The sequence below is a fragment of the Streptomyces sp. NPDC041191 genome, from assembly GCF_055591945.1.
On sequence record NZ_JBVIZC010000001.1, the window covers coordinates 612528 to 666443 of the forward strand.

Here is a 53916-nt window from a genome sequence, read left to right on the forward strand (position 1 = left end):
CGGCGCGGTGGGGCTGATGAAGTGCTGGGAGCGGGCGGTTCGTCGCCGCCGAGGTTGAACAGGTCGAGCTGGCTCATGTCCTTCTCCGGGCGTGGTGGGCGTGGGTGGGGGCGCTGTGCCGGTCTGCGGAGGCCGACCGGCACAGCGGTGGGATTCAGCAGGCCATGTCCTGGATGTGGCGCCGGAGGGCGTCCGCTTCGGTGGCGCGTCCGGCCGCCTTGAGGGCCGCGTGCCCGAGGAAGAGGGTCAGGTCCTCGGCGTCGATCTCGGCGAGGTAGTCGGTGAGGGTGAGGTTCTGCTGCTCGCGCGGGCGGTGCGGGTAGCCGGTGGCGATCTTGAGGATGACCTCGGTGACGAGTTCGTCGGTCAGCTCGTCACTGAATCCGAGGGAACGGCCGACCTGGTGAACGGCTTCGGGGTTACCGAGGAGGGCCGTGGTCGGAACGGCCTGGTGTGCTCGCCGCGCGGCTCGGGCTTCGCGCTGACGGTATGCCTCCCAGACCAGGCGCGCGTCGGCCATCCGCCCGTCGGCCGCGAGCGCGGTGGAGTGAACGCTGACCGCGAAGCGGGGGGTGGGGAGCGCGATGGCGAGGTGTTCTTCCGGTGTGCGCCCCAGTCGCTCGACCTCCGGGAGGCGGGATTCCCTGAGGAACTGCTCCAGGACGCTGAGGACCACGAGCCGGGCGGCGTCGGGGTCGACTCCGAATCGTCGGATGGTCGGGTAGGCGAGGACGTGGATTGAGGCGTCGTACATGTCTTTCTCCTGCTGCTACTTGGTGGTCTGGTCGGCGCTGGGCGAGGGGTAGTGGGCGAGGAGGTCGTCGATGAGTTCGGCGATGTAGTCCACGAGGGTGCGGATCTGCTTGCGGTCGCCGTTCAGGTACAGGGCGAAGTCGAGGACCTGAGGGGCGGCGGCGTAGTCGAGGAGCTGGCGGTACTGCTCGACGGTGAGGGTTGCCAGGGCGGGCGGGCGCAGCGCCCAGCCCGCGACAACCGCGTTGTCGGCGAGGGTGGCGGCGGCGCGCAGGGCAGCGTCCTCGGGGGCCCGGGTGAGCAGGATCAGGGCCATGGTGCCGAGGTGGTGCTCGGGGGCGTTGATGATCGGGAGATCGGTGGGCTTGCGCATGCGGGGCTCCGTTCACGGTGGAGGGAGCGCCGACCCAATGCTTTTATTTTATATGCATTTGAGGTATGGGTCGGCGCTCGGGGATGACGGGAAGAAGGGTCAGTGGAGGTCGATGACGAGGGCGGTGGCATTGCCCGAGCCGCCGATCCGGCTCGCCTCGCGCACGCATTGTGCCGCCGCTTCTTTCGGCCTGTCGGCGGTGCTGAGGATGGCGCTCACCCGGTCCCATCTCTCCAGTGGTGCGTAGGCGCCTTTGCTGGCCAGGAGGATTCGGCGGGCGCGCCGGCGCTCGACAAGGTGCCGGGAGATCCGCCCTGCGGTGATGCTGGAGACGAGAGCCCTGTCGGCGGGGAGGCCGTGGCGGTGGAACTGCTCGGCGTACGTGTGATCTTCGGTGAGCTTGACGACCGTGCCGCTGGAGCCGAGGCGGTAGGCGCGCGCGTCGCCGCACCAGGCGATGTGTACGAACGGGTGGCGGGGGTCGAGGACCACGACGACGGCGGTCGCCGTGAGGCCGAGCTGTTCGCCGCGGCGGCCCGTCACGCGGTGGTCGATCCCGGCGGCGGTCCTCGTGGAGCGAAGGACTCGGACAGGGTCGCCGTGGAGGGTGGCGTGGTGCGCGATCGCCGGAGCGAGCCGCCGGGTGAACCGCTGAGCCTCCGGCGTAACGTCGACGCTGCCGAGGACGACGAAGGCCGAACGGCCGGTCTTCCGGTTGTGCCTGATCGCGTAGGCGTCGCACTGGTACGCCCGCCCGCCGTACGCTTGGGCGGCGCTGGCCTCGAACGGCGCCCGGGACGGGCCGTCCTGAAGCGCGCTGGAGATCCCTCGCACGATTTCGGCGCTCAGCTTGGGCAGCGGAGTGTAGTCGCCGCTGCGGTCGGCAGGGCCGGTGAAGACGACCGGGCCGCGCAGGATGGGCGCACTGCTTCCGCCGGTGATGCCCGCCCACGCGCTGCGGGCGGCCTCGTTAAGGGTTTCCCGACCGGGCGCGGCGTGCAGGGTCGCCTTCCGGCCGAGGGGGTGGGGGTGGGCACCTTCGACGTAGAGGTCGATCTCCTGTCGCTGGATGCCCTGGTGCAGGCCGAAGCCGATCGGCACAGTCCGGCCGTCGGGCCAGAGGAGAAGGGCGGTGGCAGTCACGTGAGGGTTCCGATCGTTCGGGGGGCGGGGCCGCAGGGGCTGGTGGGCAGGAGGATGGCGAAGTCGCGCGGGTCGGGCTGCGGGTGGACGTAGAAGTAGCCGGCCGGGTGCGTGCGCAGGTCGGCCAACCGGATGAGGTACGAGACGTCGGCGGCGACCTTGTTCCAGGCGGCTCCTGGCCGCTCCCGGTAGTTGAACTCGGTGAGCATGCGGCCGTCGTCGGCGTGGAGGCGCCACAGGTCGTATTCCCACGGGGCGCCGGAGTTGGTGGCGATGATCGTCCTGATGCGCGGTTCGATGGCGGCCGCATTCCGGGCGAGGCGGCGCAGTACGGCGCGGGCGAGCCCGCGGGTGGCCTCGCAGACCTGACGGTCTTCCTCTTCACAGGGATCGGACGGTGGTACGTACACCTTCTGCCTCCTTGGCGTGAGTCCGCCCGGCGGCCGGGTTGTCTGTCACCGGCCGCCGGGCGGAGATTCGGGCGGGGCTCCCCCCTCTTTCTGCTTTCATTCTATATGCATTAGAGAGGGTTGCAAGATTTTCGGAAGATTTTCTTGATCGCCGTTCGCTCTATTTCTGCAGCTCCGCAGGCAAATCGGCCTGGCTGAGGGCTCGGATATGCAGCACGATGCGCGAGCCCGCGACGACGCGCCCGAGGCGCATGTCCGGTCCGAGAACGCGCGTGTGGTCGTCGTCGTCCAGAACACCCTGGTCAACGAGCCCGTCCGTGGCCGCCTTGAAGCTGGGGTACCAGTTGGCCGGGTCACGCCGCCCCCGATTCGAGGGATGCAGGACGCCGATGATGTGCGCCCTCTCCAGGTGGGGGACGTGGCGCGAGGCGACCTCGGCAGCCCGGCGCAGCACCCTGGTGATCTCGGCCCGGCGGTGGTGGTGGGGTCTCTGGTTGGAGTTGAGCAGGAGCAGCCGGGGAGGCAGTGCGACCCGGAACCTGGCCCCCGGCAGCCCTTCGAACCAGTCCTCCGGGTCGGTCTCCGATTGTTGGACCGGGCCAGCCGGCGGCCCGGCGGCCTCGAGGACTGTGCCCTCCGGGGCGTAGCCGCTCCGGCGCCGGCTGCCCGCCGCGGTGTAGGGCGAGGCGTGCAGGCTGGAGACGAGGATGGATCGCCGGCGGGCGCCGGTGTCGGCGTCTGCGACCAGAGCGCGGTTGTCGTACGGGTCGTACTCGACGATCCGCAGACGTGCTCTGTCCTCCGGGTGGCAGGCCACGAAGATCCGGCCCTTGACGATGTGGGTCACGACGCCTTCCTCCCCCTCGGCCGGATGCGGATGATTCGCAGGACCCCGGCCTGGGCCAAGCGAAGCGCCAGCGATGCCGCCCGCCCCTTCGGGTGGAACTCGAAGCCCGCGCAGATCGCCGGGGTGTCGGTGCCGAGGGTGGCGTGGCAGACGATGTGCCCTCCGTCTGCAACGGCCTGCTCGACCATGCTCTTGACGCGGCCGGGCTCCAGGTTCATAAGGTTGCCGGGCCGGAAGATGCAGGTAGTGCACCGCTCCAGGCAGATTCGTACGCTCCACGTCGCGGGGTCGGCGACGTCGTGACGGAGTCCGTCGGCCGTGTAGGTGGGGCTGGTCATCACGCGTTCCTCGCCATGACGGTGCGCACGGCTTCCGACGTCGCGGCGAAGAGGGCGCGCAGGCACACGTGTTCCCATTCGCGGTTGCCGGAGTTCTTGATGCCGGCGTACAGGGCGAGGGATGCGTCGTTGTCGCCGTTGAGGCGGGCGGCGATGAAACGCGCGGCAAAGAGTTCCTGGGGCGGAACGGTCTCCTCGGGGTTGGACCCGTCGGTCGTCATGAGTCCCCAGAAGGAAGGGGGCGGGCTGCCGTACAGCTTGAGCACCGCCGCCTTGGCGATCTCCGCCACGCCACAGGCGATGCCGTACACCATGGACGGCTCATGTGTCGTGATCAGCTCGGTGAATACCCGATCCCCTTCTTCAAGGCGCCCTTCGACGGCATGCGAGATCGCATCCCATATCTGGCCCGCTACCCTTTCGTGCACTTTTTCATTCCTCCACTATCGGCTCTTGCTTGACGGGGACAGGATGGAACTCACTCAGGCAGCATCGGCGGGGCCTGGTGCTGCTGACGCAGCTCGGCCAGAGGGAGGGGGCGGATCACGCCTTTTCGTTGTTGCCGCAGAATGGCGACAGGCCCCAGGAGGCTGCGCAGTTCTTCTTCCTGCTTCTCTGCATAGGCGTAGCGTTCGGGCATTGTGTCCAGGAGATGTTTCCACTGGCGCTGTCCCGCTCGTACGCAAATTCCGCCGCAATTGTTGTGATTGAAGCCGAGCCCGTACAGACGCGGGGGCTCCACGCCCAGCGATCTCGCTTCCTCCAGCAGTTCAGGTTTCGTCAGCTTCCGCTCGCTTTTCGAGCAGAGCGGAAATCTTGCTTTCCAAGGTTTCCAGTTGCGGGCGATTGCCGGTATGCGGGCCCGGTCTCGCGGGTTGTTCTCTATGCCTATATAGACGAAGGAATCGGCGGGATCACAGTTGTTTTCCATCCAGGTCCGGCACGGAATTTGCTTGAGTACTCGCGTGCAGGGGGCGAGTCGGTCGTTTCCGAGGAACCGCTTGTCGCGAAACACCCGCCATGGTGTTCTGCCGTCGGCAACCTTGGTCAGCGGTACTCCCAGCAGACGGCTGGTGTCGCCGGCGAACCTCCACAGGTCCGCGTCCTCGGCGCCGGTGTCCGCTATGAGGAGGGTGAGGTCGTCGGTTCCGTGCTTCTCGGCGATGCGGACGGCGGCTGCGAAGCTGCCGATGCCGCCGCTGAACTGCACGACATGAGAGGTCACTTGAGGCTCCGGATCGACGCCGCCCCGGGGACTCCCGGGGCGGCGAGGCTCTTGGGTCAGTTGGTGGGCACGCCGGGTACCGGGACTTGGAGACCGGCGGTGTGCGGCACCGGGGCCACGTAGGCGACGGCCTCGACGGGGGTGTTCGCGTAGGCACCGAAGGTGCGGCGGATGACGTTGCCGCGGTCGGTCGGCTTGAGGCTGGTGTGGGAATCGGGGTTGTCGCTGCCGATCAGGTGTGCCCACCGCTCGTAGACGCCTTCGCGGGGGTGGTGCAGGTGAAGGCGTACGCCCATGCCGACTTCGCGGCCGTCGTGGAAGACGGGCGCGAACTCGATGCTGGGCACAGGCAGGTCGGGGTTGAGCTGCGCGATGAGCGCGACGGCGGCCACAGGACCGAGAAGGTCGCGCATCCGGTGATCGCGGAGCATGAACGTTTCTCCTTCGGGACGTCAGGCTGAGTGGGGAAGTTCGAGCTGCTGGGTGTCGACCTGGTTGAAGGGCTCGCACTTCGGGCACTGCTGCTCGACGGCACGACGGTGCGCACGCGCGCCCGCCGCGGTGCCGCACGCCTTGCGGTTGACCGGCGGCGGCAGGTCCTCGGGGCCGACGTTCGGCAGGGTCCGGACGATGACTCCGTTGACCCAGATGCGCCCGCCGCAGATGCCGGAGAACTCGCTCTTGGAGGGGCGGACCTGCCGGATGCAGGCCGCCCGGAAGGGGCAGTGGCCGCACACGTAGAGGGAGGGTCCACACAGCTCGATGAGTTCTTTGGTGTTCTTCCACCGGTTGTCGGCCACCGCGAAGTCGGGGTCCCCCCAGCAGGGGGCGTGTTCGGTGACGTGGATGCCGGGGAGGTTGCGGGTGCCGGTCACAGGACGGCCTCCAGCTGTCGTCCGATCCACGCTGCGACGTTCACGCTGACGGCGTTGCCCGCCTGCATGGTCTGTTCGGCCTGGGTGCCGTAGACGATGTAGTCGCTCGGGAACCTCTGTCCTTCGAGCTGTTCTCGGGGCTTGAGCATCCGGAAGTGGCAGTCCTCGATGTTCGGGGCGCTCCGCAGCAGGGCGGCGGAGTCACGGGTGGAGAGGGTGTGGACGGGTTCGGCGGACGTTTTGACCGCTGCCTTGCGGTAGGGGATGACGAGGGTGTTCCGTGCCTGCTCGGGCACGTGACCGTTGTGGGTGACCAAGCCGTGGTGGTTGCCCTGGGCGGTGACGCTGGCGAGCGGATCGCGGGCGGGGCTGGCGGTGGAGTGGTTGCGGAACTCCACGACGAAGGGCTCCACGGTCACGAGGGCTTCGCTCTCGCGGGTGGTCCTGGTGCGCAGCGGGACGTCGACGGGGGCGGCATCGGTGTTCCACGAACCGCCGGTGGGGACGAGAAGTGCGTCTCCCTGTTTGGCGGTACGCGTGGGCAGGGGCCGGTCCTCGACGGCGTACGCCCGGTCGCTTCCGTCCTTGCCGTGGGTGAGGGTGATGGAGCTGGGACGGTGGGGGAACTTGAGGAGGCCGGCGTTGATCCGCTGCATCGTGGTATCCGCGAGAGGCTTCTTGCGGTCGCCGATCCGGGTGCCGAGGTCACCCCAGTTGATGATGTCGCTGGCGGGGCGGACGTACGGCTCGACCATGGCGTGGCGGCATCGGGTGTGGGGGCACCGGTAGATATAGTCCCGGCGGTACTTGCCGATGCGCGTGCCCGCGACGTGCCAGGACTGCACCGCGTGCACGTCCTCGCCGCACTCGACGCAGAGCGCCAGCGGGCGGGGGGCCAAGTCGGGCTTCCGCATGGTCTTGAGGGTGAAGACCACGTACATGCGGTCGCGCCACTGCGGGGCACGCAGGTTGGTCTCGTCGCCGACGTGGGCACTGCTGACGCACACGATCTGGTACTGGTAGCCGAGGAGTTCCATCGCTTCGATCCACTTCGGGAACAAAATCCAGTCGAGACCGAACTCCACGACGTTCTCCACGATGATGGCCTTGAACCGCTTTGCCTCGGCCGCGCGGACCACGCACCATGCGGTGACTCGGGTCCGTTCGAAGGCATCCTTCGCCAGGGACTCCCATTCCTCTCCCCCGTCGAGCAGGTCGAGCAAGTCCATCTGGTTGGTTTCGCGGACCCGTCCGCCCGCGGGGCTGATCTCGGTGCAGATGACTCCGGCCGAGAGGACTTCGGCCTTGGGCAGGTGACGCATCGGGAAGCCGGACAGATCGATGCAGGCGTGGTCGGCGTTGCGGTGGTTTGCGGCGTGTGTGTCGAGGGCGACTTTCCAGTGGTTGATTCCGAGGAGCAGTTCGTGTCCGGCCTCTACGAAGCCGGTGCTGATTCCTCCAGCTCCGCAGAAGAGGTCTATGAAGGTGGCCATGGTGGTGTGGTTCTCCAAGAGGTACGGGGGCCCGGCCCTGCCGCTGCGGGGCCGGGCGAGGGGGGATCAGTAGGTACGCAGACCGCCATGCGTCTTGGCGCGGCGCAGGAAGGCGGTCCAGGTCCGCCACGTCGGATCACCCACGGGCATCTCCGCCATGTCCACGCTCGGGTGGGTCTCGTACGTGCTCAGGGCAGCGGTGATCTCCGAGACGGTGACGAGGAAGCCTTCGTTGTAGGCGAGCTTGAACTTCGGGATTCCGGTCGGCTCCGGGTCGGCGGCGTCCTTGACGGCCAGGTAGGCGGCCTTGTACTGGTCGATGCGCTTTGCCACCCGCGAGTCGTTCTGGGCCTCCCCCTGGAAGTCCTCGCGCGTGAGCTGGAAGTCCGCCAGCCGCGGGTAGGTGGGGAAGGCGACTTCGACGGTCATTCCGAAGTTGTCCATCGCGTCCAGGACTTTCGGCATCTGGAAGTAGCCGAACCGGATGCAGTTCTCCGGGCCGCTGAGGAGCTTGCCGTCACGGCCCTGGATGTAGATGTCGTATCCCATGGTTTTTCTCCAAGATCTCGGGGTGCCGCCCGGCCCGTTGGGACCGGGCGGCCGGGGTTCAGCGGTGGGCGGCGTGTCAGTGGTGCAGCTCGCCGCAGGTCATGCAGCGCGGGGGGCGGCGGCGGGCCTCGTACCGGATCTCGTCGATGACGAGTACGGCGAGACCGGCCGCGATGCCGATGCCGAGTGCGAGCAGTCCGTAGAGGGCGGTCACCGGGCCTCCTTCGCGGCGCGAGCCGGGCAGGGCCCGAGCTGGGCGAGGCCGACCAGCGCCCCCACGGCGTCGCCGGCCTGGCGAGCCGCGTCGAGCGCGGAAGTGACTTCCGCCCGCTGCCTGTCGTTCTGCGGGTGGGCGAAGAAGCAGCGGCACGCCTCCGGCTGATGGGGCTCCCCCGTCGGCGCGGGGTGCTCTCCGGAGCGGTCCATCAGGACATCGCCTGCCCCTCGTCGGCGACGAAGAGGGTGACGATGCTGCCCTTCATGTCGTTCCAGACGCTGACCGGCCAGTCGGCTCCCCCGGTCTGGTAGATGAGTCGCCAGCCCGCCTCGTGCTCCATCCGGTGGGTCATCTGGCCGTACTCCTTGACCGCCGCCTCCCGGCTCGGGAAGAGGTCGGGGCCCCGCATGACCTGCGCCCTGTGCGTCTCGGTCACGGCCACGGTCCGGATGGAGAAGAGGTTGATGACGGGCGGCGCGAGGCGGCGCTCGGTGACGAACGCGGTGATCGCGATGAGCAGAGGGACGACGTTGTTGCCGTGCTCGGCCTGGGGGCCGTCGGGGGTCGAGTCGTAGACGAGCTCGTCGACGGTCGGGTTGTCCGCGTGGACGCGGCGGACGTGGAAGCCGGTGAGCTCCGCCGGTTCGAGGGGGAGGTCCCCGGTGGAGGCGATCCACAGGTGGGAGCCGTCGGTCAGGTCGGCGGTGATGCCGAAGGCGCCTCCGCTGATCTCGACGTCGGTGGGCAGCGGGATGCGACGCAGGCCGCTGATCAGCGGCTCGTAGGCGGTCCACAGCCCCTGCCACAGCAGGGTCCTGACGTTGCGGTGCGTGGGCGGGGGCGCCATCAGGGGGTTGTCGGACACGGTCTCTCCAAGAGGTCGGACCCCAACAGTACAGAGTTGGGATCTATTTCGGTACAGATTGATGGGCAGGGGTTACGACGTGGCGGGGCGGCGGGCATCCTCGCGCGCCTTACGCTCCATGGCGGTCAGGGTGGCAAGTTCGTCGGCTCGGGCCCTGGCGGTGTCCGCGATCGCCTGCGCGGCGCCGGCGAGCTGCCGGGCCTGCATGAGGGCGCGATGAGTGACGCGCGGGTCGAGGGCGATTCGCGCACCCCCCATGTCGAGGAGGAGGTCGTCGACCACCCTGTCCCGGGCACGTCCGGCACAGTCGCAGCCGCCGGAGCACCGGACCTCCTCGGCCGCATCACCGAGGTCGGCGATGAGAACGAGGGCGTCACCGACGCCTTCGGGGTCCTCGCGATACAGGTCCGCCAGCGTGCGCAGGTAGCCGTGGGCGGAGGCGGTGTCGTCGAGCACCAGGATGCCGTGGGCCTCCGAGTGGAGGGTGGGGAGCTGCTTCATGTTGCCCTTTCGGCCTCGGAGGGGCTTCCCCCCTCCTTCTGCTTCTATTTTATATGCATTAGCCGGGATGTCCATATTTCTGCCGGATTTTTCGGCTACTGCTTCTGGCGCCTGAGCTCCTTGGCCCTGCGCGCAGCGGCACGCGCTTCCTCGCGCGCACGCGCCTCGTTCTCCGCCTGCTCCGCAGTCCGGTCGAGGCGGCTGGCGGCCTCGTCCTTCCATTCCTCCCAGAAGCGTCCGTGCGCCCGCCGCTCCTCCTCTTTGGCCTTCTCCCGCTCCCGTGCGCGCCCGGCGCGCGGATTGGTGCCGCAGCCACGGCAAGAGGCAGCGGGGCGCCCCCTGTGCCTCTCGCACCCCTTCCGGGGCTCTTCACGGCCCTGCACCGACGTGTCATCAGCAGGCGGAGCAGGCTCCCCTACGGCGTCAGCCGTGGGGGTAGGGGGGAAAGGAAGGACAGAGGAAGAACCAGGAAAGGACGGGGTTCCCTCCGTGGAACCCAGTGGGTTCCCCCCGTGAAACTCATCGGGTTCCGCCGGGGGAACCCTGCCTTCCTGAGCAGCAGGGTTCCCCTCGTGGAACCCTGCCTCCCCACCAGGGTTCCCCTCGTGGAACCCTGGCTCCACCTGGGCAGACGCTTTCCTCTGGCGACGGGCGGCCTCCCGTTTCTCGACGTCCTCGTGGGTCATGGCCGGCTTGTCGGGCGCGGCACGCACTATCCCCGGGCGTGCCAGGCGCGGATTCTTCGGGGCCGCCTTGCGCGCTTCGGCGGCGGCTTTGAGCTCTGCCGTGGTCGGCGTGGGCGGCACGCCCAGCGGGAAGACCCGGTAGACCGCAGCGCGCCCTACCTTCCCCGCTTCGACGCGTTCGACCAGGCCCTTGGCGATCAGCTCGGTCACGATGGTGATGGCGCGCTTGTCAGTCACCCCGACCCACGCGGCAAGGCGTGTCAGACCGGGGCGCGCAAGGCGCGTCTCGTCGTCGGCGGAGTCCGCGATCTTCATCAGGGCGAGCTTCTGGCCCTGATTGACGACTTCGGGGGGCAGGTAGGAGGCGGCGATCATCAGCTGGATGGACACGGGACGGCTTTCCTCGGACGGTGCAGGCAGGACGGGTTGCCCCGCCCGGTCGGTGCCGGGCGGGGCTCAGAAGGTGCTGCTGGTACGTCAGGCGGGAGCGACGTTGATGACCCGGGGCGTCTTCCGCCCCGACTTCCGCCTCGGCACCGGTAGCCCGGCCGCAGTGAGGTTCTTGATCATGCGGTCGGCGTCCGGAACCATCGGCACCGGCAGGCCCGCGATCTCGTGCAGGTCGACCATGGCCTCCAGGTCGTCTTCCTCCGCGTCGTTGCCGCCGCGCCACGACAGCCGGTTGAGCCCGTAGATCCCTTCCGGCGAACGGTCCAGTTTCTTGCGCGCGAGGGCCTTGATCCGGTTGCCCTCCGACGCGAGCTCACCGCCCTTCACGTAGTCGTTGAGGGCCTGCTCACGGTCGGCGTCGGAGTGGATGAGCACCGTCTGCGCCGGCGCACCCGGTTCGACTTCCGGCCAGCACAGGGAGCGGAAGGGGCAGTAGTCGCAGATCAGGTCCAGCCCTGGTCCGTTGAAGTCGCGCGGCATCTGCTCCGGGTCGGTGGTCTCGCGTACGCGCTCCACCCACCAGGCGGCCTCGGCTGCCCGCTGGGGATCGAAGTCGATCTCCTGGACGTGCTCGGCGCCGTTGTCCCTGTTGATGAAGCGGAAGCGGATGCGACCGATCTCCAGCGGCCCCAGCCGGGCGAGGTACCTCTGCCCGGGAACGTCCTCGAAGCCCACTTCGGCGAGCGCGCCGGCGTACAGGAAGACCTGTCGCAGCTCGGCGGCCGTGGCTCCGTAGCGGCGGACCTGGTCCCACAGGTAGGTGGACTTCGTCTTGACGTCCTCCACGGTGAGGACATCAGCGGGGACCGCAGGCCGGTGACGGGCGGGCAGGCGCGCAGCGGTCGCCGCATCGAGCTGGACCACGTCGATGTGCCCCCGGATGCGGCTGTCCTGGATGCTGCGCTCGACGAGCCACCTGTACTCGGTGCGGGCCGACTCCAGGAGACCGTGGTGGATGTAGGTACCGAGGATCGCGGCGCGCTTGTCGGAGTCATCGGTCGGGGTGACGCCGTGCAGGATGTAGGCGGCCCGGCGGCCGCACACCGTGTCGGACGCTCCGAGCTGCGTCTGCAGCGAACGAGGTCGACGCGCGTCGACGTCGTGCGCCGCGTCCCATATCGAGGGCGCGGCCGTGCCGGGGAGGGTTGCTACGGACATGAGAGGTCTCCGGAAGACGAGGGGAAGGGGGTCACTGTTCGGCGTCCGTGTCCTGCTCGGCCGCCTTGCGGCGGGCGGCGGCACGGAGCTTGTCGGCGTCGGACAGTGGGCCCTCGCCGATTCCCGACCGCGGGCTCTCCAACTCGGCGGCCCGCCGCTCGGCAGCGGCCCGGACGGTGGCGATCTCGTCGCGGCTGAGCCGGTTCGCCGGGTCCGGGACTGACCGCCACAGGGCCCCGAGGGCTTCCTTGTCCTCCAGCTCCTCGATGCGGGACAGCCAGGGCTGCACTCGGTCGCCGGCGAGCGCGGGCATGATGCGAGGCTGCGACTCGACGGAGCAGCCGAGCTTGTTGAAGACCAGGTCCTCGATGCTGAAGTTCGTCAAGGTGACGGGCTTCCCGCGCTGCACCTGGACTCGCAGGGAGCGGACCTTGATGACCTGCGGGTCATGGTCACGCTTCATGCGTATCCAGCAGGTGGCGTCGAAGCCGAGGTCCTTCTGCGCGGCGACCTTCCACTCGGTCTTGTTCCGGATCGGCTGCCCGTTGTCGTCGGTCGCGCTGACCTCCTTGCCTCGCGCGAGCACGATGGCGATGCCAGGCAGGGTGCGCAGCAGGTAGACGACCCGGTTCCACCGTTCGAGGGCGTCGTTCCAGAGGTTGCGCCCGATGTCGTACGCGGCATCCGGGTCCTCCTGGAGCAGCGCGCGGTTCTTCGTGGTCCTCCTGCCGCGCTCGTACGTCCAGTTGGTCAGCATCCGCCACAGGGCCGAGCCGGAGTCGATGACGAGCACGACGGGGGGCTCCCCGGCCGCCGCCGCACGGCGGGCTTCGGCGTGTACCGCCTCGACCTGCTCGAGGATGTCCCGGTAGGTTCCGTCGTGTTCGATGATCAGGTAGTTCGCGCCGTCGATGGCCGCGTACTCGTCGGCCGACCCCTCATCGAGGTCGATCCAGTACATCTGGCCGATGCGGTCGCTGCTGGAGAACTGGGCCGCCGAGTAGGTCTTGCCGGCGCCTTCTTCCCCCTTGATGAGAAGGAGTGGCCACGGGACGATCCCGGTGGGCTTACGGGTCTTGATCTTGATTGCGGGCAGCTTGGCGGCACCCGCGGACGCGTTCACGATCTGGCTCCAAGAGGTCGTGTGTTTCAGTCCGTGCGTAGGGCGCGGACTTCGAAGAGCGAGGCCCACTCCGGGTGGTCGTCCAGCAGGAGCCGGACATACCTGGAGCGGTAGCTGTTGTTCAGCGCGAACTCGTCGCCGCAGGTGGCTGCGCCGTACTGGTAGCGCAGGAGCTCGAAGAGCATCCCGATACCGATGCGGGTGAAGCCGGTCTCCGCAAGGTCGGCGGTCATGCGCGCGAGCGCCCTGAGGACCCAGGGGTTGAGTGCGTGGAACGCCTCGAACCGCTGCTGGAGAGTCAGGTCGCCGGCGCCGGAGGGGCGGCGAACGGGCTGGATCGTGCCGAACAGCGGCGGCTGTTCGATCGACAAAGCTCCCCCTCGGATGTAGATAACCAACTCTGGAGTGTTGGAATCTATCTTTGAGTAAGCGAAAAGTCGATCGGCGGCCGTCCACCCCACCTTGGGCGGGCCCCTGGAGTCAAGCACGAGAACCCCTTCATCGAACGAGAGTGCACCCTCGCGAGTGCACTTACATTCTATATGCAAAAGGGGTCCCGATCAAATCAAATCGCTCTAGTCAAAGGCTAGTTGGAAACCTTCCCCGCCGCTCTTCCGCGAGGCATGATCTTGGCTCCCGGCCCGTCATAGGTGCCCGCGCGCAGGGCCTCCAGCACCTTCTCGTCCATGGACCAGTCCACCTTGCGCGCGCCGGCCATGAGTGCGGGCGCTTCCTCTACGACTGGCTCAAGGAGCCAGATCGAAGAGCCGGACAGCGTGTAGTCGGCTGGACGGAACCGACCGGAGAGCAGGGCGGTCCGCAGGAGCGGACGCGATACGCCGAACAAGGCGCTCAACTCCTCCGCTCCCACGAGCGGTGGAAGCGCACCTACCTCGCCTACCCAGTAGCCAGGGTCCTGCGACGCGATCAAACGCGCGAGTGCGGCCTCGTTCAGATGCTTCGGGCGCGGCGTCGTCTCGCCGAAGCCCTTCACGAAGGAGAGCAGCCAGTACGGCGACCCGCTGATGATCTTGGCGTATCGGTAGTCGAGCGTGCCGTCCCGGCTGATCCACTGGCTGACCTGGAGCCGCTTCACGTCGTACAGCTCGGCGAACTCCGCCCCGCCGGCCAGGTACGGCCTCCTGGCCGCCGACCTCTGTCCCTCTGTCACTCCGCCGCCTCCCACTCGCCCTACATGTGCACATAGATTGTAACTAGTGTGACGGCCGAGGCGGGCTCGTCCGCAGACCCGGTAGAGTGGGTGTCTCCAAGAGGTCGAAGGCCCCCGTCGCAAGACGGGGGCCTTCACCTTTGCCGCAGGTATCGATGGGCGGCGACCGCGGTTCAGCTTCGCGGCAGCGGAGTCCGCGCGTCCTCGTAGAACGGGGGGCGAGCGTAACCGAGCAGCCAGCCGAAGCGGGGCGACAGGCGCTCCTCGGCGAAACGGAAGACGACGTAGTAGGCGGCGGCGGCGAGCGGGGTCAGGACCTCGGTCAGGGCGGTGGCGCTCAGGTTGAGACCGTGGCGCAGGGCGAGGGCGACGAGCCAGCCGATTACGGCCGGAACGCAGGTGCGTACGAAGGACACGTACAGGTTCACAGGATGATCTCCATGGTCGGGTTGAGGGGTCAGGTGAAGAGCCGGCGCCAGGTCTCCGGACCGGGCAGCCCGTCCGCGTCCGCACCGCTCCACTTCTGGGCGAGCTGGAAGTCCTCCACGTTCAACCGGTCCGCCTCGCCCCAGTCGCGGCTGGGTCCGACCCTGTAGTGCTTGCCGTAGCCGCGCCGGACGAGCTGCTGGCCCAGCAGGAGGATCGAGTTGTTCGACTTGCCGGGGCCGAAGGCATCCCGTCCGGGGTAGGCCGGGGGGCCCGGCTTCGGGGCAGGACTCCCCTTGGTGGGCCACTTCGGCATCGGGCCCGGGTCCGTGTGGCTGTTCTCCGGCGTCTGGCTGTGCGCGTAATGCCCGCCGCGGGTCTCCCAGATCTTCTCGTTGCGGTTCGCGGACCACGTCGGGGTCCCCATCGGCCAGTCGTCCGGGACGCCCCAGCTCCGAACCCAGGCCAGGATCTTGTCCAGACCCTTGGCCGGGGTGTCCCGGACGGTCGAGTACGACCTCCCGTTGACCCGGCAGTGAGGGAAGAACAGGATCTCGATCTGGAGGCAGACTTTCCCGGTACGGTTCGTCCGGGTGCCACCGGGCACGTCCACGACGGACTTCGACCGGCTGTTGGCCGGGTAGAACTGGGCGACCCGGCCTGTGAACGGGTCCCAGAGAAGGTGGGGGGCCGAGCTGCGTCCGGGGCCGGTGAAGTAGGCCACGAGCCGGTCGAAGGGAACGAGGTCGGCCGGCTTGGCGGCGCTGGCGTTCTTGTCCCAGGTGATGTGCCAGAGCACTCGGGGGGCGTACTGGGTGTCGGTCGGTGCCGTGTCGCCGAGCGGGTGTCGCTCGGCGCCGGGCAGCCAGAGGTCGGGCATGTGGCGCGTCCTGCTTCTCCCCCGCGCCATGTGCGTTTGTGGTGTTGGCGTTTGCCCTACGGACTACCGCGTGCGGCGAGTATCAGCTGCAGTACGGTCAGCAGCACGGGGGCGATGAACGCCGAGACGATCAGGCGCCGGTTCGTGGTCGCCTGTTCCCGGTCCTGGTTGCGTTCCCTCTTCACCTCCTCCAGCTCTCGTTCGAGGGAGTCGATGCGCTGGGTGAGGTTGCGCTGGTCGGCACGGTAGACGTCGACGGTGACCACCTCGTTCAGCCGGTTCGCCAGAGCGGCGATGTCGCCGCGCAGATCGTCGCGGAGCTGTGCGAGGTCGTCGCGCTGGTCCTCGCGCAGCTGGACGACAGCGCGGTGCAGTTCCCACAGGGTGGGCTCCGCACCCGGCAGGGTGCTCACCGCGAACTCCTTGCGATCGGTGGCCCCGCGCCACGTCCCGATCATACGGCGGAACCCGGGCACCCTCGGTTCCCGGCCGTCGGAGTCAGTCCAGAGGGAATCGGATGCTGCTCAGATTCAGGTGCGTCGTCCCGGTGGCGAGAGCCGCGGCAGCCGCAGAGGTGATGTTGGCCAGGGTGACAGCGCCGGTCGTCGGATTGAGGTTCAGGAAGAGCGCGGCCCCGGTCGAGGTGAGGATCGAGAACTGCTGCGTGTAGGTGACCGTTGGTCGGGCGGCGGCCGGAAGCACGATGAGGATTTCACCCGCCACGGCAGCGTCCTTGGAGATCCGCTTGACCAAACCCCGCAGCCCCACGGTCCTGTCGGGGTAGACCTTGTAAGCGGCACGGTCCCAGGTTCCTCCGTACTGCACCCATCCGGCTCCGAGCGTCGGCGCCGTCCACACCTGGTTGTACCGGCTGATCCACCCGCCCGGATCGACTACGAGTCCGCCGTGGAGGTACACGGGTACCTCTTCGTCAGCCCCGTTCGTCGCGCTGATGATGTTGGACCTGATGACGAGTTGATTCCGGAGCGCGCCGCCGAAGTGGACATTCTGGGCGTTGACGATCGCCTTGGTTGCGCTGAGTTCGAGGTAGGCGGTGTTGGGCTCCGACCACATGGTGATCGCCGCAGTGGGCCATGTCGGCTGGGAAGCCATGGCCTTCATGGAGTCGGCCGGAGCCAGTTCGCGCAGCACGGCCGACTGGAGTTTCAACGTGGACGTGTTGCGAACGGTGTCGTACAGCGAATACATCGACGCCGGCTCCACCTCCGCCGCCGAACCGGAAGGAAGCTGGACCCGTCCGGAGGCGGGCGTGCTGTCGGTGGCCGGGACGGAGGTGATCTCCACGCGGCTGCCCGAGTCGGCGGTACGCAGGGTGGCACCGTTGATCTCGGCGCCGACGACCCGGATGCCCGTGACCGTCTTTCCGTTCAGCGCGTCGGCCTTGATCATGTCAGCCGTGATAACACCGGCTGTCAGGAGCGCGACCCGAACCGAGTTGACGTCCATGTGGTCGCCGGTAAGCGTCCCGAACTTCACTTCCCGGCCGGTGATGCTCTGCGCCACGACCTTCTCGCCGGTAATGGAGTTCGCGGCCAGTTCGGAAGTTCCGATGGAACCCGCCAGGACCATACCGGCCATGACGACCGTACGGACCTCCGCATTGTCGAACGACAAGCTTCCCTGACTGGCCTGGACGGCTTCGACCCACACCGTGGCGCGGGTCGCATGTGCGGGGGCCTGGACCTGCCCGCTGATACGGGTCCACGCCGTGCCGGGCTCCGCCGCGCCCTCGACGGCGCCGTATCCGATCGTGGCACCGCTCGCGTCGGACCAGCGCAAGGAGATCCGCGGGGCGAGTCCGGACCAGTCGGCACTGACGCGGTGGTCCACCGCCAAGAAGAAGCGGTCGCCGGGGGAAACGGGCAGGACCGCGAGATGCTGACCGTGCGTTGTCGGATGCTCCGCTGCAGCGTCCACCGTCAGGCACCGGGCCGAGTCGTTCCCGGGACTCGTCAGGCGCCAGTCGGGGCTGGCAGCGATCAGCCCCTCGGTGTACGCCCCCTCGAAAGAGCCGTCCGGCAGGAGGTTGCCGGTACCGATGGCCAGGCGATCGGCGTCGACGGCGCCGACGGCGATCTTGTTCCGGCTGACTGCGGCGTCCGCGAGCGCCAGCTCGTTCACGATGCCGGCGACCACGGCTTCCGCAACGACCGGCGCGCGTCCGACAGGTCCCGCCGTGGGCGAGGGCTGCGACGCGGTGCCGGAAGTGTTGCGTGCGACGAGACGGACGTACTGGGGAGTTTCGGCCGGAACGGTGAAGGTACCGCCCTGCGGGGACTCGATGGTCGCACGCAAGGTGGAGGTGTCCGGCGTGAAGTCCACCTCGGCGGTGTGGATCTCCAGCCTCGCCCAGTCCAGGGGGGTGGGGCTTCCGTCGAGGAAGCGGCCGTCCCAGCCGACGGTGACGCCGCCGATCGAGGGCACCAGCGTGGGTGCGACCGGTTGCGGAGGAGGCGGTCCGTTGACCACGTTCAGGCCGGTGGTGCCGTCCGGCTGCTGGCCGATGATCGCGCGCAGGGAGCCGTCCCCGTCGAAGACGCTGATCGCGCCGTCCTCGATGGAGGAGTAGGCGAGCTGTGCCGTACGGCTCGTGGTGTCGAGCCGCCGCTCGACAGTGGCCAGGCGGGCGGCGAGGAGGGCTATCGGGTTGCTCATGTCTACGCTCCGTAGCTGTAACGGTCGGCCCGCGCCAACTGCACCGTGACCTGTTCCGGTCCGGCGTCGGACGGCGGCTTGAGAGTCCAGCCGGTGATCCGGGCCCAGCCGTCGTACTGCGTCCATTCGTCGTTCAGCCGGACCCGTACGTCGTCACCGATCTGGAAGGACCCGATGCGCGCCGCGGGGTGGTCCCGCACGACAATCTCGGTGACCTCGCCGATGACCGACCGGTTCACACGCTCGGTGCGGGCCCGCGCCGCCAGCCGGTCGTTGGCCTTCTCCTCCGGCACTTCGAGCACATGCTCCAGGCGCAGCCTGCCGTTGCGCGCGGCGTCCACGACACGACGCCGCGAGCGCCCCTCGCCGGAGCCGAGGCCGATGACGACCTGGGCGTAGCTGTCGGCGTCGTACTGCACCGGCACCGTGGAGGCGACGTTGATGCCGGAGGTGAAGCTGATGTCCTGCCGCCTGGTCCCCAGCCGGGGCCAACCGATGCGGATGCGCTGGGACGGAGTGCTGCCGGACCAGCCGACGGACTCGGTCCACTCCGGGCCGCCGGCCACCGCCACCATGTCGTCGACGATCTTGGCGAGCGAAGGTGCCTCCCACCACGGGCTGGAGTACGGCTCGGCCGGGGTGCCGACCGTGACGGTGGACGTCGTCCCGTCCACCGTCACACGCAGGTTCCCATCGGGCTGGGCCTGGCAGTACGTCCAGGTGTCGCGGATGACCCGGCAGGGGTCCGCATGCACCCAGGGACCCCGCCCGGACAGGTTGCCGTGCGTGTCGGTTCGCCTCGTGAGGTACGAACCGAAGCCGCTCGCCTCCAGGCGGAGCTTCTGCCCTTCCGGGTCGGCACGCCAGATGATGCCTCCCCACAACAGCGTCCGGTCTCGTTCGACGTAGATCAGCGTGTTCCCGGGATCGACCTGGGCCGGGGTGAGGTTGGCCAACCGCGGTTCGATGACGCCGGTGAGACTGCCCGGCCCACACAGCTCGGGCCCGAACTCGACCTCCGTCAACGGAAGATCCCAGGCGAGAGTGCTGCCAGTGAGGGCATGGGTGGTCAGGTAGCGATATGCCATCGTCAGATGACACCCTCGTTGAACTCGACGTCGCAGATCATCGAAGTACCCGCGTCCACGCTGAGATTGCCGGTATCCCACTTCGACATGTAGGTCTGCACACGCAGCACCTGCGTGGTACCGCGCATCGCCGCCGAGACGCCGAGATTGTCGGCGAGGATGACAGTTATCCTCCGCACGCCCTTGCCCTGGTCATCCTCGACGTTGGTGTCCTGCCCTTGGATCGGACCGATGACCTGCTGCATCGCCGCGGTCACGTTGGCACTGTCCAGGCGGAGGCCGGCGAAAGTCGTGACGACCTTGAGGCTCACGGCCCAGTCGGGTACCGGGATGGACCAAGTGGCTGCCGGGGGCCAGTTGTGGTACTTGCCGTCCGAGTACGTGATGGTCGACCGGCTGCTCGGGAAAGCCGTGTAGAGATAACGCTCTCTCCGAGGGTTCGCGATGCGCCTCAGATCCTTGATCATCGCGTCGGTGATCGTCGCGGTATTCGGCGGAATGTCGAGGCGGGCCAGAGGAATCGCTGTCATTCCGGCCGGGACGGCCGTCGTAGTCGCCGACACGTTCGGGATCACGTGGAAGTAGCCGATGTCGTCTTCGACCGGGTCCCGGTTGCCCTCGTACTCGGGGTCCTCGACCCGGTGCACCAGCAGGTCCGACCTGCCGGAAGCACCCGTCGGCGCGATGGGGACGATGGTGTCCCCCACGTTGTACTGCGCGTAGGCGCCCTGGGCCCATGACGCTCCGCGTATGACGGCTGAACCGTCCCCGACTCGTACGGCGGGTCCCGGCGTCGCCAACTGCCGGACCTTGAGGTCGTTGGCCTCGGTCACCCCCTGCGAACCCCGGGAGAGGTCTCGCACCAGCATCCGGAAGGCGCGGGCGGGGTGAACGCCGCCGTGGGTAAGCATGGGCGGCTGGATGAGCGGCACAGCAGATTCTCCTTACAGGGCGTCCCACGCAGACCGCCACGAGACGGTCAGGCGGGTGGTGTTGGTGTAATCGGTCGCCGTCCAGCGGATCTCGCTGCGGCCCGGCGGAATCTGGAAGAGGTCCAGGCGGGAAGCGCCCGACAGCGCCGGCGCTGCGTTGCCCGATCCGTTGCGCAGCACCCAACGGGTACCGGGGCGGGTCTCGATGTCGATGCGCTCGCCGACGCCGAGGGTGATGCCGAGTTCCAGGACGCGGCCGGTCTCGACGTGCACGATGCGCGGGTTGGTGACAGGGCCGGTGATCCTGATGGACGGCCAGGCGCCCGCGTTGCCCTCGTTCATCACCCATCCGGGCCTGGTGTCCGGGGTGGCGATGCCGGTGGTGATGGGTGCGACGAGGGGGGCTTTGAACCCTCCGGTGCTATGGCTGATGTCCAGGGGCAGGGTGATGCTGGACACCACGTCGCCGTGCAGACGCGGGTCGAGAGCGGTGAACTCCAGGTCAAGGGGTATCCATCCGTAGACGGCCTGGGCGGTGGAGACCGCTTCAACCCTTCGGATACGACCGAACAGGAGCTTGGTGCCGCGGCCGGGCCAGTGCAGTCTGAGCTGGGCGAGCGCGCCCGCCGTGCGGCGGATCTTCCACTCGGCGGCGACCGCTTCGATCTCGGCCAGCTTGTTCAAGGCGGCAGCCGGGTCACCCGGGGTTCGAATGCCGGCCTCGATCCGCACCGTGCGCGGCGCGTACAGGTCCACCCCGGGAAAGGCTCCGTCGTCGGAGGGGTTCAGCACGTCCTGGGTTCGGAGTTCGGCAGCGCCGAGTCCTTCTACGTCGGACACGGGCACCGTGGTGTTGCGGCCGATGAGGACGCCCGCGAAGTCGATCTGCCAGTCGGACAGGAGCACCATCAGATCCGCCCCCCGCGCTGCGCGTTCCGCAACCGCCGCATGATCTCCCCGGACAGCTCCTGCGGGGAGGTGTCACGGCCGTGGACGGTGATCGGCATGGACCCCACCAGCGCCTTCGGCTGCTGCTGCACAACGGTGACCTTGATCGCGGTCGACGGTCGGGCGTCGACAAGTCTTGTCGTAGACGGTGGCGCGGCGGCGCTGGACAGACGCATCCCGAACCGGGAGGCAACGTCGTGGAGGACGGCGAGCGCACTGCTGCGCTTCGCCGCGCCGAGGGGGATAAACGCTTCGCCCTGTGTCTCGGGCTCACCGAACTTCACCAGTCCGCCGGAGGTGGCGTAGAGGCCGGGTGTCAGGATGCCGCCGTTGGCGTACGACAAGCCCCTGCTGGCCCGGGCCAGGTCGGCGAAGAACTTCGTTCCCTTCGACCCCAGGGCGCTCTTGAGCCGGACGAGAGCGAGGTTGGCGATCTCGATGATGTGGTCTTCACCGAGACCGGTGGCATCGGCCACCGCGTGCAGGCCGGTCGTCTTGTTCTTGACCGCGCTGATGATCGCGATCAGGTCCGGCAGGTCGTCCTCGGGCAGGGTCCGGTTGGCACTGCGGGAGGCGTCGTTCGCCTCCTTCGCCTTCTTCGGGTTCTTCACCGCCTCGGCGGCGAGGTCGGCCGCGTCCTGGTCCCCCTGCCGCGCCAGGCGGTTGGCGAGGTCGCCGTAGCCGTTGGCCGCGAGCTTCGAGAGATTCTGCTCGAAGGCGACCTGATCCTTCACGGCCTTTCGCAGCTGACCGGTGAACTCCCCCAGGCTCGCCTTGGACGCGGCCTCCAGTTCCCGGATGTTCTTCGCCATCGTCTTGAGGTAGCCGGAACTCCCGGTCGCCATTTTTCGAGTGAGAGCGATCCCCTCCTCTCCCATCTCGGCCAGGGCATCGGCGACATCCCGGCCGGCACGGCGGGCGACGGTGTCGAGGTCCTTTCGCCACTGCTTGGCGGTGGCGACGGATGTGTTCAGCTTCTTGGCGAAGAGCTTGAGGTCGAAGTTGCCCTTCTTGTCGCGCGAGTCGTTGGCGATCCCGGACAGCGTGTAGAGCGTCGCGGGGCTGGCGGGCCGGTAGGTGACCCCAGTGAGACCACCATCGGCGTGGTAGCTGACCTCACCACCGAAACGCCGGGCGACCTCCTCCAGAATTACCTTGGATCGGGCTCTCTTCGCCCCAGCCAGAGGGATGTACGCCTCCCCCTGGGTCTCCGGCTCCGCCCATACCCGCCACGCACCGCCTGGGGCGATCTGTGCCGTGTGCTCTTCGCGACGGGAACGCACCCCGCCGTCGGCGTAGAAGTGGAGCAGGCCGCCGTTCGCCTGTCTCACGGGAGCCTGGACCATGTCGGGGACTCCGTTGCCGTCCTTGTCCCACGGGCTCGACTGGATCTTCGCGAAGAACGGGATGGTGACCGCGGCCGGCTTGTTCACGCTGATCGTGATCGTCTTCTGGCCCGGGATGCGACCGACGGACGCCCCGATCCCGTCGAGCTGCCTCTGCACGGCCGCCATGTCCCCCGAGAGCAACGCAGAGGTCAGGGCGCTCGCCGCCTCGGCCCCCTTGCTCTGGGATACGGCCACGATGAGGTTCAGCATCCCGGCCCATTCGGAGGTGGACTGCTTCCCGGCAGTCTGGAAGGCCGCTATGACCCCGGACAGATCCGGCGCGGCTATGGGCATGTCCGCGCCGTACAGGAAACCGAGCTGGGATCGAATGTTCTCGACGTCGCCCTGGAGGAAGGACTGCGCCAGCGAGGTGGAAGCCTCCTTTCCGTACTTGGCGGTCACCTCGGCCAGCAGGCTCATGCCCTGCTCAAGCTGCCGGGCAGCGGCCTTGGGCATCTTCTGCGCAGCCTTGCTCATGTCAGCAACGGTCATGTCCCGCATGACTCGCGCGAACTTCCCCGGATCGTTGGTGGCCGACGCATCGATCCACGCTTCGGCCACCTTCCGGCCGTACTTCGCGGAGATCGCGGGAAGCTGCTCCAACCCGGCACGAAACGCCGGCGTCGAGCGGGCAGCGGACTCCTGGATGATCGCCTCCATCTCGTCGGCGACCTTGCCCTTGCCCTGTTTGAGCTGCGCGACCAGCTCACCAAGGAGCGGCGCCGCGTCGGGGCCGAGTCCGGCGAAGTGGTCGGCCAGGTCCAGCCGCCCGGCGCCAGCCAGCTCACCCAGGTTCTTCTGGAACTCGCGCTGCGCCTTGAGCTGCTTGTTCAGCTCCTGCACGTAGTCCGCGAGGGACGCCTTCGACGCGTCGGCAGACCGACCTGCCTTCCGATTCGCCTCAGCGACCTTGTCCTGCGCGGCCTTCCACGCCTTCGCCGGATCAACGATCGAGCCGAGAGCCTTGCCCATCGCCTCCATCTCTTCGGTGAACTTCGGCGAGCCGTTCTTGTCGGTCGGAAGAGACTGGGTGAGGTCCCAGGCGCCAAGGATCTCCTGCCGGTTGGCCTTGATCTTGTTGTTGACGATGGCCATGGACGCGGCGAGCTCGTTCTCCTTCTTGACCGCGTCCGACCAGACCTTGTGCTGCCGGTCCAGGACCTCCTTCGCCCGGTCGAAGCCGATGTCGTAGGTGAACCCGCCCACAGCCGTCCTCTGGAAGGACAGCATCTTTCCGAAGTCCAGCTCGGACTTGAGACGGTTCAGCTTCTCTCCGCCGGAGGTAATCGCGTCAATCGCCTTCGCCACGTCGACGCCGGCGTTCTTGAGCTTCTGGATGTCGTCGCTGTTGGTGAGCTGTTCGGTGAGCGCGCGAAGGCCCGCCCCTTGCTCTCCCTCCTCGCGCTCCCGGCGCAGCGCGTCCACCAGCTCCTCGGTCGCCGCCTTCGCCTTCTGCTTGCTGGCGGAGTAGGCGGCGTACACGCCGATTCCAACCGCCATCAGGGTGGTCAGAGCGGCGACCGCGATCCCAGTGCCGGTGAGGACGGCGGGGAGGGCGGAGCCGCCGGCGCGCGCCGCGGCCAGCTCCGTACGGAAGACGGTGAGCTGGCCCCCGAACTTCAAGAAGGCGGCCTTCGCCAGCAGTGCAGCCGCCGAGAGGGCGAGGACGACGCCCATCGCCGACTTCGCCGGGCCGGGAAGGTCATTGAGAGCACCGGCCACGACGTTCAGGTACTCGCCCACGATCTCGAGCGCGGGCAGGAGCACGCGCGCCATGTCGATGCCGAGGGCCGACGCCTGGTTCTGGAACTGGCTCCACTGCCCTGCCGTGGTGTCGAGCTGGATCTCGTACGCCTTCTGCGTTGCTCCGGCCCGCTCGACCTCCTGGCTGATGCCCTTGTAGGTGTCCTGGTAGTTCTTCCCCTCGGCCGCCGACAGGGCGAGGGCAGCGCGGACCGCGCGGATATCCTTCAGAAGAGGAACGAGCTGATCCGCGCTGCCGCCGGTAGCGGTGCGGATCTTCTCCATGACGACGTACAGGCCGTCCTGCTCAAGGGCGGCGGCGGCCGACTCGTAGCCGAACCCCTTGATCATCTCGGTGATCTCGCGCGTCGGTTTCATCATGCGCGTCAGCAGCATGTTGAGTGCCGTGACAGCTTCGGCCGCCGGGATGCCGGTGAGGGTGACGGCGGCGAGCGCCGAGCTGATGTCGTGGAACTCGACGCCTGCGGCGGCGGCCATCGGCACCACGTCGCCGAGCTGCTGGGCGAGTTCGTCGAAGGAGACGACGCCGTAGTTGACGGTCTGGAACATCACGTCCATCACGTCGTTGGCCTCGGAGGCGTCCATGCCGTACGCCTTGAGGACGCCGAGCAGGGCCCGGGCAGAGGTCTCTGTCGTCGTCAGGCCGGCGGCAGCGCCGCGTGCGGCCACGCGCAAGATCGTCATCGCGTCGGCGCCGTCGAAGCCGGTGGAGACGACCTGGTACAGGCCCTCGGCGAGCTGAGAGGCCGACTGCGGGAGCTGCGTGCTCAGCTCCACGATCTGGTCCGTGAACCGATCGACGTTGGTCTTGTTGATCTCCTTGGAGATCGTCATGACGTTCGCCATCTGCTTCTCCAGCTCGATGGCACCGCGTACGCCGAGAAGGAAAGCTCCGCCGAGCGCGAGACCCATCACGGCGAACCCCGTCGACATCGATCGGCGGGTCTGTTCCGACCTCGTCGCGAGCTGGTTGAGGTCGCCGTCGAGACGGCGTATCTGGCCGCCGAACGCGTTCACCTGTCCTGCCGCCGTACGCAGTCCTCCGACCAGGCCGGTGACACCGGCCTGGACGTGGACGTAGAGGGTGTAGGCCCCAGCCACGGGTTACTTCTTTCTGGGCCGTAGCCCGACCTTCACCCCACGCCCCTCCGGACCTTCCGGGACCTGTTCCTGCTCCATGGCGATCAGCTCGCAGCCGATGCACCGGTGTGTCTCGGTGACGTACGCGAAACGGTCGCCACCTGCCTGCTCGTCCCACTCATCCGGCCTGGTCCCGCACGAGTCGCACACCATCCGCGAGTAGGTGAGGTAGGCGATGGCCTTCGCGCGGTCGAGCGCCGACCACCGCCCGTCTCCCGCGCCGGTGAACTGGCTGTGCGGGATGCCGTAAGAGGCGCAGACCTCCATCTCCGCGCGGAAGGCCGGGTCAGTGGTCAGCCTTTTCCCAGGTCGGCCCGTACCGTCTGGTTGGCCAAGAGCGCGGAGGTGAAGAGGGCCTTCGCCTCCGAGTCCGCCCAGGTGTCCAGGAGTTCCTGCGCCTCTTCCTCGGTCATCCCCGGAACCTCGGCGCCCGTCTCGTCCCGCTCGATGTGGCACGCGGCGACGAGCGCGGCGGGGTAGGTCTCGACGTTGTACTCCATGCCCTGGTCGGCTTGCGCCTCGGTCGGCGGATGGTCACGCAGGAGTTGTTCCCAGGCCGGGCGCGGAAGGGCGCGGAAGGTGAGGACGATCGTCACGTCCTCCAGGGCACGTTCGGCCTCTTCGAGGCGAAGCTGCGCGGCGAGCACGTCGGGCTGGGCAACGATCCACTCCTCGCGGTCGGCCTCCGCGATGCCCTGCTCGACCGACCGGGTACGGGCTTCGGTACGGGCTTTCGCCAGCGCCAGGGCGGCGTCGGTGACGTTCTTCTTCGCCTCGTCGTCGTCGCACAGCCGCAGCGTGCGCTCCGGGAGCTTGCGGGCCTTGAGACGGGCCATCTTGGCCGACCAGTGGGGATCGCGGGCGACGGCGGCGGCCGGCGGGACGGGGAGTTCCGTGGTGGACATGCGGCGCCCCCTCAAAGGGTCTTCGCCGGCACGGCGGCGTCGAGGGTGGGCTCGTCGGTGATGCCGAAGTTCACCTTGAACTTCGCCGGCTCCGACGCGGTGCTGTACGAGGCGCTGCGGCTGCCGACGCGGACGGGGAAGGTGTCGAGGGACTTGGACCCCGGCACGTCACCCTTGCGCAGGATGACGATGAAGCCGGTGACTCCCTTGGAGAGAAGGGTCTCGATGGTGTCGCTGACCTTGTCCTCGTAGAAGGTCAGCGAGCTGTTGTCCGCCTTGTCCTCACCGGGGATGGTGGTGGCGAAGGTGCTCCCCATGTCCGGGGTGTCGATCGGGGTGTTCTCCAGCGCCCACCCCTCGATGTCGGAGATGCTGTCCGACAGGTTGGTGGCGTTGGTCGGCCCGAGTTCGACGCGGGTGGGGATGTTGTCGTCGGAGGCGATCTTCTGCAGGAAGTAGAAGAGGGTGGTGCCTCGGCGCATGAAACGCTGCTGCGTGGTGGACACGCGACTCTCACTCTCCGGGGACGACGGCCCCGGAATACGGCAGGCCCGTCCCCAACAGATCAAGCTGGGAGTCGGCCCGTACCGAGTGGTCGGGCGTCCGCGATGGGCCTCCGCGGTGAGGTGTGACGGTCAGCCGAGGGTGGTGACCTCGATCGCGAACCGCTGGATGTAACTGTATACGCCGCTGGCGACAGTCACGCCTTCCTCTTTGTCCAGCTCACGGGACATGACGGCGTAACCGGTGGCGGTGATCGGGTAGGTGTAGCCGAGTGGCGTACGTGCCAACATGCCCGCGCGCACCTTGTCGGCCATCCATTCGGCCTGCTCGGCCGTCGTCGCGACTGAGGTGACCTGGTAGAGGATTCGGGCGTCCGCACTCGTGTCACCGAACGGGGGGCCGTCGCTGGTCGACCCGATCGGATAGAGCACGCTGTAGGGGGTGGCGGCCCCCGTCGGCAGGCTGCTCACGGTGGGAGCCGCCCCGTACCCGCAGGAGCGGCCCGTGGCGCTGGCCAGCATCGCCTGGACCGCGAGACTGAGTACGCGTCCGGATACGGGCATCAGTTCCCCACCGCCGCTCCGACTGCGGCGAGGAAGGCCGGGCGGACCTCTTCGACGGCCGGTCCCATGTGGGGATAAGGGGGCTGGTTGTAGATCCGGCCGAGGCTGTCGGCGCCGACGTACCCGTACTCAAGGCGTCGGCTCTGGGGCTTGTTCGTGCCGACGACCGCCTCGGCGATCAGGCCGTTGGTGCTGAACTCGTGCGTCCAGGAGCGCCGGTAGTCGCCGGTCGGTGCGTTCGGGCCCGGTCTGCCGCTGGCGTGGGCCTTGATTCTCGTCTCCAACAGCATCGCGTAGTGCTGAACGACGCTGCTCACGGCGGGAAGCGCGGCTGCCGCACGGGCATTCAACTGCGCGGCGATCTGCGGCGCATTCGAGTACGCGCTCGCTCCCGAATGCGCGTTGCGGGAGAAAGTCATCAGTCTGCCTCCGGCGTCTGGTCGAACTCGCCGTTCGCCCACTGCTGGAGCTGGGCGAGGACGGCCGCGGTGAAGCCGTGGGGGCCTCCGAGGTCCGGGCGGGCCAACGCCGCCTTCTCCAGCAGGCCCGCGTCGATCGCCGACAGGAAGTGGGCGGCGGCCGGTCCCGGCTCGTACGGGACGCCGACGAAGACTCGGGCGTCGCCCTCGAAGCTCGGATCGATCATCCCGGAAGCGAACTGGACGACGAGATCAGCCGGTTCGCCGGCGCGGTGATGAACCGTGTATCCGGAGACGAGGTCCGTGCAGTCGGTTCCGTCGATCTCCAGCGAGGCTCGTCCGCCGTCCGCCATAATCTTGATCTTCCGTATGCCTGCGGGTGAGGTGTCCGTGACCTTCATGTATCGAGCGTAGGACGGATCGCGAACACCCCGACTCGCCTCAGGACGGGGGCGTGATCTCGTCCAGCCGGGTCACCCGCACAAGCTCGACCGTAGAGGCTTCCGACGGGTCGAGAACCTGCCACACCCGTCCGCCGGTTGCGGCACCCCCTGAATGCGCGAGGACCACCTCGACCTGGTCGTACCGGGCCGGTACGGGTGCGCTAAGCGGGGTGAGCAGCCGGTACCAGGACACGGTGTCGTCAAGCCACTGCCTGCCGACGATGCCCTCCGCCGTCACCTGCCCGTGCCCGGACAGCAGTGCGCCCGGCCCTTCGTAGACCACGTCCACCGGAACATCGCCGAGGAGGCCCGTCTCTGGGTCGAGGGCCGGGGTGCCGGTAGGCCGGGTCACCCGGACCGTGTCGAGCAGGAGCTTGGCCTCCAGCTCCCTCCGCACTTCCTCCGGATCGATCGCCGTGCTCACGTCGCCCCCCCGGTCGTCTGGGTGTTCTGGTCTACCCACGTCGTACGGACGATGCTCAGCGTGGAGGTCTCTCCGAGGTCGACCACCCGCCAGGTCCGTCCGATTGCGGCTTCATCCTCGGCTTCCACCACGGCGACGGTGTCCTCGCGGGAGGCCACCGGCGCCGACAGGGGCGTCAGCAACCGATATCGGGAAGGCGTGTCATCCACGTACGCCTGCCCCGCGAGGTGCAGAACGACGGACGGTCCACCCGCAGGGAAGATGGCTCCCCGCCCTTCGTACACGGTGGCCGGCGGGCCTGGCTCGTACTGCCCTGTTTCGGGGTTGAACACCGGCTCGCCGGGCCGGTAGATCCTGATCTTGCTGGTGAGAATCTTCTTCTCGACAATCGCGCTGACGGCCCCCAGAGTCAGCCCTTCGGTAGGCGCGCTCATGGATACGACGATAGAACGAAACGACGGTGTCCCCAGCCGCACCAAGGGCAGTTACCTGTTCGGGCAATATGCGTTCCTCCTCAGCTCGGGCAGAGGTCGCGCCACCGCGACACGGAGGTCACGAGCCGTCCTGAAGCTGAAGCATCTCGTGGAATGTCGAGCACGGTGTTGCTGTAATCAGTTCGTCGTACGTGCCCGTCTCGATAATGCGACCGCCTTCGAGAACAACGATGCGGTCGGCGAGGCGTGCATTGGCGAGGCGGTGGGTGATGAAGAGGGTCGTTCGGCCGGCGGCAAGAGCCTTGAGGCGTGTGAAGATGCGGTGTTCGGCACGGGCGTCCAGGGCTGCGGTGGGTTCATCCATGACGAGGACGGGAGCATCGCGGTGGAAGGCGCGGGCGATGGCGAGGCGCTGCCACTGACCACCGGAAAGGTCGTGTCCGCCCCACCAGGAGCGAGCGAGTGAGGTGTCGAGGCCGTCAGGAAGCTGAGCAATGACGGCATCCGCGCCAGAGGCTTCGGCGGCAGCGTGGATGGCGGAGTCACCTTCGGGTCGTGGTTGACCAAGGTGGATGTTCGCGCGGGCGTCGAGGGGCCAGCGGGTGTAGTCCTGGGGGACGAGTCCGAGGTGGGGATAGACGCTGGCGGGGTCGGCGTCGGCAAGGTCGATGCCGTCCCAGGTGACGCTGCCGGTGGTGGGCAGGTACAGGCCAGTGATCAGTTTGGCCAGGGTGGTCTTTCCGGAACCGTTCTCGCCGACGAGGGCGACGACTTCGCCACGCTTGAGGTCCAGGCTGACGCCGGTCAGGGCGGGCCGGTTGCTGCCGGGGTACGTGAAGGCGGCGTCGGCGACGCTGATCACCTCGGGGCCGGTCTCGGAGATGCGGGCAGCGCCTCGACGGGCGGACCAGGGTCCGGCGAGGACGAGGAAGCGGTGCCAGTCGTCGACGGCGAGCGAGGTGCGGAAGAGACCGGCGCCGGCGCGGACGGTGGTGCTGAGCGCACTGGCGGCGGTGCGTAGGGCGAGGGCCGCGGCGCCGGCGGCGGCGAGTTCGAAACGGCCGGTGGAGACGAGCAGGATGAGCACGGCCCAGGCCGCGGCCGTGCCGAGTGCGGCCAACGCGTCACCGATGCCCCGGACGGCCAGGGCCCGATGGGCGGCGGTGAGCTGTTCGGCCTCCAGTCGGCCGGAGATGATGCGGTACTGACTGGTGAGGAAGTCGGCCATGGTACCGGCACGGACTTCGTCTGCGGTGGTGTGCTCCGTGGTGTAGGAGCGGAAGACGTTGCGCAGCCGGGAGTCACCGAGGTTGCGGTGGTGCGCTTCGTGCTCGATCCGCGCGGCCCGTACGGCGCCCCAGGCGCACGGGGCGGCGGCGAGTAGCAGCAGGCCAAGGACGGCCGGGTGCAGGACGGCGACGACGGTCGCGGCGGCGACGATCTGCGCGGCAGCAGAAGTGAGGAGCTGGGCGTCGAGGATCAGGTCGCGGGTCTTGTCGGCGCCGTCGGCGGCGGCCTGCCGGGCGTTCTCGAAGCCCGCGTCCTCGTACGCGACAAGCTCGGCGGACGTGGCGGCCGAGATGACCTTGAGGTCGGCCTCCCGGACGACCTTCGGAGCCAGGCGGGCGGCTGCTGACCGGGCGACGGCGTCGAAGATGTAGCGGCCGCACAGGGCGATGCAGAGGACGGCCAGGGCTCCAGCGCGGTTCTGGAGTCCGACGAGGACGTCGGCGCCGGTGAACAGTCCGGCCAGGACGCGGGTCGTCGCAGCGAGTACGGTCGCGGTCAGCAGAGCGGCTGTGATCTGGCAGGCGGCCAGGGCCAGGACCGCGTGGTGATCGGTGGCCCAGCCGAGCCGGATAGCCTCGCCGAGCGTCTTCGGAAGGCGTCGGGCGATGGCCCAGGTCGACATGGCGGCGTTGGCGTCCTGGTACCGGTCGGAGGCCAGACGCATGACGGGAGGCTGACCGACGACGGGGGCCGGTGCGATAGGTGCGGTAGGACTCACACACCAAGGAAGGCGCGTACCGATGGCGTGGGACAACGTAATTGTCGGCACCTGTACGCATCAGGGCCGGTCAGACAATCAGTTCGTCAACCTGGCGTTCCAAGGTTCACCTGATCGTGGGGCCGTGGCCCGGAAGGACGGAGGCATGTCCTTCCGGGCCACGGCTGCTTGAAGCGCGCCCTAGGGAACGGACAGGACGCGGGTGTAGGGCCGGTCCGCGCCGTCGCCCACATCGTGACCGACGGGTCCCTCGGGCGTCTCGACCCAGGCATGGGCAGCGTCCGGCATCCGGCGGGCACCCAAGGCCCAGGAGGCGCGGCGTCCTGTGAGCGCGGTCGCGAGAACGGTGGCGAGGCTGATCTCCATGCACGCGATCCGACCCGGCCACCACGTCGGGATGATGTAGCGGACCGCCGCGTCGAGTCGTTCGACGTGGCTACGTCGAGCCGCCGGCAGGCGCCACACAGCATGGACGGCGGCGATCCGGGATCGCAACGGCAGGCATCCGATCGCGAGGGAGAACGCGAGCCCGGCGGCGGCCACCACCCGCTCGGGCACGGTGGGCGTGTTCAACGGGGTGGGCACCATCTGTGTCATCGCCACCACCACTTTCGGGGACGTGCCGTGCGAGCGGGATCGATGAGCAGGCCGTCGCGTTTCCACGCGTCGACGAGGTTGGCGATGCCCAACTGCACGGCGCGGAGGTCGCGGCTGGTGGGAATCGCGAGTTCGTCTGCGAGGCCATCGGCGGTGCCACGAGTGGCGATCGCCATCCAGATCCGCGAGACGTCCGGACCGAACGTCTTCCAAGTCGCGCTCCGGATGTCCAGGAGCAGGACGCCGTGTTCGTCGGTGGCATAGAAGATGTGCGGAGCCGGGGTCAGCACGACGCCGCCGCGGGGGTGGGCTGGCCCGTGAGCCACCAGGAAGCCACCAGCATCTGGTGCAGGTCCGCCGAGCCGGTCGCGACCCTGCCTTGAGCCAGGTGGTCGAGGGTGGCGGCTACGGCCGCGTAGTCGAACAGGTTCGTTGTGGTCAGAGGGCTGACGGCGAGCAGGTCGGTGAGTCGGGCACGGTGCTGTTGGAAGGCCGCGATGCGCTGGGTGGTGAAGGAGCCCTTGGAGCGGCGGCCGAGGAGCCAGCCGGGAAGCTCCGGCAGAGCAGCGGCGAGCAGGGGCTTGAAGGTGTAGAGGCCGCGTCGGGCGAGCGGTGGAACAGCGAACGCGGCACGGACCACGGTGTTGTCGAGGTACGGGTAGACGGGCCGTACGGCGAACGCTTCGGCGTACGGAGTCCAGCTTCGCGCCGTGGCCCCGGTGAACCGGAGCGCGGACCACTGATCGAACTCATCGGCATAGTTCGACTGGTAGTCGTCAGAGGCAGCCTGCCGGAGCAGGGCAGCCACCTGGGTACGGCCGCCGGCGGTCAACCAGGAAGAAGCTGCCCCCAGCCGGCACCATGACCAACCCGTGACCTCCTGGCCAGACCGCGGACCGCCCTTCTCCAACTGCTCCGCGATCTTCTCCAGCATCCCGACACGGCCGAACCTCGCGGTCTGCTTGATGCTCTTCCAGTACGGCCCCGGCGCCATGTTCCGCAGACGGGCGTAGGCCACGACCTGGCGGTGCGCGGCATGGCGCTGACCGTCCTGGAGAAGACGGACCCAGACGGATGACGACGCGTCCAGGACGATGTCCCCTCCGTGCCCGGTCAGGTGCAGCGGCCGGCCTGCCACGGGGGTGAGGTAGGTGCGGTCCATCGCGTACAGAGCTGCGCTGAGGGACGGTTCCAGGCCGGTGGGCTGCCCGGCGGGAAAGGAGAACGGCAAGTCGTCCTCGCCTCCGCGCGCGATCGTGTGCTCTGCGCCGGTGTACTCGGCCACCCGGGTGGCGAAGAAGGCATCCTCCGCGCTGGTGTACCCGTCGGTGTAGGTAACCGCGTGCACCTGACCGACCTGGGAGGCGAGGATGACGGCGGAAGAGGAGTCCAGGCCACCCGACAGATCCGCTCCCACCGCCCCGTCGGCGGCCAGCACGCGGTGCTGAACGGCCTGGGTGAGCGCGGCGCCGAACTGTTCGGCCCCAGCAGCCAGATCAACAACCTCGGTGATCGCGGTGACGTCGATCAACTGCGGCTCCCGCCCGGCAGGGAGCAGCAGGCCGAAGCCGCCCGGCACCTGGCGGATTCCTTCGTACGAGCTGCGGCCGGGCCAGTGATCACCCCCTACAGCGATCCGGGCGGCTGCCAGCACCAGATCCGGCACGAGCGGCTTGCCGAGACGGCGAGGGTCCGTGGCCCACGTCCCGGCCGTGGTGTAGTACACCGGCCGCAGCTCCGCCAGATCCCCGCAGACGAACCGTTCACGCCCGTTATCCGCCACCACCCAGTACGATCCGGGCCAGCCGGTCAGCTCGGCCCACTGCCCTGCCCGAACAGCCGCGAGTGCGCTGCGCAGCTCCTTCTCCCCCACCGGGCAGTCACCCATGACCGCTATTGCCGCAGTCCCCTCGACCACGCTCCGTAGGCCCGCTCCGGTGCCCGCACGGACACCGGCAAGGCCGTCGACTTCGCTCCTGCTTCCCTCAACCGCCAGCTCGGTGGCAAGCCACTGCTCTTCCATGCCCTTCTGCCTCCTGCTCGATCCGGAAATGGGCCCGGGGGCCGTCGCAGTGCGACAGCCCCCGGGTTCGCGTGACGTCGGACCTCAGCCCTCGAAGTAGTTGGCCTTGTCCGCGTAACGGCCCTCCAGGGTGCCGAGGGTGAGGTCGTCGACCGGGTGGGTGTTGATCTCGACTTCGAAGTCCACGGTCTCGATTTCGGTCTGCTGGGCCATGGCCAGCCTCCTCGGTGTCGGTGTGCTTCCTGGGTGGTGCACATCTATGACACCGCTCTCGAACTTCCTTTTTTAGAGCGGCAATTGGTGAGTTCCTAGGGGAAAAGTGGGAAGTAGCAACGCCCCTGGCACCCGGAAACGGGCCCGGGGGCTACCGCAGTGCGGCAGCCCCCGGGTTCGCGTGGCGTCGGACCGGTCAGCCCTCGAAGTAGTTGTCCTTGTCGGAGTCGTTGAACGACTGCCGACCGAGGGTGAGCCCGTCGACCGGGTGGGTGTTGATCTCGGCCTGGAAGTCCACGGTCTCGGCCTGGACGGTCTCGATTTCGGTCTGCTGGGCCATGGCCAGCCTCCTTGGTGTCGATGTGCTTCCTGGGTGGTGCACATCTATGACACCGCTCTCGAACTCCCTTTCTTAGAGCCATAGTTGGTGAGTTCCTAGGGGAAAAGTAGGGAGCATCCGCAGCTCTGCTGGTACCCGGATATGACTTCGGAGGCCGCCGCAGTGCGACAGCCCCCCGGGTTTACATGGCGCCGAACGATCAGCCTTCGAAGTAGTTGTCCTTGGAAGAGATAGGAAGTTTTCAGCACACATCCAGGAGGCTCAGAACGGCCTGTTGGTGGACGGTGTAGACAGCCGGGAGTTCAACGAGGGAGGCGCGTTCATCAACCCCGTGCAACCCCTCGTACGGGACACCGAACCCGGCCGTGGCGGGGATGCCTTCACCGGCGAGGAGGTTGCCGATGTTGGAGGGGCCAGCCGTCTTCGCCCGTACCTCCAGGCCCGCCGCACGCGCTGCGGACAGCAGTGCGGCAGCCGGCTGCTCGTCTTCTTCGAGCCGGAACGAAGGCCAGGCGGCGACCTCGGTGATTACGGTCGGGGCCGGAACGGGCAGTTCGGCGTCGAGCTCGGCGACCACTTTGCGCACCAGCGTCTCGGCGGCGTACGCGTCGAAGGACGGGGTGGTGCGAACATCGACGTTGATGTCAACGCGGTCGGGAGTGACGGAGAAGCCTTCCCCGCCGTGGAAGGCCGTGACGGTCAGCTTCGGCCCCAGCGGGAAGCCGGAGTCGTTCGGGCCGGGAAGTTCGGCAGCATCCAGCAGTCGTACCAGATGAGCAGCACGGGTGATCGCCCCGATGACGGGTCGGCTGGAGCCGGAGTGGCCGGACGGTGCGTGTACGGCGATCGAAGCCCGCCACAGGCCCCGGCCGCCGACAACGACCTCGTCCATGCCGGGGTAGCCGATGATCACTCCGGCCGGGCGTGTGGCCGCCGGGTCGGTGAGGTAGGCGCGGGCGCCGCCGAAGTTGCCGGTGTGCTCGTCGACGTCCAGGAGCACCGCCAGGCCGCCCGCGAACTCGTGTGCACGCGGCGCGAGGTCGGCGGCGATGTGACAGAACATGGCGGCGGCGAGCTTCGAGTCCGCCGCGCCACGTCCCAGCAGCCATCCGTCCCGCACGTCGCCGGAATCCGGAGGGAAGGACCATCGGGTGATGTCACCGTAGGGGGCAGTGTCCACACACGCATCCAGCGTCCACCAGGACCCTCGCCGCCTCCCGGCGATCTCGATCAAGAGCCCGACCAGCGCGCCAGCGTCGTCGTACAGACGACGACGAGGCAGTTTTCGAGCTGCGAGCCACTCCTCCAGAACACCCAGAACGGGGCCGTAGCCGTCGATCCCGCCTCGGCTCGGCCGGCGAACCAGTTCTTGCGCGAGCGCCACCACCGACCACATCCGGTCGTCCTCCCGAGGGCTACCGCTCATGCCTTCCACCCCGATCTTCTATCTGTGGCGCACGGGCAACTCCCGCACGTCTTCCATCGTTCCCAGCAGACGCGCGGCCGCGCATGCCTCCCGGCCGTGATGCACAAGGCCAACTGCGGCATCGCCCTCGAGGAAGATCCCGCAGTCGAAGCCGTCCGCGCTGTGCAGTGACGGCAGCGGCACCACCGCCGCGCGCTCCGCGGCTACGAAGAACCGTTCCAGGGTCCTACCGTGGTCTACGATCCCGATGTTCAGCGTCCGTACGCCACGGCGGCGTACGGACGGGTCGCGCAGCTCCAGCAGCCGCACCAGGTGATCGGCCAGTTCCGGGTGCCTCGGCGGCCCGTAGAGCACCCGGGTGTGTACCAGATCCGGATTCTGTGCCACAGCCGTCTCGATCGCCGCAAGGTACCCCTTCTCCCGGCTTCGGCTACCTGTTACCACCAGGTGCTCCTGCGCGCCGGTCACCACCGAGGTCATCGCCTCTACCAGATCGGCCCACCGGGTTATGAGCGTGCCCTGAGCCTGGTGCAGCGCCGCCTGGACACCAGCGTGGCCGTCTTGATGCGCGAACAGGAACTCGGCAGGCTTGTCGTACAACATGCACAGCCCGCGCCGGTTGCGCAGTCCTGTCCGACGCCGCCCGGTCTCCCACGCGCTCAACGAGCTCGTGTCCGTCGCCCCGCCGGTGATCGCGTTCAGACCCTCAACTGCCTCCTCCAGCGTCAAGTTCTTCTCCAGCCGCGCTCGCTTGAGCCCTGACCCTCCCGCCGTACCCATCGACGCTGCCTCCTCCCGACTCGGCTGTGCTTCCTGATGTTCCAGATCGCTGTGTTGCCGTACGGGCCACGCCCTCTAAGGTTCTTCGTCCAGAGCTCTCAGGAGGCTCTGGACGACGCGGGCCAGGTTCTGGGCCCGGCGGACGGCCACGTCGGCGGTGAGTACGAACGGCGGTACGGGACTCTCCAGAGGAATCCCGAGTCGGCGCCCCGCCTCGCGGAGGAGGTAGTGCACGGTGTCGGTCGGAGCCCTCGTCCGTGCCACGGCTCGCACCGCGTCGCGCATCGCTTCGCCGTGCGCGTTGAGTCGGCCCACCGCCGCGACGGCCTCGTCCACCGACGGCAGCTCGCCATCGGTCCTCCAGGCCAGCACCTCCGCCGAGAGGAGCTTCGCATCCCGGCGGAGCGTGTCCGTCACCTCGGTCATGGCCACCGCTCACCCCACGCTCATGAGTTCGACGGTCGCCTCGTCGGCCTGAAACTCGGCTGCAAGGCGGCGCCTCAGGTCTTCCAGCGCGGTGTCGGCCGGCGGCAGGCCGACCTCGGCGCGGCGCGCGTCAAGTGTGTTCGGGTCGCACACGGGTTCCCGCTCCGGTCCGGAGGGCCCGTTGCGGTACTGGGTGCCGTAAACCTGGGTGGCGCCGCGCTGGAGGTCGCAGCGATCGTGGAGGTGGGCCCACTGCCGAACCGATGCCTCGTTCAGCCGGACGGCCCGGTACATCAGCCGTTCGGCGTGCCGCTGGTAGGGGGGCTGGTTGTCCGCCCGGAGCGCGATCCGCCACGCGGCGCGCGCCCCCGCCTCGCCGACGAGCGCCCACCCGGGCCAGCCGTGGACGTCGGTGATCTGCCGCAAGACCTCCGCGTTCGCGTAGTCGGCTCGGCGGCCTCTTCCGATCTCCGCACCGGAAAGCTGCCCGCGCACCAGACGGGACCAGTGCGCGTCGGCCCTCGCGGCGCGGACGATCAGCTCCTCGGCGATGTCCGGACGGCGCGCGGCGTGCATGATCATGATGCTCCGGGTGTGGGTCAAGGGCGGGATGGTCATTCGTCGCCCGTGAGATCGAGGAGTTCGAGGACGACGGCGGCCAGGCAGGCGGTACGCCACAGGCAGTCCGAGGACGCGCTGGCCGATACCAGGACGGCGGCGCGACGCAGCCGGGTGTGCACCTCGCGGTCGTCCGGGCCCTGTTCGATCAGGTGCACGGTGGCGGCGGCCAGACAGCGCCGGGTGCGCTCCAGGACCGCGGGGTCGGGAGAGATGCGTGCCCTCCACCAGTCCTGGACCTGTTTGCACGTCTTCCGGATGCCGAGGACGCTGAGGTCGGCGTCGGGCGCCGCCACGTCACGCAACCGGTCGACCAGGACATCGGGGTCGGTCGGAAGCCGCATGGGGGAAGACGGTGCGGAACGCGCGGTCGGACGGCCCCCGATTCCCGGGGAGATCGCCCCTTCGTCCTGCATGATGCGCAGCGCCGCCGTGATGTCGGGTGGGGAGGACACGAGGGTGCGTGCCAGCGGAACACGCTTGGGCAGGGGTGTGTTCGGCGGGTAGACGCCGGCCTGGATGAACGTACGCAGGAGGGAGGCGATCTGCGCGGGCCGGTCGTCTTGAGCGGTGACCCACCACTTCCCGGGCGAGGAGAGGGTGACCAGTCCTTCGCCGCGCAGGTCCTGGAATGCCAGTTCGACACGGCTGAAGCTGGAGCGGCCGAGGCCGAGTTCGGCGGCGATCCGGCCGGGCCCGAGCCGCGTGCCGGGCAGGTACGTGCCCTTGGTGATCGCCGCCCGGACGTGGTCGGTGATCACCTTGACGTCCGGTCCTGCCGCCTCCGCCTCGATCAGGTTGCGTAACAGGCAGATCGCAGCGTTTCCCAGGTTCACCAGAGGCGGGACGAGAGCGCCTTCGGTCCCCGGGCGCCGCACGCCGGCGATGCACTCCTGCCAGCGCGTACGGTCCGACGGCGAACCGGCGGCCTGCCGGAGGCGGGTCTCGGCCAGCGGGACCCAGGGCTCCACCAGGGCCCAGACCTTCTCGCGGTCCCGCTCGGCCTGCGAGGGCGCACGGTAGGGGAGGTCCTTCACCACGTGTTGGACACGGAGCAACGCGGAACGCAGCCGCAGGACCGTCGACGGAGCAGGGGAGTCGTCCTCGGCGGTGAGGACGGCGGTCGTGGTGGTCATGACGTTCCGAGGGTGAGAGTGAGCGGGGTGCGGGAACGCAGGCCGAGGTGGCGTACCGCGGTTTCGACCAGGACGAGGACCTGGAGGACGGCCGTCGCCAGACAGGCCGTGCGCCACAGGCGTTCCAGCGGGTCTGCGGGAAGGTCTGCCAGCGCGGTGACCGCTGTGCGGCGCAGGACGGTACGCACCTCCGCATCCGGGGCACTCGCGTACAGCTCGACCACGCGGGGGATGGCGCAGGCGGACGCCGTGACCAGCGTGCGAAAGACGCGTTCCAGGACGTGGGGGCGTGGTGTGTGCCGGACCCGCCACCAGACCTGGGCCTGCTGGCACATCGCCCGTACCTCGGAGAAGGGGAAGGTGATGCCGGTGATCGCCAGGCCGCGCAGTTGCTCTACGCGGGCGCCGAGGTTGAAGGGGCCGGGGTCCAGAGGGAAGGGCAGGTCGGCCCGTACGACCGGCCGGTACGCCGTGGAGCGTTTGAGCACCTTCTCCGCGCCCAGGATGCGCAGGGCGGCGCCGGTGTCCCGTGTGGTCGCGAGGAAGTCGCGGGCCAGCAGCAGACGGGCGGGCAGCGGGGACTGCGGCGGGTAGACGCGGGCCCGGATCAGGGTGCGCAGCCAGGCGGCGATCTGCGCGGGCCGGTCGACAGGACCGGTGCCGCCGGCGACCCAGATGCGCCGGGCGCCGTTGGTGACCGTCGAGCCCTCGGCGGTCAGGTCGCGCAGAGCGAGCCGGACGCGTTCGACCGGCACAGGTGCTTCCGCTGCCTCCGCCTCGTCGGCCAGTTGGAGTGCCGAGAGCGATGTGCCAGGCGGGTAGGTCCCGTCGGCGATCAGCTTCCGCAGACGATCCGCGACCTCCCCGACGCTCGGACCGGGGCGTTCGGCCTCCAGCAGCGCCCGCAGCAGCGCACGGGCGATGGCAGGCGGCTCCGCCGCGTTCGGGACCGGCTCCTGCGTCCCGAGGCACCGGACGTCGTCGATGAGCCGGCGCCAGCGGCGTTGGTCCGACGGCGACCCGGCGGCCAGCCGGTGCCTCGCCTCGGCCAGAGGCAGCCACGGTTCCGCCAGAGCCCAGACAGCCGCGCGGTACTCCGCGCCCCGCGTGCCGGGGCCGGCACTGAACCGGGTGGCCGTCTTCTGCAGCTCGCGGAGCGCCGTACGAAGACGACGTTCCACCGGCTCGTCCTGCTGCACGCCGGGAACGGTGAGGGTGGTGGTGGTCATGCGGATGCTCCGAAGACGGGGGGCATGGAGGAAGGGGGTTCCTGCGGATCGCCGGTCCCGAACCAAGGCCGCCGGTAAGACCCGGGTCGGTTCGAACGGCAGGCACGCGCGGGGATCGGCAAGAGGAAGTTCGATGACGGGGTGGGTACTCCATGTCCAGCGACCGCTGGAGGTGGTCACCGAGAAGTCGAACGGTTCGCCGCGGTGCAGCGCGGTCATGGACTTCCTCGCGGTGGGGTGGTCGCCCAGCCACGCCCACACGCGGTGGAAGGAGTCGCGGTCGAGTTCCGGCCCGATCGCGCGTGCGTCCTCGCGCACCCACTCGACGGCGGTCCGGGCACTGACGGTGGCCCGGCCGTCCGGCAGCGGAAGGGTGCCGGTGTCCACGTCGGCGTGGCACCAGTACGTGCGCGGCAGCTTCATCGTTCCGCCTCCTGCCCGTGCTCGGTGAGGAGGCCGAGCAGGTCGGCGGCGGCCATCGCGAGGCGTCGGAGGTGTGCGCGATCACGGGTGAAATCACCCGTGGGACGGGACTGCTGGGCACGTACGGCCACGGCGCGGCCGATGGCTGCCTCCAGGTTCGGGTACGGGGGCATCCACTCGCGCTTCTTCGCGATGAGGACGAGCCGGTCGAGCATCCGGTCCAGGCGGGTGAGGGCCCGGCCCACCTCGGCCACCATGGCCTCGCTCGGCTTGAACAGGCCGCGCCGTAAGAGTCCGCGCTGCCACCGGTGCGACCACGGTCTGATGCGACCCATCGTGCCGGTCGGCTCGCCGAGGACCGCGTCCAGGTCGTCCGCCAGGTCCTCGTCGTACAAGAAGCAGGTGTCCAGCGAATCGATCGCGCGCCGCGCTTCCGCCGCGAACTTCGTCGGCGAAAGACGCGTGCGGGTGGAAGCGGTGCTCACGCCGCCACCGTCCCGACGTGTTCCGGCTCGTACCGGAAGAGACACCACGTCTCCCCGGTGCTGCACCCCCAGGAGTCCGCGACCGCGTCCACCAGGAGCATGCCGCGCCCAGCCTCGTCGTCCGGGGCGGCCTCCGTCACGACCGCTCGGGCCCGGCTCTCGGCAAGCACGACCACCTTCACGTGGCCGGCCCCCACCGAGAGCCGAAGGGAGACCTCCCCGCAGGCATGACGGATCGCGTTGGTGACCAGCTCCGACACGACCAAGACCACGTTGTCGGAGGTCTCCTCCGGAGCGTTCACCGCCAGCAGGAAGGCCACCGTCGCCCGTCGCATGTCTGCTACGCGTTCCGGCACCGGGAGGAATACGGCCTCGAGAACGGAGGTCTCTTCCGGCCCTATCTCCGGGCTAGGAAGTCCGGCGTGCTCGTCCTCCTGATTCGGTGGACTCGAACGTGGGATGGTGCTTTGGCGCATCATTTCGCTGGCCTCGGCTTCCTCGGTGCGAGGGGGAATCCGCTCGACCAGCGGCTGACACGGCGGTGTTGTGCCTCGTCATGTCATCGCAGGGCCGGGCGGAGGATGGCTTCGATCACCCGGTTTTACCTTCCGTCACAGGAGGCGACCGGGGTTGAGCAGTGAGTAAGAGCTTCGCGAGCCGGGCCGCCCGGATCTACCCCAAGATCACCCTCGGATCTGCCTCAAACGGATGAGGAGATTCCTCAGAACACCCTCTGAATTCCTCGGACTCCTCCAACTACCCTGTTTGCCAGCACCGTTAGAGATCGCTCGTTCTACCGTCGGTGTTGGTGACGCACTGGGCTCTCGCGCCGAGGAGGCACGATGACGACGTACTTCCGAAAGCTGCTGGAGGCTCGGGGTATTGGGAACGCAACGACGTTCTTGCAGTGGTACCGAAGTACTGCGGCAGGGCTCGGTGGCGGGCCCTACGACACCCCGGCGGACAAGACGGTCGAAGGCTGGCTCTACCAGGACCGACGTCCTCAGCACGCCTTCCGTCCGGTAATCGCTGCGATGCTGGAGAGGCCCTTCGAAGAGCTGTGGCAGCAAGTGCCGGAGGGCGACCCCCTCCACGCGCTCGCGGCCCCCGGCACGTCACCGGTATTCGGCCATGCCAACCCCGGCATGACCCCGAGCGACATGAGAAGGACGGGCGCTATGGCAGTCCGACGTGCACGGAAGTACCTTCTGGACAACGACCAGTTGCGAGTGGGAGAGGCCTCTCTGCCACTGCTCCAGGACGAGGTCGCGCGGCTGGTCCGCGACTACCCCCGACGCTCCCTCGGCGAGATCTGGGAAGACCTCCTCAACACTCACGACGAAGTGCTTCACCTGATCGACACCAGGCGGTTCACTCCGACCCAGCTCCGGGACACCAACGTCATGGCCGCTGTCCTCAGCTTCCTCGTTGCCAAGGCGTTCAACGACCTCGAAGACCGCGACCAGGCACGCACGATGAGCCTCGTGGCGGCAGCCTTCGCCAAGGACGCCGAGCACCCCGGCCTCATCGCCATGGTCAACGGCCTCCAGTCCCTCATCGAGTACTGGGCCGACCGGCCCACCGATGCCTTCTTCTACGCCAAGAAGGGCGCCGACAGCGCCACCGGCCTGCGCGGAACCGTCGCGCCCTGGCTCCTGGGACTCCAGGCCCGTGCTGCCGCCCGCATGGGCGATGAGGAGAACGCGCTCCAGGCAATCGCACAGGCCGTCGAGCTCCGCGAGCACGTCATCCCGGACGACCTCGACGAACTCGGCGGACTGCTGACCTACTCCCACGCCAAGCAGCTCTACTACACCGTGGAGGCGGAGGCACTGCTCGGCCACGGCAACGAAACCCTGACCCGACAGGCAGAGGAGGCGGTGTTCAAGTTCAGCAACGAGGAAGCCCCGGACTGGGCCTTCGGTGACCTCGCCGGCGCCCGCTGCAACCTCTCCCTGGTGCGCCTCCACAACGGTGACGTGGAGGGCGCGGCGGAAGCCATCCGCCCCGTACTCGACCTGACCACCCCCTTCCGAAACAACGGCATCGTCGTCTCCACGCTGCGCGTCCGGGATGCCCTGCTGCACAGCCCCGCCCGTACGGCCGTCACCGCGCGCAACCTGCAGGAGGAGATCGCCGCCTTCCCGCCGCAGCGACCCGCCCTCCTCCCGGGCCGATCCGGCTGACCCGATAAGGTGCCCCGGTGACTCCCGTATCGCGCAGTGGACCCCGTCTTCGCCTCCGTGAACTCCAGCACGACGATGCGGGCGCTGTCTTCGCGATCTACGGGAGCGCCGAAGCGACGGAGCACCTTTCGTTCGAGCCGCGCACCGAGGAACAGGTGCGCGGCATCGTGCAACGATCCATCGATTCCGCCCAGGAGACCCCCCGAAGCGAGTACGCCTTGGCCGTCATCGGCCCGGAGCACGACCTGCTCGGCTTCGGCCGGCTGGCTCGCGACCCCCACCAACCCCGCGCGGCCACCATGGGGTTCGCCCTTCGCCCGGATGCCTGGGGACGTGGATACGGCCTCGAAACCGTCCGTCTCCTCCTGGGCCTGGCCTTCGAAGAACTGGACCTGCACCGTGTCTGGGGCGCCAGGGCACCGGGCAACACCGCCTCCGCGCGCACCATGGCCGCTGCCGGGATGGTGGAAGAGGGAACAATCCGTGAACACATCAACAAGGGCGGCCGGTGGCGCGACTCCGTCGTCCACGCCATTCTGGAGCGCGAGTGGCAGGCTGGCCGGGCATGATCACGTCCCGGCGAGAGCCGGACTTCTACGGCACCTCAGCATCCGGCCTCGGCCCGAAGCCCCGGCGACAGCGCGGGTGACTGATCGGCCACTCCGCCGCCTCCTCCACGGTGCGCAGTGTCCGGGCGGCCTTGTCCGGGTCCTGGTGTGAGGTCCACCCGCAGTCCAGGCCGTCGAAGACCTCGACCACGGTGACGCCGGCCTCGCGCGACCGGTTGAGGGTTCCGGCGTTGTAGGCGACGGCGGACTTCGTGAGGGTGGCGGCCTCCGCCCAGACGCGGACCGGCACCCGGGAGCCATTGCGGTAGACGACGTGAGCGAGTTTGTGGTCGGTGGCAAGGCGGCGGGCGAGGTTGCGTGCGGCCTGCTTCGCCGTCATGTTCCCCGCCGTCAGCAGCGGCACCTCGCGGCGGCCGGCCTCGCGCACCGCGCGGTAGAAGCGGTCGGCCATCCGCTCGGCCTCCTGGGAGCGGCGCAGGAAGTCGGCGTAGGAGTCGGAAGCGAGCGCCTGGAGGGCATCGCGGTGAAACAGGGTCCAGGTGAAGGAGGCGTCCAGGGCCTCGGCGGCAGCCCGCGCGCCTTCCTCGTAGAGGTGCGGGAGCTGTCGCCGGACGAACTGTCGGGCCTCCTCGTCCACACGGCGCCGGAAGTCCGCGACGGCCCGCTTGAACTCCTCCAGGACGGCCGTAGTGTGCACGGCGCGCGGGTTGTCGGCGAGCTGGGTGAGGACGGCGCGCTGCTTGTCGGCGAGGCGCTGCCAGGCGTCGTCCAGAACGGCGGCGACCCGCCGCGCGATCTCGTCCGGGTCGCCCGGAGTCAGCGGCGGCCACTCGTACGGCACCGCCCTACCGTCCCCGGCGGTAGGACACCAGGGGCGCGGTGACGAGGTCGACGCTCGCCTCCCCCGGGGCCGGATCATCCGGAGCGACGAGATCGGCGAGGCCGGCGAGCTGCCGTTCGAGCCCCGCCAGGTTGTTGCTCTGGTCGATGGTGACCACGCCGTCCACGGTCATGCGCAGCGGGTCGGCCAGCAGCGCAGCGCGACGCTCGGCGAGGACTTCGGCGGCGACCGCGCGGGCCCGGCCGAGCCGCGCGTACCGGGTGATGAGGTCCTGCTCGTCAGTGGCGGCGCCGAGCTGGGCGCGCAGCCAGGCCAGGAGGATCGGGTCCATGAGTACTCCGCTGGATACGGGTGCCCGCCCGCACCCGGGGAGGGGCACGGGCGGGCGGAAGTGGGTTCAGGCGCCGGCGTCGGCGGTCTTCCTGCGGCGGGCGGGCGCCGGGCGCTCCGGCTCAACGGACGTCTCCTCGTCCGCCGTCGGCTCCGGGGCGTCCTCCCAGGCGCCGGGGTGGGTGATCAGCTCGGCGACCGGCCCCTCGGGCTCGTCCCCCGGCAGGAGGATGACCGGCTCGAAGGTCTCCGGGTGCGTCAGGTGCACGGCAGCGGCCAGACGGCGCCCCATTACAGCACCTTCGCCACGAGGTGGGCCCGCGGGTCGTGCATGACGGGCATCACGGAGGCGTTGACCTTGGTCCAGATGCGGACCGGGTCGGAGTCCACGTCCCGGGTGATGACGATGCCCGGAGCCTCCTCCTTCTCGATCTCGGGGTTCTTCCCCGAGGACAGGACGATGGAGTCTGCGTTCAGACCCCACTGCACGTTCGCCCACTTCTGCCGCTGCGGCGGGATGTAGATGTACCGGTCATCGGGGATCGGCTTGACCCACGTGCCGTCCACCCGGACCTGCCCCTTGTAGATCCGGAACGGCGGCAGGCCGAACTCGGCGCGCACGCTGTTGACCTGGCTGGGGGTGAGCGACTTGGTCGGCGTCGTCGCCGGGTTGACCGCGTTGTAGTACGCCGCCCGGTAGGCGTTGTTGCCCGCCCAGGTGTTCACCACGCGCCGCGAGGTCAGGGCGAACTCGGGGAAGGGCGAGCCGATGTCCTCCAGGTACTGGAGCCAGGTCAGCTCGTCGCGGATCGGGTCCGAGGTGGGGTCCGACCACACCTTCGCGGCGTTCGGCAGGTTCTCGGGCGGGACGCCGAAGTCGACCTCGGTGATGTAGTTGTTCTCGTTGACGGTCAGCTTGCCGTCGAGCAGAACGTCGGCGGCGGCCAGCTCGACACGGCCCTTGGTCGCCTCCGCGTGCCGCTCGGTGTCGTTGTAGAGGTTGGTCACCAGCCGCTCGTCGTCCGCACCGCGCTGCATCTCATCGAGGATGATCTCCTGCTCGGTGACCGTGAGCTTCTGCGAGATGACCGGCAGGCCGCCTTTGCGGGTGGTCTCCCACGCCTCGCGGGTCGCCAGCGGCGCGGAGGCGTCGTAGGCCCGGAACTTCGCCGCGTTCACGTAGCGGCCGGAGTCCTTGATCTCCCACAGGGTGCTCTGGAGCTTGAGGGCGGGGAAGACCGGGCTGTCGCCCGTGGTCAGAGTCCACTCCGCCGGCGTCGGTACCGCTCGGGCGAAGACGGTCAGGTCGCGGGTGGTGACGTTCTTGATCAGGTCCTGGAGGGACATGGTTCAGCAGCTCCCTACACGTACCGGATCTGGGCAGTGGTGGTGGTCACGTCGGCGGGGGTGAACCCGCCGGGGACCTTCGCGGCGCGTACGGTTCCGTGCCACAGCAGCGCGACGGGCACCTTCGTGGCGGTCGGCGCGAACAGCGTCTCGGCGAAGACGTGCCCGGCGAGGACCTGACGGCCGTCGGTGGCCGTCTTGTCGAACGGCCCGAACAGACCGGAGGCGGTGATCTTGCCGACCGGCACGCCCGACTTGAACAGGCTGTAGGGCTGGCTGGAGTCGGCCGACGGCACGTAGTGCGTGCCGGGGGTGAACTTCGAGATGTCGAGAGTGATCGTGTCGGTGTCGTCGGTGCCGTGTCGGCCTCCGAGCCACTCCACGTTCGCCGTGACGCTGCGCTGCGTCGTGATCGGCTGAAGCATGACGGTGCCCCTCCCAGGGGACGCGATGGCGGGTCTCCGCGCGCTCACCTCCTGGTGGCGCCGTCCACGAACTGGAAGGGGCGTGGTCCCCGTGTCCGGCTTTGTCCCGCCGGTGGGAATGGAGAGGGTCAGGCGGTGATGTAGCCGCGCTGGCGGGCCATGTCGAGCCCGGCCGAACCGGGCTTCGGCGGCGTCACTCCCCGCGGGGGCGGGCCGCCGGCGGGCGAGCCGCCCGGCGCGGGCGGCGCCGTCTCCCGGGCCTGGCCGAACAGCTCGGGACGCCGCTCCTTCAACTGCTCGGCGGCCGAGACGACGGCCTCCTCGTCGGCGTCGTCCTGGCCGTCCAGGGCCCGGTCGATCAGGAGGACCGCGTCGTCCAGGTCCTCGCCGACGGCGCCGAGCCCGGCCAGGGCCGCCCGCCGGATTGCCGCACGCTCCCGAGAGGCGGCCTGCGCCTCGCGGGCTTCGGCCGCCCGCAGCTTCTCCTCGGCGGCCTGCTCGCGGCGTTCGATCTCGGAGAGCGCGGCCCGCTCGGCATCCCGGGTCGCGGTGACGAACTCCGTCAGCTTCTCGGTATCGCTGAAACCGAGGCCGTCGAGGAGCTTCTTCACCGCCGCCCGGCCGCCCTGGGTCTTCTCCCGGGCCAGCAGCCGCGACAGGTCGTCCTGCGTGACAGAGCCGGTACCGGGACCGTCGTCGGGCTTGTTCGGGTCGTGCTCGGGCGAGGCCCCCAGAATCGGGTAGATCGGCCGCCCGTCACGGCGGTACCCGACCGGAGCAAGCGGGTTGGGGAGCGAAGGGCGCGTCATGCGTGAACCATCCACAGGTCTCCAGCGCCCCCGCGCCGATGATCAGCTTAGCCTTTCCCCGACCGGGACGGCCTCGACGGCCTACCCGAACGGTCCTTCCGTGGCGAAGCGGTCCGCCGTGCTCTGGAAGATCTCGGCCTGTTCCCGATACTCGTGAGCGAAGACGGGGTCGGCGGTGAATAGTTCCCGGTAGATCGCGGCCAGGTTCCGGCAGGAAGCCACGACCCTCACGTTGACCGGGTGATCGACGCCTCTTTCGCCGTGGCCTTCCCCAATGTCTTCCTTGGTCAGCTCGTTGAGGGCGTTCCATGCCTCACCGCGTTCCTCTAGGGCCTCGGTGAGTGCCTTGTGCAGGTCCGCGACACGATCACGCTGGTACGCCTCGTACTGGGCCGACCCAGGGAAGCGGGTCGCGTCCAACCCATCGGTGACCGGGTTCGCCGTACCGGGGTTCTCCCGGGACGCCCACTCGTCAAGGCTCCTGGCGAGGGCCGGTCCCGGCACGCCAGCGCGGTTGCGCCGACCGTCCTTGACCCAGGTCAGCACCGCCTCGTTCCAGTGCGAGCGCACGGTGAGTTCCCGGACCTTCTCCGGGGAGAGCCCGCGCTCGCGTTCCGCGACGACGGCGGCGTTCAGCAGTTCCTCGGCCAGCCTCAGCAGTTCCTTCGCCTGCGTGATCAGCGAACCTGGCTTGGGGTCGATCTCGACCGGAACCAGGGCTGCGGCCTCCTGGGCCAACTTCCTGGCTTGTAGAGAGAGTTCGAGACGGGCTTCGTCACGGGGCGACAGTACGTCGGGCTGCGTATCGGTCATGTCACCCACCGTAGAACTGGCCTCCTCGGGCTGTCAGCCGATCCGCCCGCTTCCTCCGACCGAGAGGCGGCAGGTGTCCGCCGCTTCGACGGCGCCTCACCTCGGCGGGTCCGGCAGAGGTACGCGCCCGATCTCGGGGTCCGCTTCGGGCAGCCCCAGGTAGTTCCGTACGACCGCGTTGTCCCCGGTGGCGTCGGCGAGGCGGGCGGCGGCCTCGAAGGCACGGGACTGGATGCGCTCGATCTCCACCTGTGCGTTGTCGATCGGGTATCCGGCGTCGATGAGCATCTTCACGCCGGTCTCCACGGACAGGACGCCGGCGCCGACTCCCTTGACCACCTCGTCCAGGACGGCGGCGCGGTCGGTGGGGGTGTGCGGCCCCCACATCAGGCGGGCGGGCAGCGATTCCCCCGCGGGCCATCCCTCGGCGTGCCCGGCCTGGTGGAGCCGCTGCACCATGCGCAGCAGGACGGCGTACTTGTGGTCGCGGGCCAGGCGCATGGCGGAGATCAGCGAGTCCAGCGGGCCCAGGGCGAGCTGGAGGGCGTAGCCGGAGGGTAGGGCGGTGGGGTCGAGAGTGCCCAGGCCGGCGGCGGTGAGCCGGGAGTTCGCCGCGATGCGGTCGATGAGGTGATCAACCCGGGCCCGGAGTTCGGCGAGCTGCGCGGAGGTATCGAGGACGTCCATGCTGCCGTTGTCGTTGAGCTGCCACACCGTTCCGGCCCTGACCTTCACCGGCAGCGGTTGTCCGGTTGCCCGGTCGATGGGCAGGCGCGCCCCGGACAGACCGATGATCGGGGAACCGGTCGTCGCGGAGGCCCCCGAGCTGTCGGTGTCCGTGGCCGACAGCTCGTCCAGGCCCTGGAGGACGGTGGCGATGGTCGGCTTGCCCCAGTGTTCGCCGCTGGTGGGAATGGAATTGGTGATATGGACCAGCGGAATGAAGTCGCAGCGCAGGTCGAGCCGGTCGAGGACTTCGCCGTCGGAGCGGACGCGGTAGGTCGCCTTGTGCAGCGGCAGGTCGTAGAGCAGGTCGGCGTGGTGGAGGTCGTCCAGGTCCCATTCGGCGTCGGTGAGGTAGCAGGTCCACGGGCTGGGCCGGTTCGGCGCCCACGGGTAGGTGCGGGTGATGACGCCGCTGTCCGCGTCGAGTTCGTCGCCCCCGACGAGGACCGGTGTCCCGTCCTCTCCATACAGGAACTCGCGGACCGCGCCTCGGCCCTTGGTGGTGGTCCGGCGGCTGGCCGGGCCGATCGGGGCGAGCTCGTAGGTGATGCGCCGTACGCGGGTTTTCAGGCCGCGGCGCTTGTCCTCGGGCAGTTCCCACGCCAGGTGGACCCGCATCGGGAACTCGGCACCGTCCTGCTCGCCGTCCTCCGGCCACTCCGGGAAGTACAGGCCCGGGTCCCAGGTACGCAGCAGGACGCGGCCCTTCCCCGGCTCCCACGCCAGGGTGTAGACCCCGTCGCCCAGGAGGATCGCGTTGCGCTCCGTCTGCTGGATGCGCAGCGGCAGCAGCTCCTTCTCCGCCCACGCCCGCAGCCGCTCCTGCACGGCGCGCGCCGCGGCGGCTTCCGGGGACGGTTCGTCGTCGGCGTGCTCGGCGCCGGCCACGCTGATGGTCTGCTCGGAGCCGAGGAGGTAGCCGAGCGCGGTGTCCACGATCTTCGACGGGTCGCCCAGCTCCCGGCGCTCGGTCCCGCTGTCGTCGTCCCCGCTCAGCGCGGCGAGCTGCCCGGCCTGGTTGGAGTCGTAGGCGGCCAGCAACCGGTAGGCCGCCAGGCGGCGCAGGTCCTCGTCGGGAATCCACGACGAGGTCAGGTCCGCCCAGGCGTTCCGCCCCGGCCGTCTCGGGTCGGCCATGACCGGCTTGTAGTCCAGCCAGCTCCAGGCGTCGGTGATCAGCTCGCGCAGGCCCACAGTGCCCCTCCAGGCAGTCGGCCCCGCGCCGATGATCAGGTTACGCATGAACGTCGAGGCCGGCCGCAAGCCCAGCAGTCTGTCCGCGCCGCCCTGTCGAGCGAGGGGTTTCAGGCGGTGGTGCGGTTGTTTTGGCGTGCGGCAAGTGCGGTGTCGGCGCTGGGAAAGGCGGGCAGGAAGGTGTCCATCCCGGTGACGCTGAGCAGGCGGCTCAGCCGGTCGGGGACGGCCGCCAGGGTCAGCGAGCCGTCGGCGTCCTTGGCGCAGCGCCAGATGCCGACGAGGGCGCCCAGTCCCGAGGAGTCGCAGAAGGTGACGCCCGCCAGGTCGGCGACCAGATGGGGGTGGCCGTTTGTGATGAGCTCGAGGGCGCGGGCCCGTACGGCGGGCGCGGTGGCAATGTCGAATTCGCCGGACAGTGCGATCACGGCCAGGGTGCCGTCGGTGTGCGGGACGTCGATGTGGAATGCATCGGTCATGGGCGTCGGTTCTCCTGCCCGACGGAGGCGTCGGCGATCGGGGCGGCGGCGCTGTGAGCGGTGGTGGTGATACCGGCGGGAGCGGCATCGGGGGTGGGGACGGACAGGGCCAGCAGCGCCACGTCGTCGCGTTCGGTGTCGGGAAGGGTGTCCAGGAGTGCGACGGTGTCGTCGATCAGGGCGCCGGCAGCGACCGGCGCCGGTCGCTGGGCCAGGAAGTCGAGCAGGCCCGTGTCGGCGAGCATGTGGCCGTCGGCGGTACGTGCCTCGGTCAGACCGTCGGTGTAGAGCAGCAGTCCCTGGCCGGGTGCCAGGTGCAGGGTGCGTGAGGCGAAGGTGGCTTCGGCGAACGCGCCGACCAGCATGCCGCCCTTGGCGCGGACCGCGTCGACCCGTACACCGCCGTCTTCGGTGGGGCTGAGGTGGTAGGCGGGCGGGTGGCCGCCGGTGGCCAGCGTGACTGTGAAACCGCCGTCCCGGTCTGGATCGAGCAGGCCGAAGATGGCGGTGCAGAAGCGGGTACCGACCGCCGCGTCCAGCAGCAGCGCCGTGTTCAGGGCCTTGAGCGCGGCCGTGGGGTCTGCGTCGACGAGGGCTGCGGCCCGCAGCGTGTAGCGGGTCAGTGAGGTGACCGAGGCGGCTTCGGCGCCCTTGCCGCACACATCGCCCAGGAAGAACGCCCACCGGTCCCCGTCGACGGGGAAGACGTCGTAGAAGTCGCCGCCCACTTCCTGCGGGGAGGCGGTCTTGTAGTGGCAGGCCAGCTCCAGCCCCGGTACCGCGGGCAACGCGGGAGGCACCAGGGTGCGCTGCAGGGTGGAGGCGAACGCGGCGATGACCGCCTTGTCCCGCTCCGCCCGCTGCCGGGCCTCTTCCTCCGCCTGGCGTTTTTCCTGCTCGACCTTGCGGCGCTCCTGCTCGGCGCGCACCGCGTGCAACGCCGACAGCCGCAGCTCCAGCTGGTCGCGGACCACCGCCGCCAGGTCCGCGAGCGTGGCCGAGTCCGCCTCGCTGATCTCGCGGGGGCGGGTGTCGAGGACGTTGACCGTGCCCAGCCGGTACCCGTCGGCGGTGATGATCGGAGCGGCCGCGTAGAACCGTACCCCCATCGGGCCGGCGACCAGCGGGTTGGAACAGGCGACCGGGTCGAGCAGGGTGTCGGGGATGACGGTGGTGTCATCGGTCAGGACCGCCGAGGCGCACAGGCCCGGATCGCGGCCGATCTCGGTGACACCTTCCAGTCCGTGCGTGGCCTTGAACCAGATCCGGTCCTCGTCCACGATCGTCACCGTCGCCACCGGCACCTCGAACAGGCGCGCCGCCAGCGCCGCGACCCGGTCGTAGGCGCCGTCCGGAGGGGTGTCGAGAATGTCGTAACGGCGCACCGCCGCCAACCGCGCCGCCTCAACAGCAGGTCCGCTCGGTGCTATCGCAGGCTGACTCGCTTGCTCCGGCATAATCCTCGTCTCATTCATCCCCCCCAGGAGGTGCCGACCAGGCAGTCGGCACCCAGGCACTGTACCGACATGCCTCAGCACACCCGGCCCGACGGCGAGCTGCGCGGAAACAGCCGCAACCGGGCGCAGTGATCACCGATAGGCGAAACGCGACGGCGTTCGTGGTGCACCGGTTCGTCAACCGCTGCCTGCTGGTCGACCTGAGCGCGAACCCGGACAGGACGCTGCAGCACCCCGGTCAGGTTGGCGGAGGTCTGCCAGCGCGAGGATCTGGCGGGCCTGGTCGCCGCAGACACCCCACTCGGACCGGAACAGGCCGCCGCCCGGCTCCGGGTGAGGAGGGTGGAGTCCGACTGGGTGGTCAAGCTCAAGTGGATCCGGGCCGCGAAATGGGCGGAAGTGCGGTTCGGTACGTCGCGGGCCGGGGTGGTCCAGGCCCCGCTCCACCGCGCCGCCGACGTCGACACCCTGCCCGCCGCACACCCCGAGATCGACTGGGCAGAGCGCCGCCAGGTCGGGAAGGGTCGGCGCTCACCCCTCGCCGCGCTGCACCCGAAGACGGGGGCGGCGTCGGTGTAGGGGCCGGGCAGGCAGAGGAGCGGGCAGCCCGGGGTTCCCGGGCGGCCGCCCCTCTGGTGTGCCGGGCGGAGGGCTCGATACCTCCATCCGGGCGGCGGCCCGGCCCACCCGAACGGCCTAACGGATGCTGTCCCCGGTGGCCGGCATTCCCTCCTTCGGAGCAGTCTGGAGCCGAAGGCCCAGTCCACGCGGTTCCATGATCAGCACTCCGATTCGGGGGACGTCATGGCCATGGTTGTCCTGCTCCTGCCGGTTTTGATCGTGTTCATGCTGTTCGGCATGGACGCCCTGGAGCACTTCCTGTTCTCCCGGCCCACAGACCCGCCGCAGACCGGTGCGCCAGAACCCGTGAACCGCGACTGAACCACGGCCCCTTCCTCAGGAGAACACCGCGCACCCCCGCCCGGCGGCCGCGCGGAACCCGCCCCGGCCTTCCGTACCGAAAGCCGACCGGACGAACCGCAGCCGCGATGGACCGGCCCCACCCAGAAGAGCGGTCTGCGCGCCCTGATCCGCCTGCGCCGAGCGGCGGGACGAGAAGGACCGACACACGGCCGCTCGCCGCGCTGCACCCGAAGACGGCGTCGGCGCAGGGACCGGGCAGGTGAAAGGGGCGGCCACCCGGGTTCCCGGGCAGCCGCCGCTTCCTGGTGTGCCCGGCGGGTCAGGTGGGGGTGGAGGAGGTCAGGACGGGGTGGTCGACGTGGTGGTGCTCAATGTCGACGCCGTACGCGCCGCCCCACACCTCCCAGACGAGCCGGCCGGCCGTCTCGGCAGCCGCGACACTCCGGTGACGGCCGCCCTGGCACGCCACCGTGAGCCGGACGAGACGGCCGACGGGCACTTCGTCGGCCAGGGCGCGCAGCTGGACGGCGGTCCGGTTGATCAGGGTCAGGGCGCCGGGGGTCTTGAGGACGTGGGCGTAGACGTCGTCGTCCAGGCCGGTGCGGTAGCGCATCGTCGGGTCGTCGGCAGGGTTACGCAGGACGTGGCTGAGATCGAAGTAGAGGCCGTCGGCGACGAGGTCGTGGGCGCCGTCGTGACGGACGCCGATCGAGGAGACGACGGCGGCGACCAGGCCGCGTCCGGGAAGGTGTGTGGTCTGCATGCCTCCACCCTCGTGCCGGTTCAAGACCTTCGGAAGGAGTTGTCCGTCTTACCTTCTTGGTGGGTTCGAACTGGTCACTCGTACGATCGGCGGAGCCCAGGGGCTCTGGGTGTGGCTCGTTGTCTGTTGCAGTTGGTATGGCTTACTGATCTTTTCGTTAGTTGGGTGGGGTTGGCGGGTGGAGGGTGAGGCCGGTGTGGGTGAGGAAGGACCAGGGCAGTTGGGGGTTGGTGTTGAT

At 69.0% G+C, this 53916-nt stretch carries 66 protein-coding genes; 4 read left to right on the forward strand and 62 right to left on the reverse strand.

Features of this window, described 5'->3' with window-relative positions:
• Positions 1-154: 154 nt before the first annotated feature.
• The 51 genes from ACZ6AQ_RS02750 to ACZ6AQ_RS03000 all read right to left on the reverse strand — a co-directional run bounded on the left by ACZ6AQ_RS02750 (position 155) and on the right by ACZ6AQ_RS03000 (position 41294).
• Entirely contained in the window at positions 155-754 is a 600-nt protein-coding gene (locus tag ACZ6AQ_RS02750; RefSeq protein WP_468756949.1) for a hypothetical protein, read from the reverse strand.
• Positions 755-769: 15 nt separating this feature from the next.
• A complete protein-coding gene (locus ACZ6AQ_RS02755; protein ID WP_468756950.1) occupies positions 770-1126 on the reverse strand; it encodes a hypothetical protein in 357 nt (118 codons plus the stop codon).
• 99 nt (positions 1127-1225) lie between these two features.
• On the reverse strand, positions 1226-2269 hold the full coding sequence (locus ACZ6AQ_RS02760) for a hypothetical protein (protein ID WP_468756952.1): 1044 nt from the start codon (positions 2267-2269) through the stop codon (positions 1226-1228).
• Entirely contained in the window at positions 2266-2679 is a 414-nt protein-coding gene (locus ACZ6AQ_RS02765; protein WP_468756954.1) for a hypothetical protein, read from the reverse strand. Before ACZ6AQ_RS02765 ends, ACZ6AQ_RS02760 begins: the two co-directional genes overlap by 4 nt.
• A 160-nt stretch (positions 2680-2839) precedes the next feature.
• Positions 2840-3526: a hypothetical protein gene (locus ACZ6AQ_RS02770; RefSeq protein WP_468756956.1), complete on the reverse strand. Its 687-nt coding sequence runs from the start codon at positions 3524-3526 to the stop codon at positions 2840-2842.
• Positions 3523-3864, reverse strand: a complete 342-nt coding sequence (locus tag ACZ6AQ_RS02775; RefSeq protein WP_468756958.1) for a hypothetical protein — start codon at positions 3862-3864, stop codon at positions 3523-3525. The genes ACZ6AQ_RS02770 and ACZ6AQ_RS02775 overlap by 4 nt, the downstream gene beginning before the upstream one ends.
• Positions 3864-4292 (reverse strand): hypothetical protein, encoded by a 429-nt coding sequence (locus ACZ6AQ_RS02780; protein ID WP_468756959.1) that lies wholly within the window; start codon positions 4290-4292, stop codon positions 3864-3866. The genes ACZ6AQ_RS02775 and ACZ6AQ_RS02780 overlap by 1 nt, the downstream gene beginning before the upstream one ends.
• Before the next feature lie 50 nt (positions 4293-4342).
• A complete protein-coding gene (locus ACZ6AQ_RS02785; protein ID WP_468756961.1) occupies positions 4343-5089 on the reverse strand; it encodes a hypothetical protein in 747 nt (248 codons plus the stop codon).
• 56 nt (positions 5090-5145) lie between these two features.
• Positions 5146-5520 (reverse strand): hypothetical protein, encoded by a 375-nt coding sequence (locus ACZ6AQ_RS02790; RefSeq protein WP_468756963.1) that lies wholly within the window; start codon positions 5518-5520, stop codon positions 5146-5148.
• A gap of 21 nt (positions 5521-5541) precedes the next feature.
• Positions 5542-5964: a hypothetical protein gene (locus ACZ6AQ_RS02795; RefSeq protein ID WP_468756964.1), complete on the reverse strand. Its 423-nt coding sequence runs from the start codon at positions 5962-5964 to the stop codon at positions 5542-5544.
• Complete coding sequence (locus ACZ6AQ_RS02800; RefSeq protein WP_468756966.1) at positions 5961-7457, reverse strand: DNA cytosine methyltransferase; 1497 nt, start codon at positions 7455-7457, stop codon at positions 5961-5963. Before ACZ6AQ_RS02800 ends, ACZ6AQ_RS02795 begins: the two co-directional genes overlap by 4 nt.
• Before the next feature lie 66 nt (positions 7458-7523).
• Complete coding sequence (locus tag ACZ6AQ_RS02805; protein WP_468756967.1) at positions 7524-8006, reverse strand: hypothetical protein; 483 nt, start codon at positions 8004-8006, stop codon at positions 7524-7526.
• A 76-nt stretch (positions 8007-8082) separates the two neighbouring features.
• A complete protein-coding gene (locus tag ACZ6AQ_RS02810; protein ID WP_468756968.1) occupies positions 8083-8220 on the reverse strand; it encodes a hypothetical protein in 138 nt (45 codons plus the stop codon).
• A complete protein-coding gene (locus ACZ6AQ_RS02815; protein WP_468756970.1) occupies positions 8217-8432 on the reverse strand; it encodes a hypothetical protein in 216 nt (71 codons plus the stop codon). Before ACZ6AQ_RS02815 ends, ACZ6AQ_RS02810 begins: the two co-directional genes overlap by 4 nt.
• On the reverse strand, positions 8432-9088 hold the full coding sequence (locus ACZ6AQ_RS02820) for a hypothetical protein (protein WP_468756972.1): 657 nt from the start codon (positions 9086-9088) through the stop codon (positions 8432-8434). The genes ACZ6AQ_RS02815 and ACZ6AQ_RS02820 overlap by 1 nt, the downstream gene beginning before the upstream one ends.
• 72 nt (positions 9089-9160) lie before the next feature.
• The gene (locus ACZ6AQ_RS02825; protein WP_468756973.1) at positions 9161-9589 is read right to left on the reverse strand and encodes a hypothetical protein; all 429 of its coding nucleotides are present in this window, start codon (positions 9587-9589) and stop codon (positions 9161-9163) included.
• Between the two features lie 95 nt (positions 9590-9684).
• A complete protein-coding gene (locus ACZ6AQ_RS02830) occupies positions 9685-10665 on the reverse strand; it encodes a helix-turn-helix domain-containing protein (RefSeq protein ID WP_468756975.1) in 981 nt (326 codons plus the stop codon).
• 87 nt (positions 10666-10752) lie between these two features.
• The gene (locus ACZ6AQ_RS02835) at positions 10753-11883 is read right to left on the reverse strand and encodes a PD-(D/E)XK nuclease family protein (protein ID WP_468756977.1); all 1131 of its coding nucleotides are present in this window, start codon (positions 11881-11883) and stop codon (positions 10753-10755) included.
• A 31-nt stretch (positions 11884-11914) separates the two neighbouring features.
• Positions 11915-13006, reverse strand: coding sequence for an AAA family ATPase (locus tag ACZ6AQ_RS02840; RefSeq protein WP_468756979.1), 1092 nt, complete (start codon positions 13004-13006; stop codon positions 11915-11917).
• A gap of 26 nt (positions 13007-13032) precedes the next feature.
• Complete coding sequence (locus ACZ6AQ_RS02845) at positions 13033-13377, reverse strand: hypothetical protein (protein WP_468756980.1); 345 nt, start codon at positions 13375-13377, stop codon at positions 13033-13035.
• A 215-nt stretch (positions 13378-13592) separates the two neighbouring features.
• Positions 13593-14177: a hypothetical protein gene (locus ACZ6AQ_RS02850; RefSeq protein ID WP_468756981.1), complete on the reverse strand. Its 585-nt coding sequence runs from the start codon at positions 14175-14177 to the stop codon at positions 13593-13595.
• Positions 14178-14350: 173 nt separating this feature from the next.
• Complete coding sequence (locus ACZ6AQ_RS02855; protein WP_468756983.1) at positions 14351-14605, reverse strand: hypothetical protein; 255 nt, start codon at positions 14603-14605, stop codon at positions 14351-14353.
• A 29-nt stretch (positions 14606-14634) separates the two neighbouring features.
• The gene (locus tag ACZ6AQ_RS02860) at positions 14635-15483 is read right to left on the reverse strand and encodes a peptidoglycan-binding protein (RefSeq protein ID WP_468756984.1); all 849 of its coding nucleotides are present in this window, start codon (positions 15481-15483) and stop codon (positions 14635-14637) included.
• 56 nt (positions 15484-15539) lie between these two features.
• On the reverse strand, positions 15540-15896 hold the full coding sequence (locus ACZ6AQ_RS02865) for a hypothetical protein (protein WP_468756986.1): 357 nt from the start codon (positions 15894-15896) through the stop codon (positions 15540-15542).
• Between the two features lie 85 nt (positions 15897-15981).
• Complete coding sequence (locus ACZ6AQ_RS02870; protein WP_468756987.1) at positions 15982-18159, reverse strand: hypothetical protein; 2178 nt, start codon at positions 18157-18159, stop codon at positions 15982-15984.
• Positions 18160-18161: 2 nt separating this feature from the next.
• Positions 18162-19247: a hypothetical protein gene (locus tag ACZ6AQ_RS02875; protein ID WP_468756988.1), complete on the reverse strand. Its 1086-nt coding sequence runs from the start codon at positions 19245-19247 to the stop codon at positions 18162-18164.
• A gap of 2 nt (positions 19248-19249) precedes the next feature.
• Positions 19250-20179 (reverse strand): hypothetical protein, encoded by a 930-nt coding sequence (locus tag ACZ6AQ_RS02880; RefSeq protein WP_468756989.1) that lies wholly within the window; start codon positions 20177-20179, stop codon positions 19250-19252.
• 12 nt (positions 20180-20191) lie between these two features.
• A complete protein-coding gene (locus ACZ6AQ_RS02885) occupies positions 20192-21088 on the reverse strand; it encodes a phage distal tail protein (protein ID WP_468756991.1) in 897 nt (298 codons plus the stop codon).
• On the reverse strand, positions 21088-25380 hold the full coding sequence (locus ACZ6AQ_RS02890; RefSeq protein WP_468756993.1) for a phage tail tape measure protein: 4293 nt from the start codon (positions 25378-25380) through the stop codon (positions 21088-21090). Before ACZ6AQ_RS02890 ends, ACZ6AQ_RS02885 begins: the two co-directional genes overlap by 1 nt.
• 3 nt (positions 25381-25383) lie before the next feature.
• Positions 25384-25686: a hypothetical protein gene (locus tag ACZ6AQ_RS02895; RefSeq protein ID WP_468756994.1), complete on the reverse strand. Its 303-nt coding sequence runs from the start codon at positions 25684-25686 to the stop codon at positions 25384-25386.
• Positions 25687-25712: 26 nt separating this feature from the next.
• Positions 25713-26324, reverse strand: a complete 612-nt coding sequence (locus tag ACZ6AQ_RS02900) for a hypothetical protein (protein ID WP_468756996.1) — start codon at positions 26322-26324, stop codon at positions 25713-25715.
• A gap of 11 nt (positions 26325-26335) precedes the next feature.
• Positions 26336-26830, reverse strand: a complete 495-nt coding sequence (locus ACZ6AQ_RS02905; RefSeq protein WP_468756997.1) for a phage tail tube protein — start codon at positions 26828-26830, stop codon at positions 26336-26338.
• Between the two features lie 129 nt (positions 26831-26959).
• A complete protein-coding gene (locus ACZ6AQ_RS02910) occupies positions 26960-27298 on the reverse strand; it encodes a hypothetical protein (protein WP_468756998.1) in 339 nt (112 codons plus the stop codon).
• 92 nt (positions 27299-27390) lie between these two features.
• On the reverse strand, positions 27391-27708 hold the full coding sequence (locus ACZ6AQ_RS02915; protein ID WP_468757000.1) for a hypothetical protein: 318 nt from the start codon (positions 27706-27708) through the stop codon (positions 27391-27393).
• A gap of 101 nt (positions 27709-27809) precedes the next feature.
• A complete protein-coding gene (locus tag ACZ6AQ_RS02920) occupies positions 27810-28211 on the reverse strand; it encodes a hypothetical protein (RefSeq protein WP_468757001.1) in 402 nt (133 codons plus the stop codon).
• Positions 28212-28251: 40 nt separating this feature from the next.
• Positions 28252-28677 (reverse strand): DUF6093 family protein, encoded by a 426-nt coding sequence (locus ACZ6AQ_RS02925; RefSeq protein WP_468757003.1) that lies wholly within the window; start codon positions 28675-28677, stop codon positions 28252-28254.
• Positions 28674-29111: a DUF6093 family protein gene (locus tag ACZ6AQ_RS02930; protein ID WP_468757005.1), complete on the reverse strand. Its 438-nt coding sequence runs from the start codon at positions 29109-29111 to the stop codon at positions 28674-28676. The genes ACZ6AQ_RS02925 and ACZ6AQ_RS02930 overlap by 4 nt, the downstream gene beginning before the upstream one ends.
• A 118-nt stretch (positions 29112-29229) precedes the next feature.
• Positions 29230-31065 carry an ATP-binding cassette domain-containing protein gene (locus ACZ6AQ_RS02935; protein ID WP_468757007.1) on the reverse strand — a complete coding sequence of 612 codons (1836 nt, stop codon included), beginning with the start codon at positions 31063-31065 and terminating at the stop codon, positions 29230-29232.
• Between the two features lie 234 nt (positions 31066-31299).
• A complete protein-coding gene (locus tag ACZ6AQ_RS02940; RefSeq protein ID WP_468757009.1) occupies positions 31300-31716 on the reverse strand; it encodes a lasso peptide biosynthesis B2 protein in 417 nt (138 codons plus the stop codon).
• Complete coding sequence (locus ACZ6AQ_RS02945; protein WP_468757010.1) at positions 31713-32006, reverse strand: hypothetical protein; 294 nt, start codon at positions 32004-32006, stop codon at positions 31713-31715. Before ACZ6AQ_RS02945 ends, ACZ6AQ_RS02940 begins: the two co-directional genes overlap by 4 nt.
• Positions 32000-33739 carry an asparagine synthase-related protein gene (locus tag ACZ6AQ_RS02950; RefSeq protein WP_468757011.1) on the reverse strand — a complete coding sequence of 580 codons (1740 nt, stop codon included), beginning with the start codon at positions 33737-33739 and terminating at the stop codon, positions 32000-32002. The genes ACZ6AQ_RS02945 and ACZ6AQ_RS02950 overlap by 7 nt, the downstream gene beginning before the upstream one ends.
• Before the next feature lie 84 nt (positions 33740-33823).
• Positions 33824-33952, reverse strand: a complete 129-nt coding sequence (locus tag ACZ6AQ_RS02955; RefSeq protein ID WP_468757012.1) for a hypothetical protein — start codon at positions 33950-33952, stop codon at positions 33824-33826.
• Between the two features lie 196 nt (positions 33953-34148).
• Positions 34149-34292 (reverse strand): hypothetical protein, encoded by a 144-nt coding sequence (locus tag ACZ6AQ_RS02960; protein ID WP_468757014.1) that lies wholly within the window; start codon positions 34290-34292, stop codon positions 34149-34151.
• 241 nt (positions 34293-34533) lie between these two features.
• Entirely contained in the window at positions 34534-35718 is a 1185-nt protein-coding gene (locus ACZ6AQ_RS02965) for a M20 family metallopeptidase (protein ID WP_468757074.1), read from the reverse strand.
• 18 nt (positions 35719-35736) lie between these two features.
• On the reverse strand, positions 35737-36447 hold the full coding sequence (locus tag ACZ6AQ_RS02970) for an XRE family transcriptional regulator (RefSeq protein WP_468757015.1): 711 nt from the start codon (positions 36445-36447) through the stop codon (positions 35737-35739).
• A gap of 126 nt (positions 36448-36573) precedes the next feature.
• The gene (locus tag ACZ6AQ_RS02975) at positions 36574-36924 is read right to left on the reverse strand and encodes a hypothetical protein (protein ID WP_468757017.1); all 351 of its coding nucleotides are present in this window, start codon (positions 36922-36924) and stop codon (positions 36574-36576) included.
• 9 nt (positions 36925-36933) lie between these two features.
• Positions 36934-37527, reverse strand: a complete 594-nt coding sequence (locus tag ACZ6AQ_RS02980; protein WP_468757018.1) for a DUF6624 domain-containing protein — start codon at positions 37525-37527, stop codon at positions 36934-36936.
• Positions 37528-37538: 11 nt separating this feature from the next.
• Positions 37539-38678 carry a hypothetical protein gene (locus ACZ6AQ_RS02985; RefSeq protein WP_468757019.1) on the reverse strand — a complete coding sequence of 380 codons (1140 nt, stop codon included), beginning with the start codon at positions 38676-38678 and terminating at the stop codon, positions 37539-37541.
• The gene (locus tag ACZ6AQ_RS02990) at positions 38675-40330 is read right to left on the reverse strand and encodes a hypothetical protein (protein WP_468757020.1); all 1656 of its coding nucleotides are present in this window, start codon (positions 40328-40330) and stop codon (positions 38675-38677) included. The genes ACZ6AQ_RS02985 and ACZ6AQ_RS02990 overlap by 4 nt, the downstream gene beginning before the upstream one ends.
• A complete protein-coding gene (locus tag ACZ6AQ_RS02995; protein ID WP_468757021.1) occupies positions 40327-40815 on the reverse strand; it encodes a hypothetical protein in 489 nt (162 codons plus the stop codon). The genes ACZ6AQ_RS02990 and ACZ6AQ_RS02995 overlap by 4 nt, the downstream gene beginning before the upstream one ends.
• On the reverse strand, positions 40812-41294 hold the full coding sequence (locus ACZ6AQ_RS03000; protein WP_468757023.1) for an ATP-binding protein: 483 nt from the start codon (positions 41292-41294) through the stop codon (positions 40812-40814). The genes ACZ6AQ_RS02995 and ACZ6AQ_RS03000 overlap by 4 nt, the downstream gene beginning before the upstream one ends.
• Positions 41295-41993: 699 nt before the next feature.
• Between ACZ6AQ_RS03000 and ACZ6AQ_RS03005 the strand changes: the two genes are divergently transcribed.
• Complete coding sequence (locus tag ACZ6AQ_RS03005) at positions 41994-43001, forward strand: hypothetical protein (protein ID WP_468757024.1); 1008 nt, start codon at positions 41994-41996, stop codon at positions 42999-43001.
• Between the two features lie 17 nt (positions 43002-43018).
• Entirely contained in the window at positions 43019-43570 is a 552-nt protein-coding gene (locus ACZ6AQ_RS03010; protein WP_468757025.1) for a GNAT family N-acetyltransferase, read from the forward strand.
• Between the two features lie 25 nt (positions 43571-43595).
• On the opposite strand, the gene ACZ6AQ_RS03015 is transcribed toward ACZ6AQ_RS03010, so the two are convergent.
• The 10 genes from ACZ6AQ_RS03015 to ACZ6AQ_RS03060 all read right to left on the reverse strand — a co-directional run bounded on the left by ACZ6AQ_RS03015 (position 43596) and on the right by ACZ6AQ_RS03060 (position 51919).
• The gene (locus tag ACZ6AQ_RS03015; protein WP_468757026.1) at positions 43596-44411 is read right to left on the reverse strand and encodes a phage minor capsid protein; all 816 of its coding nucleotides are present in this window, start codon (positions 44409-44411) and stop codon (positions 43596-43598) included.
• Positions 44412-44415: 4 nt separating this feature from the next.
• Positions 44416-44742: a hypothetical protein gene (locus tag ACZ6AQ_RS03020; protein ID WP_468757027.1), complete on the reverse strand. Its 327-nt coding sequence runs from the start codon at positions 44740-44742 to the stop codon at positions 44416-44418.
• 66 nt (positions 44743-44808) lie between these two features.
• The gene (locus ACZ6AQ_RS03025; RefSeq protein WP_468757029.1) at positions 44809-45033 is read right to left on the reverse strand and encodes a hypothetical protein; all 225 of its coding nucleotides are present in this window, start codon (positions 45031-45033) and stop codon (positions 44809-44811) included.
• A complete protein-coding gene (locus ACZ6AQ_RS03030; RefSeq protein ID WP_468757030.1) occupies positions 45033-46088 on the reverse strand; it encodes a major capsid protein in 1056 nt (351 codons plus the stop codon). The genes ACZ6AQ_RS03025 and ACZ6AQ_RS03030 overlap by 1 nt, the downstream gene beginning before the upstream one ends.
• 14 nt (positions 46089-46102) lie before the next feature.
• Positions 46103-46513, reverse strand: a complete 411-nt coding sequence (locus ACZ6AQ_RS03035) for a head decoration protein (RefSeq protein ID WP_468757031.1) — start codon at positions 46511-46513, stop codon at positions 46103-46105.
• A gap of 128 nt (positions 46514-46641) precedes the next feature.
• Positions 46642-47322 carry a hypothetical protein gene (locus ACZ6AQ_RS03040; RefSeq protein WP_468757033.1) on the reverse strand — a complete coding sequence of 227 codons (681 nt, stop codon included), beginning with the start codon at positions 47320-47322 and terminating at the stop codon, positions 46642-46644.
• Between the two features lie 81 nt (positions 47323-47403).
• A complete protein-coding gene (locus ACZ6AQ_RS03045; RefSeq protein ID WP_468757035.1) occupies positions 47404-48135 on the reverse strand; it encodes a hypothetical protein in 732 nt (243 codons plus the stop codon).
• 96 nt (positions 48136-48231) lie between these two features.
• Positions 48232-50103: a hypothetical protein gene (locus tag ACZ6AQ_RS03050; protein ID WP_468757037.1), complete on the reverse strand. Its 1872-nt coding sequence runs from the start codon at positions 50101-50103 to the stop codon at positions 48232-48234.
• A gap of 62 nt (positions 50104-50165) precedes the next feature.
• Complete coding sequence (locus ACZ6AQ_RS03055; protein ID WP_468757038.1) at positions 50166-50534, reverse strand: STAS domain-containing protein; 369 nt, start codon at positions 50532-50534, stop codon at positions 50166-50168.
• A complete protein-coding gene (locus tag ACZ6AQ_RS03060; RefSeq protein ID WP_468757039.1) occupies positions 50531-51919 on the reverse strand; it encodes a PP2C family protein-serine/threonine phosphatase in 1389 nt (462 codons plus the stop codon). The genes ACZ6AQ_RS03055 and ACZ6AQ_RS03060 overlap by 4 nt, the downstream gene beginning before the upstream one ends.
• A 315-nt stretch (positions 51920-52234) precedes the next feature.
• Between ACZ6AQ_RS03060 and ACZ6AQ_RS03065 the strand changes: the two genes are divergently transcribed.
• Complete coding sequence (locus ACZ6AQ_RS03065) at positions 52235-52570, forward strand: hypothetical protein (RefSeq protein ID WP_468757040.1); 336 nt, start codon at positions 52235-52237, stop codon at positions 52568-52570.
• A gap of 225 nt (positions 52571-52795) precedes the next feature.
• A complete protein-coding gene (locus ACZ6AQ_RS03070) occupies positions 52796-52933 on the forward strand; it encodes a hypothetical protein (protein ID WP_468757042.1) in 138 nt (45 codons plus the stop codon).
• Positions 52934-53234: 301 nt separating this feature from the next.
• Here the strand turns inward: ACZ6AQ_RS03070 and ACZ6AQ_RS03075 are convergent, their stop codons facing one another.
• Positions 53235-53678, reverse strand: a complete 444-nt coding sequence (locus ACZ6AQ_RS03075) for a RapZ C-terminal domain-containing protein (RefSeq protein WP_468757043.1) — start codon at positions 53676-53678, stop codon at positions 53235-53237.
• Positions 53679-53916: the final 238 nt, after the last annotated feature.

Bases quoted from the DNA above. Each gene is read 5' to 3' on its own strand.
- ACZ6AQ_RS02940 (WP_468757009.1), bottom strand. From the start codon at position 31,716: ATGACACAGATGGTGCCCACCCCGTTGAACACGCCCACCGTGCCCGAG.
- ACZ6AQ_RS03045 (WP_468757035.1), bottom strand. From the start codon at position 48,135: ATGACCGATACGCAGCCCGACGTACTGTCGCCCCGTGACGAAGCCCGT.
- ACZ6AQ_RS02990 (WP_468757020.1), bottom strand. From the start codon at position 40,330: ATGAAGCTGCCGCGCACGTACTGGTGCCACGCCGACGTGGACACCGGC.
- ACZ6AQ_RS03020 (WP_468757027.1), bottom strand. From the start codon at position 44,742: ATGGACCCGATCCTCCTGGCCTGGCTGCGCGCCCAGCTCGGCGCCGCC.
- ACZ6AQ_RS02985 (WP_468757019.1), bottom strand. From the start codon at position 38,678: ATGACCACCACGACCGCCGTCCTCACCGCCGAGGACGACTCCCCTGCT.
- ACZ6AQ_RS02750 (WP_468756949.1), bottom strand. From the start codon at position 754: ATGTACGACGCCTCAATCCACGTCCTCGCCTACCCGACCATCCGACGA.
- ACZ6AQ_RS02835 (WP_468756977.1), bottom strand. From the start codon at position 11,883: ATGTCCGTAGCAACCCTCCCCGGCACGGCCGCGCCCTCGATATGGGAC.
- ACZ6AQ_RS03000 (WP_468757023.1), bottom strand. From the start codon at position 41,294: ATGATGCGCCAAAGCACCATCCCACGTTCGAGTCCACCGAATCAGGAG.
- ACZ6AQ_RS03040 (WP_468757033.1), bottom strand. From the start codon at position 47,322: ATGACGCGCCCTTCGCTCCCCAACCCGCTTGCTCCGGTCGGGTACCGC.
- ACZ6AQ_RS02965 (WP_468757074.1), bottom strand. From the start codon at position 35,718: ATGAGCGGTAGCCCTCGGGAGGACGACCGGATGTGGTCGGTGGTGGCG.
- ACZ6AQ_RS03055 (WP_468757038.1), bottom strand. From the start codon at position 50,534: ATGACCGATGCATTCCACATCGACGTCCCGCACACCGACGGCACCCTG.
- ACZ6AQ_RS02900 (WP_468756996.1), bottom strand. From the start codon at position 26,324: ATGTCCACCACGGAACTCCCCGTCCCGCCGGCCGCCGCCGTCGCCCGC.
- ACZ6AQ_RS02895 (WP_468756994.1), bottom strand. From the start codon at position 25,686: ATGGAGGTCTGCGCCTCTTACGGCATCCCGCACAGCCAGTTCACCGGC.
- ACZ6AQ_RS02790 (WP_468756963.1), bottom strand. From the start codon at position 5,520: ATGCTCCGCGATCACCGGATGCGCGACCTTCTCGGTCCTGTGGCCGCC.
- ACZ6AQ_RS02860 (WP_468756984.1), bottom strand. From the start codon at position 15,483: ATGCCCGACCTCTGGCTGCCCGGCGCCGAGCGACACCCGCTCGGCGAC.
- ACZ6AQ_RS03025 (WP_468757029.1), bottom strand. From the start codon at position 45,033: ATGGGGCGCCGTCTGGCCGCTGCCGTGCACCTGACGCACCCGGAGACC.
- ACZ6AQ_RS02805 (WP_468756967.1), bottom strand. From the start codon at position 8,006: ATGGGATACGACATCTACATCCAGGGCCGTGACGGCAAGCTCCTCAGC.
- ACZ6AQ_RS02950 (WP_468757011.1), bottom strand. From the start codon at position 33,739: ATGGAAGAGCAGTGGCTTGCCACCGAGCTGGCGGTTGAGGGAAGCAGG.
- ACZ6AQ_RS02955 (WP_468757012.1), bottom strand. From the start codon at position 33,952: ATGGCCCAGCAGACCGAAATCGAGACCGTGGACTTCGAAGTCGAGATC.
- ACZ6AQ_RS03030 (WP_468757030.1), bottom strand. From the start codon at position 46,088: ATGTCCCTCCAGGACCTGATCAAGAACGTCACCACCCGCGACCTGACC.
- ACZ6AQ_RS02775 (WP_468756958.1), bottom strand. From the start codon at position 3,864: ATGACCAGCCCCACCTACACGGCCGACGGACTCCGTCACGACGTCGCC.
- ACZ6AQ_RS02800 (WP_468756966.1), bottom strand. From the start codon at position 7,457: ATGGCCACCTTCATAGACCTCTTCTGCGGAGCTGGAGGAATCAGCACC.
- ACZ6AQ_RS02875 (WP_468756988.1), bottom strand. From the start codon at position 19,247: ATGGCATATCGCTACCTGACCACCCATGCCCTCACTGGCAGCACTCTC.
- ACZ6AQ_RS02930 (WP_468757005.1), bottom strand. From the start codon at position 29,111: ATGAGCGCGCCTACCGAAGGGCTGACTCTGGGGGCCGTCAGCGCGATT.
- ACZ6AQ_RS03005 (WP_468757024.1), top strand. From the start codon at position 41,994: ATGGCAGTCCGACGTGCACGGAAGTACCTTCTGGACAACGACCAGTTG.
- ACZ6AQ_RS02935 (WP_468757007.1), bottom strand. From the start codon at position 31,065: ATGCGTCTGGCCTCCGACCGGTACCAGGACGCCAACGCCGCCATGTCG.
- ACZ6AQ_RS02920 (WP_468757001.1), bottom strand. From the start codon at position 28,211: ATGAAGGTCACGGACACCTCACCCGCAGGCATACGGAAGATCAAGATT.
- ACZ6AQ_RS02815 (WP_468756970.1), bottom strand. From the start codon at position 8,432: ATGGACCGCTCCGGAGAGCACCCCGCGCCGACGGGGGAGCCCCATCAG.
- ACZ6AQ_RS03035 (WP_468757031.1), bottom strand. From the start codon at position 46,513: ATGCTTCAGCCGATCACGACGCAGCGCAGCGTCACGGCGAACGTGGAG.
- ACZ6AQ_RS02870 (WP_468756987.1), bottom strand. From the start codon at position 18,159: ATGAGCAACCCGATAGCCCTCCTCGCCGCCCGCCTGGCCACTGTCGAG.
- ACZ6AQ_RS03050 (WP_468757037.1), bottom strand. From the start codon at position 50,103: ATGCGTAACCTGATCATCGGCGCGGGGCCGACTGCCTGGAGGGGCACT.
- ACZ6AQ_RS02975 (WP_468757017.1), bottom strand. From the start codon at position 36,924: ATGACCGAGGTGACGGACACGCTCCGCCGGGATGCGAAGCTCCTCTCG.
- ACZ6AQ_RS02885 (WP_468756991.1), bottom strand. From the start codon at position 21,088: ATGGTGCTCCTGTCCGACTGGCAGATCGACTTCGCGGGCGTCCTCATC.
- ACZ6AQ_RS02960 (WP_468757014.1), bottom strand. From the start codon at position 34,292: ATGGCCCAGCAGACCGAAATCGAGACCGTCCAGGCCGAGACCGTGGAC.
- ACZ6AQ_RS03070 (WP_468757042.1), top strand. From the start codon at position 52,796: ATGGCCATGGTTGTCCTGCTCCTGCCGGTTTTGATCGTGTTCATGCTG.
- ACZ6AQ_RS02825 (WP_468756973.1), bottom strand. From the start codon at position 9,589: ATGAAGCAGCTCCCCACCCTCCACTCGGAGGCCCACGGCATCCTGGTG.
- ACZ6AQ_RS02755 (WP_468756950.1), bottom strand. From the start codon at position 1,126: ATGCGCAAGCCCACCGATCTCCCGATCATCAACGCCCCCGAGCACCAC.
- ACZ6AQ_RS03075 (WP_468757043.1), bottom strand. From the start codon at position 53,678: ATGCAGACCACACACCTTCCCGGACGCGGCCTGGTCGCCGCCGTCGTC.